Annotated in this window: 56 protein-coding genes and 1 tRNA gene (1 of these 57 running past the window's edge); 33 read left to right on the top strand and 24 right to left on the bottom strand. The window is 67.1% G+C overall.

The window, feature by feature from the left end; all coding sequences use genetic code 11:
• On the bottom strand, window positions 1-55 hold the 5' end (the start) of the coding sequence (locus ABU113_RS11225; RefSeq protein ID WP_454559605.1) for a response regulator. It extends 308 nt beyond the left edge of the window; the window shows 55 of its 363 coding nt (coding positions 1-55); it begins with the start codon at window positions 53-55; the stop codon falls past the left edge of the window.
• A 107-nt stretch (window positions 56-162) separates the two neighbouring features.
• Between ABU113_RS11225 and ABU113_RS11220 the strand changes: the two genes are divergently transcribed.
• The 6 genes from ABU113_RS11220 (at window position 163) to ABU113_RS11195 (ending at window position 4,647) form a co-directional block, all read left to right on the top strand.
• Window positions 163-450, top strand: coding sequence for a DUF3572 family protein (locus ABU113_RS11220; protein ID WP_454559604.1), 288 nt, complete (start codon window positions 163-165; stop codon window positions 448-450).
• Window positions 447-1,052, top strand: coding sequence for an HAD family hydrolase (locus tag ABU113_RS11215; RefSeq protein ID WP_454559603.1), 606 nt, complete (start codon window positions 447-449; stop codon window positions 1,050-1,052). The genes ABU113_RS11220 and ABU113_RS11215 overlap by 4 nt, the downstream gene beginning before the upstream one ends.
• Entirely contained in the window at window positions 1,049-2,416 is a 1,368-nt protein-coding gene (locus tag ABU113_RS11210; protein WP_454559602.1) for a DNA polymerase IV, read from the top strand. Before ABU113_RS11215 ends, ABU113_RS11210 begins: the two co-directional genes overlap by 4 nt.
• A 147-nt stretch (window positions 2,417-2,563) precedes the next feature.
• Entirely contained in the window at window positions 2,564-3,250 is a 687-nt protein-coding gene (locus ABU113_RS11205) for a GGDEF domain-containing protein (RefSeq protein WP_454559601.1), read from the top strand.
• Between the two features lie 119 nt (window positions 3,251-3,369).
• The gene (locus ABU113_RS11200) at window positions 3,370-3,828 is read left to right on the top strand and encodes a RidA family protein (RefSeq protein WP_454559600.1); all 459 of its coding nucleotides are present in this window, start codon (window positions 3,370-3,372) and stop codon (window positions 3,826-3,828) included.
• 57 nt (window positions 3,829-3,885) lie between these two features.
• Window positions 3,886-4,647 carry a glycerophosphodiester phosphodiesterase family protein gene (locus tag ABU113_RS11195; protein ID WP_454559599.1) on the top strand — a complete coding sequence of 254 codons (762 nt, stop codon included), beginning with the start codon at window positions 3,886-3,888 and terminating at the stop codon, window positions 4,645-4,647.
• Window positions 4,648-4,699: 52 nt separating this feature from the next.
• On the opposite strand, the gene ABU113_RS11190 is transcribed toward ABU113_RS11195, so the two are convergent.
• Window positions 4,700-5,761, bottom strand: a complete 1,062-nt coding sequence (locus tag ABU113_RS11190) for a glycosyltransferase family 4 protein (protein WP_454559598.1) — start codon at window positions 5,759-5,761, stop codon at window positions 4,700-4,702.
• Window positions 5,758-6,561 (bottom strand): UDP-2,3-diacylglucosamine diphosphatase, encoded by an 804-nt coding sequence (locus ABU113_RS11185; RefSeq protein ID WP_454559623.1) that lies wholly within the window; start codon window positions 6,559-6,561, stop codon window positions 5,758-5,760. The genes ABU113_RS11190 and ABU113_RS11185 overlap by 4 nt, the downstream gene beginning before the upstream one ends.
• 121 nt (window positions 6,562-6,682) lie before the next feature.
• Between ABU113_RS11185 and ABU113_RS11180 the strand changes: the two genes are divergently transcribed.
• Complete coding sequence (locus ABU113_RS11180; RefSeq protein WP_454559597.1) at window positions 6,683-6,952, top strand: hypothetical protein; 270 nt, start codon at window positions 6,683-6,685, stop codon at window positions 6,950-6,952.
• A gap of 68 nt (window positions 6,953-7,020) precedes the next feature.
• On the opposite strand, the gene ABU113_RS11175 is transcribed toward ABU113_RS11180, so the two are convergent.
• The gene (locus ABU113_RS11175) at window positions 7,021-7,899 is read right to left on the bottom strand and encodes an N-formylglutamate amidohydrolase (RefSeq protein ID WP_454559596.1); all 879 of its coding nucleotides are present in this window, start codon (window positions 7,897-7,899) and stop codon (window positions 7,021-7,023) included.
• Between the two features lie 125 nt (window positions 7,900-8,024).
• Between ABU113_RS11175 and cpdR the strand changes: the two genes are divergently transcribed.
• The 4 genes from cpdR to ABU113_RS11155 all read left to right on the top strand — a co-directional run bounded on the left by cpdR (window position 8,025) and on the right by ABU113_RS11155 (window position 10,797).
• A complete protein-coding gene (cpdR, locus tag ABU113_RS11170) occupies window positions 8,025-8,384 on the top strand; it encodes a cell cycle two-component system response regulator CpdR (RefSeq protein WP_454559595.1) in 360 nt (119 codons plus the stop codon).
• A 195-nt stretch (window positions 8,385-8,579) separates the two neighbouring features.
• Entirely contained in the window at window positions 8,580-9,650 is a 1,071-nt protein-coding gene (locus ABU113_RS11165; protein WP_454559622.1) for a glycerophosphodiester phosphodiesterase, read from the top strand.
• 81 nt (window positions 9,651-9,731) lie between these two features.
• Window positions 9,732-9,806: transfer RNA gene (locus ABU113_RS11160), tRNA-Val, on the top strand.
• A 244-nt stretch (window positions 9,807-10,050) separates the two neighbouring features.
• Complete coding sequence (locus ABU113_RS11155) at window positions 10,051-10,797, top strand: Npun_F0296 family exosortase-dependent surface protein (RefSeq protein ID WP_454559594.1); 747 nt, start codon at window positions 10,051-10,053, stop codon at window positions 10,795-10,797.
• A 167-nt stretch (window positions 10,798-10,964) separates the two neighbouring features.
• On the opposite strand, the gene ABU113_RS11150 is transcribed toward ABU113_RS11155, so the two are convergent.
• The 8 genes from ABU113_RS11150 to ABU113_RS11115 all read right to left on the bottom strand — a co-directional run bounded on the left by ABU113_RS11150 (window position 10,965) and on the right by ABU113_RS11115 (window position 21,895).
• Window positions 10,965-11,765, bottom strand: a complete 801-nt coding sequence (locus tag ABU113_RS11150) for an NUDIX hydrolase (protein ID WP_454559593.1) — start codon at window positions 11,763-11,765, stop codon at window positions 10,965-10,967.
• Window positions 11,766-11,921: 156 nt separating this feature from the next.
• Window positions 11,922-14,468, bottom strand: coding sequence for a TonB-dependent receptor (locus tag ABU113_RS11145; RefSeq protein WP_454559621.1), 2,547 nt, complete (start codon window positions 14,466-14,468; stop codon window positions 11,922-11,924).
• On the bottom strand, window positions 14,441-14,833 hold the full coding sequence (locus ABU113_RS11140; RefSeq protein ID WP_454559592.1) for a hypothetical protein: 393 nt from the start codon (window positions 14,831-14,833) through the stop codon (window positions 14,441-14,443). Before ABU113_RS11140 ends, ABU113_RS11145 begins: the two co-directional genes overlap by 28 nt.
• A gap of 238 nt (window positions 14,834-15,071) precedes the next feature.
• Window positions 15,072-17,945, bottom strand: coding sequence for a TonB-dependent receptor (locus tag ABU113_RS11135; RefSeq protein WP_454559591.1), 2,874 nt, complete (start codon window positions 17,943-17,945; stop codon window positions 15,072-15,074).
• A 122-nt stretch (window positions 17,946-18,067) separates the two neighbouring features.
• On the bottom strand, window positions 18,068-19,153 hold the full coding sequence (gene aroC / locus ABU113_RS11130) for a chorismate synthase (RefSeq protein ID WP_454559590.1): 1,086 nt from the start codon (window positions 19,151-19,153) through the stop codon (window positions 18,068-18,070).
• Between the two features lie 17 nt (window positions 19,154-19,170).
• On the bottom strand, window positions 19,171-19,974 hold the full coding sequence (gene fabI / locus ABU113_RS11125; RefSeq protein ID WP_454559589.1) for an enoyl-ACP reductase FabI: 804 nt from the start codon (window positions 19,972-19,974) through the stop codon (window positions 19,171-19,173).
• A 63-nt stretch (window positions 19,975-20,037) separates the two neighbouring features.
• Window positions 20,038-20,904 (bottom strand): YihY/virulence factor BrkB family protein, encoded by an 867-nt coding sequence (locus ABU113_RS11120; protein ID WP_454559588.1) that lies wholly within the window; start codon window positions 20,902-20,904, stop codon window positions 20,038-20,040.
• 43 nt (window positions 20,905-20,947) lie between these two features.
• The gene (locus tag ABU113_RS11115) at window positions 20,948-21,895 is read right to left on the bottom strand and encodes a DnaJ C-terminal domain-containing protein (protein WP_454559587.1); all 948 of its coding nucleotides are present in this window, start codon (window positions 21,893-21,895) and stop codon (window positions 20,948-20,950) included.
• A 111-nt stretch (window positions 21,896-22,006) separates the two neighbouring features.
• On the opposite strand from ABU113_RS11115, the gene pdxH reads away from it, so the two are divergent.
• The 5 genes from pdxH to ABU113_RS11090 all read left to right on the top strand — a co-directional run bounded on the left by pdxH (window position 22,007) and on the right by ABU113_RS11090 (window position 28,842).
• The gene (gene pdxH / locus ABU113_RS11110) at window positions 22,007-22,594 is read left to right on the top strand and encodes a pyridoxamine 5'-phosphate oxidase (RefSeq protein WP_454559586.1); all 588 of its coding nucleotides are present in this window, start codon (window positions 22,007-22,009) and stop codon (window positions 22,592-22,594) included.
• Window positions 22,591-23,523 carry a cation diffusion facilitator family transporter gene (locus ABU113_RS11105; RefSeq protein ID WP_454559585.1) on the top strand — a complete coding sequence of 311 codons (933 nt, stop codon included), beginning with the start codon at window positions 22,591-22,593 and terminating at the stop codon, window positions 23,521-23,523. Before pdxH ends, ABU113_RS11105 begins: the two co-directional genes overlap by 4 nt.
• Entirely contained in the window at window positions 23,520-24,311 is a 792-nt protein-coding gene (locus ABU113_RS11100) for a PhzF family phenazine biosynthesis protein (protein WP_454559584.1), read from the top strand. The genes ABU113_RS11105 and ABU113_RS11100 overlap by 4 nt, the downstream gene beginning before the upstream one ends.
• A gap of 199 nt (window positions 24,312-24,510) precedes the next feature.
• Window positions 24,511-26,658, top strand: coding sequence for a methyl-accepting chemotaxis protein (locus ABU113_RS11095; RefSeq protein WP_454559583.1), 2,148 nt, complete (start codon window positions 24,511-24,513; stop codon window positions 26,656-26,658).
• A 141-nt stretch (window positions 26,659-26,799) separates the two neighbouring features.
• Window positions 26,800-28,842, top strand: coding sequence for a diguanylate cyclase (locus ABU113_RS11090; RefSeq protein WP_454559582.1), 2,043 nt, complete (start codon window positions 26,800-26,802; stop codon window positions 28,840-28,842).
• On the opposite strand, the gene moaE is transcribed toward ABU113_RS11090, so the two are convergent.
• Genes moaE through pgsA form a run of 3 tightly spaced genes read right to left on the bottom strand, consistent with a single transcriptional unit; the run spans window position 28,829 to window position 30,128 of the window.
• On the bottom strand, window positions 28,829-29,311 hold the full coding sequence (gene moaE, locus ABU113_RS11085) for a molybdopterin synthase catalytic subunit MoaE (RefSeq protein ID WP_454559581.1): 483 nt from the start codon (window positions 29,309-29,311) through the stop codon (window positions 28,829-28,831). The two genes, ABU113_RS11090 and moaE, sit on opposite strands and share 14 nt — an antisense overlap.
• Window positions 29,308-29,559, bottom strand: coding sequence for a molybdopterin converting factor subunit 1 (gene moaD / locus ABU113_RS11080; RefSeq protein WP_454559580.1), 252 nt, complete (start codon window positions 29,557-29,559; stop codon window positions 29,308-29,310). Before moaD ends, moaE begins: the two co-directional genes overlap by 4 nt.
• 11 nt (window positions 29,560-29,570) lie before the next feature.
• Window positions 29,571-30,128, bottom strand: a complete 558-nt coding sequence (pgsA, locus tag ABU113_RS11075; RefSeq protein WP_454559620.1) for a CDP-diacylglycerol--glycerol-3-phosphate 3-phosphatidyltransferase — start codon at window positions 30,126-30,128, stop codon at window positions 29,571-29,573.
• Between the two features lie 278 nt (window positions 30,129-30,406).
• Here pgsA and ABU113_RS11070 point away from each other — a divergent pair, with 278 nt between their 5' ends.
• From ABU113_RS11070 to ABU113_RS11045, 6 genes are all read left to right on the top strand, one after another.
• On the top strand, window positions 30,407-31,120 hold the full coding sequence (locus tag ABU113_RS11070; RefSeq protein ID WP_454559579.1) for a nitroreductase: 714 nt from the start codon (window positions 30,407-30,409) through the stop codon (window positions 31,118-31,120).
• Window positions 31,121-31,201: 81 nt separating this feature from the next.
• The gene (locus tag ABU113_RS11065) at window positions 31,202-32,290 is read left to right on the top strand and encodes an MBL fold metallo-hydrolase (protein WP_454559578.1); all 1,089 of its coding nucleotides are present in this window, start codon (window positions 31,202-31,204) and stop codon (window positions 32,288-32,290) included.
• 60 nt (window positions 32,291-32,350) lie between these two features.
• Entirely contained in the window at window positions 32,351-34,042 is a 1,692-nt protein-coding gene (locus ABU113_RS11060; protein ID WP_454559577.1) for a long-chain-fatty-acid--CoA ligase, read from the top strand.
• Window positions 34,043-34,048: 6 nt separating this feature from the next.
• The gene (locus ABU113_RS11055) at window positions 34,049-34,912 is read left to right on the top strand and encodes an SDR family NAD(P)-dependent oxidoreductase (protein ID WP_454559576.1); all 864 of its coding nucleotides are present in this window, start codon (window positions 34,049-34,051) and stop codon (window positions 34,910-34,912) included.
• Window positions 34,913-35,072: 160 nt separating this feature from the next.
• A complete protein-coding gene (locus tag ABU113_RS11050; RefSeq protein ID WP_454559575.1) occupies window positions 35,073-36,191 on the top strand; it encodes an acyl-CoA dehydrogenase family protein in 1,119 nt (372 codons plus the stop codon).
• 39 nt (window positions 36,192-36,230) lie between these two features.
• Complete coding sequence (locus tag ABU113_RS11045; RefSeq protein ID WP_454559574.1) at window positions 36,231-37,454, top strand: acyl-CoA dehydrogenase family protein; 1,224 nt, start codon at window positions 36,231-36,233, stop codon at window positions 37,452-37,454.
• Window positions 37,455-37,510: 56 nt separating this feature from the next.
• On the opposite strand, the gene ABU113_RS11040 is transcribed toward ABU113_RS11045, so the two are convergent.
• A complete protein-coding gene (locus ABU113_RS11040) occupies window positions 37,511-38,425 on the bottom strand; it encodes a LysR family transcriptional regulator (RefSeq protein ID WP_454559573.1) in 915 nt (304 codons plus the stop codon).
• Window positions 38,426-38,544: 119 nt separating this feature from the next.
• Here ABU113_RS11040 and ABU113_RS11035 point away from each other — a divergent pair, with 119 nt between their 5' ends.
• The 3 genes from ABU113_RS11035 (at window position 38,545) to mmsB (ending at window position 42,199) form a co-directional block, all read left to right on the top strand.
• A complete protein-coding gene (locus ABU113_RS11035) occupies window positions 38,545-40,044 on the top strand; it encodes a CoA-acylating methylmalonate-semialdehyde dehydrogenase (RefSeq protein ID WP_454559572.1) in 1,500 nt (499 codons plus the stop codon).
• A gap of 86 nt (window positions 40,045-40,130) precedes the next feature.
• Window positions 40,131-41,303 carry an acyl-CoA dehydrogenase family protein gene (locus ABU113_RS11030; protein WP_454559571.1) on the top strand — a complete coding sequence of 391 codons (1,173 nt, stop codon included), beginning with the start codon at window positions 40,131-40,133 and terminating at the stop codon, window positions 41,301-41,303.
• A 5-nt stretch (window positions 41,304-41,308) separates the two neighbouring features.
• Entirely contained in the window at window positions 41,309-42,199 is an 891-nt protein-coding gene (gene mmsB, locus ABU113_RS11025) for a 3-hydroxyisobutyrate dehydrogenase (RefSeq protein ID WP_454559570.1), read from the top strand.
• A 138-nt stretch (window positions 42,200-42,337) separates the two neighbouring features.
• On the opposite strand, the gene ABU113_RS11020 is transcribed toward mmsB, so the two are convergent.
• The gene (locus tag ABU113_RS11020) at window positions 42,338-42,865 is read right to left on the bottom strand and encodes an outer membrane protein (protein ID WP_454559569.1); all 528 of its coding nucleotides are present in this window, start codon (window positions 42,863-42,865) and stop codon (window positions 42,338-42,340) included.
• Between the two features lie 213 nt (window positions 42,866-43,078).
• On the opposite strand from ABU113_RS11020, the gene ABU113_RS11015 reads away from it, so the two are divergent.
• Window positions 43,079-43,909 (top strand): phytoene/squalene synthase family protein, encoded by an 831-nt coding sequence (locus ABU113_RS11015; protein WP_454559568.1) that lies wholly within the window; start codon window positions 43,079-43,081, stop codon window positions 43,907-43,909.
• A 57-nt stretch (window positions 43,910-43,966) separates the two neighbouring features.
• Window positions 43,967-44,464 (top strand): histidine kinase, encoded by a 498-nt coding sequence (locus tag ABU113_RS11010; protein ID WP_454559567.1) that lies wholly within the window; start codon window positions 43,967-43,969, stop codon window positions 44,462-44,464.
• A gap of 10 nt (window positions 44,465-44,474) precedes the next feature.
• Here ABU113_RS11010 and ABU113_RS11005 read toward each other — a convergent pair whose 3' ends face one another.
• Complete coding sequence (locus tag ABU113_RS11005; protein WP_454559566.1) at window positions 44,475-44,795, bottom strand: DMT family transporter; 321 nt, start codon at window positions 44,793-44,795, stop codon at window positions 44,475-44,477.
• Window positions 44,796-44,995: 200 nt separating this feature from the next.
• On the opposite strand from ABU113_RS11005, the gene ABU113_RS11000 reads away from it, so the two are divergent.
• Window positions 44,996-45,373, top strand: coding sequence for a nuclear transport factor 2 family protein (locus ABU113_RS11000; RefSeq protein WP_454559565.1), 378 nt, complete (start codon window positions 44,996-44,998; stop codon window positions 45,371-45,373).
• A gap of 194 nt (window positions 45,374-45,567) precedes the next feature.
• Window positions 45,568-46,008, top strand: a complete 441-nt coding sequence (locus tag ABU113_RS10995; RefSeq protein ID WP_454559564.1) for a VOC family protein — start codon at window positions 45,568-45,570, stop codon at window positions 46,006-46,008.
• 101 nt (window positions 46,009-46,109) lie between these two features.
• Here ABU113_RS10995 and ABU113_RS10990 read toward each other — a convergent pair whose 3' ends face one another.
• On the bottom strand, window positions 46,110-46,541 hold the full coding sequence (locus ABU113_RS10990; RefSeq protein ID WP_454559563.1) for an HU family DNA-binding protein: 432 nt from the start codon (window positions 46,539-46,541) through the stop codon (window positions 46,110-46,112).
• A 58-nt stretch (window positions 46,542-46,599) separates the two neighbouring features.
• On the opposite strand from ABU113_RS10990, the gene ABU113_RS10985 reads away from it, so the two are divergent.
• Window positions 46,600-46,938 carry a hypothetical protein gene (locus ABU113_RS10985; RefSeq protein WP_454559562.1) on the top strand — a complete coding sequence of 113 codons (339 nt, stop codon included), beginning with the start codon at window positions 46,600-46,602 and terminating at the stop codon, window positions 46,936-46,938.
• 85 nt (window positions 46,939-47,023) lie between these two features.
• Here the strand turns inward: ABU113_RS10985 and ABU113_RS10980 are convergent, their stop codons facing one another.
• Entirely contained in the window at window positions 47,024-47,494 is a 471-nt protein-coding gene (locus tag ABU113_RS10980) for an Lrp/AsnC family transcriptional regulator (protein WP_454559619.1), read from the bottom strand.
• Window positions 47,495-47,615: 121 nt separating this feature from the next.
• Between ABU113_RS10980 and ABU113_RS10975 the strand changes: the two genes are divergently transcribed.
• Genes ABU113_RS10975 through ABU113_RS10965 form a run of 3 tightly spaced genes read left to right on the top strand, consistent with a single transcriptional unit; the run spans window position 47,616 to window position 52,245 of the window.
• Window positions 47,616-48,851 carry an amino acid aminotransferase gene (locus ABU113_RS10975; RefSeq protein WP_454559561.1) on the top strand — a complete coding sequence of 412 codons (1,236 nt, stop codon included), beginning with the start codon at window positions 47,616-47,618 and terminating at the stop codon, window positions 48,849-48,851.
• Window positions 48,848-50,968, top strand: coding sequence for an alpha-ketoacid dehydrogenase subunit alpha/beta (locus ABU113_RS10970; RefSeq protein ID WP_454559560.1), 2,121 nt, complete (start codon window positions 48,848-48,850; stop codon window positions 50,966-50,968). Before ABU113_RS10975 ends, ABU113_RS10970 begins: the two co-directional genes overlap by 4 nt.
• Window positions 50,969-50,979: 11 nt before the next feature.
• Window positions 50,980-52,245 carry a dihydrolipoamide acetyltransferase family protein gene (locus ABU113_RS10965; protein ID WP_454559559.1) on the top strand — a complete coding sequence of 422 codons (1,266 nt, stop codon included), beginning with the start codon at window positions 50,980-50,982 and terminating at the stop codon, window positions 52,243-52,245.
• 42 nt (window positions 52,246-52,287) lie between these two features.
• Here ABU113_RS10965 and ABU113_RS10960 read toward each other — a convergent pair whose 3' ends face one another.
• The 4 genes from ABU113_RS10960 to ABU113_RS10945 form a co-directional block, all read right to left on the bottom strand.
• Window positions 52,288-53,334, bottom strand: a complete 1,047-nt coding sequence (locus ABU113_RS10960; RefSeq protein WP_454559558.1) for a 2Fe-2S iron-sulfur cluster-binding protein — start codon at window positions 53,332-53,334, stop codon at window positions 52,288-52,290.
• Between the two features lie 110 nt (window positions 53,335-53,444).
• Complete coding sequence (locus ABU113_RS10955; RefSeq protein WP_454559557.1) at window positions 53,445-54,467, bottom strand: hypothetical protein; 1,023 nt, start codon at window positions 54,465-54,467, stop codon at window positions 53,445-53,447.
• Between the two features lie 314 nt (window positions 54,468-54,781).
• Complete coding sequence (locus tag ABU113_RS10950; protein ID WP_454559556.1) at window positions 54,782-55,528, bottom strand: SDR family NAD(P)-dependent oxidoreductase; 747 nt, start codon at window positions 55,526-55,528, stop codon at window positions 54,782-54,784.
• Window positions 55,529-55,618: 90 nt separating this feature from the next.
• A partial coding sequence (locus ABU113_RS10945) for a hypothetical protein (RefSeq protein WP_454559555.1) occupies window positions 55,619-55,823 on the bottom strand: 205 nt, incomplete at its 5' end.

The following is a 55,823-nucleotide window of genomic DNA, read 5'->3' as shown; positions in this document are numbered from 1 at the left end:
AAAAAAGCTTCATGTTAAGGTCGTTGTCCTCAACGACCAGCACGGTCTTCGACACGAAATCCCCTCCGGTCGCGACAATGAATGGGAAAATGGCGCACTATCTGACGCCTACAGTACTTGTCAGAGTTTGATGGCTCACATGTTAACGGATTTTAACTGATTATGGTTAACCGCTTTAAACCATCTCGCGAGCAGGCGGAAGTCCTGGCGTTGCGCTGTATCGCGGAAATCGCTGGAGATTCAGCCCTCGGGCCCCGCTTTCTGGCGCTGACCGGCCTCGATATCGACGGCCTGCGCGCCAGCCTCGGGACACCGGCCACCCTGGCCGCGACGCTTGACTTTCTGCTGGGCCACGAGCCCACTCTGCTGGCGGTGACCGGGCGCCTTGGCGTTGAGCCCGCGGCGGTCGCCGATGCGGCGCGCGTACTGCGAGGAGAGGAAAGCGCATGAAACGGCCTTTGCTGATCTGCGATGCCGACGAAGTGCTGGTCGCTTTCATCGAGCCACTGGCGCGCTTTCTGAATGGCCATGACTATGATCTGCACCTGGAGTCTTTCGCGCTGACCGGCAACATCCGCCATCGCACCAGCGGCGCGGTGGCGGACAGGCCGACCGTCGCCCGGCTGATCAGCGACTATTTCGACTCCAGTCTGGAGACCGCACCGGCGGTGCCGGGCGCGGCCGGCGCGCTGGCGGCCATCGCCGAGGTGGCGGACGTGGTGGTCCTGACCAATGTCGAGGAAGCGCACCGCCAGCGCCGGCAGGCGGCGCTGGCCTCGCTGGGCATGCCTTACCCGGTGCTGGCCAACCAGGGGCCGAAGGGCGAGGCGGTCAGGGGGCTGGCGGCGACCCGGCGGGGGCCGGTGCTGTTCGTCGACGACCTGCCACCCCACCATACATCGGTGGCGCAGACCGCACCGCATGTGCATCGGCTGCACTTCGTCGCCGATCCCCGTCTGCGTTCACTGATTCCGGCGGCGCCCGACGCGCACGCCCGCATCGATGACTGGTCGGAGGCGTTGCCCTACATCCAGCGCGCGCTGGCCCTGTGACGACGGGCGGAAGCCCGCCGGGCTTCTGCCGCGACTGCCTGACGGCGGCCGGCGCGGGTGCCGTGTGCGCGGCCTGCGGCGGGCCGCGGCTGCTGCGCCATGCCGAACTGAACGACCTGGCGATCGCCCATGTCGACTGCGACGCCTTCTATGCGGCCATCGAGAAGCGCGACAATCCGGCCCTGCGCGACCAGCCGCTGATCATTGGCGGTGGCCGGCGCGGCGTCGTCTCCACCGCCTGCTATCTGGCGCGGCTGCATGGCGTGAAGTCGGCGATGCCGATGTTCAAGGCACTGGCGTTGTGTCCACAAGCGGTGGTGCTGCCGCCGGACATGGAGAAGTACAAGGGCGTCTCGCGTCGGATGCGCGCCCTGATGGACGCCCTGACGCCGCTGGTGGAGCCGCTGTCCATCGACGAGGCGTTTCTTGATCTCACCGGCACCGGCCGGCTGCACGGCGCGCCGCCGGCGCTGGTGCTGGCCCGTTTCGCGCGCCGGGTGGAAGCCGAGCTGGGCATCACCGTGTCGGTGGGGCTGAGTTACAACAAGTTCCTCGCCAAATTGGCCTCCGACATGGACAAGCCGCGTGGCTTCTCGGTCATTGGTCGCGCCGAGGCGGCTGCCGTGCTGGCGCCACTGCCGGTGGGGCGCATCTGGGGCGTGGGGCCGGCAACCCAGGCCCGACTCGGCCGGCTGGGCTTCAAGACCATCGCCGACCTGCAACGGGCACCGCTCGACCGGCTGGTGCGGGCGGTGGGCGAGGATGGTGCCCGGCTATGGCGGCTGGCGCGAGGGGAGGACGTGCGACGCGTCACGCCGGACAGTCGGCGCAAGAGCCTGTCGAGCGAGACCACCCTCGCCAGCGACATCGCCGACCCTGACCAGCTGGCGCGCCATCTGCGCGCCGCCGCCGACGTGGTTGGCCGGCAACTGCGGGCGGAGGGGTTGCACGGTGTCACCGCGACACTCAAACTCAAGACATCGGATTTCCGCCTCGTCACCCGCTCACGCAAGCTGGAGCGGCCGACCCAGACCGCCGCCGACATTCTGGAGGCGACATTGCCGCTGCTGGCGGCGGAGGCGGATGGCCGGCGGTTCCGGCTGATCGGCGTCGGTGTCGCCATCGGCGAGGCCGAGGCGCCGGCGGGGCTGGATCTGCCGGGCCTGGATCTCGACGCCGGGACGGGGGAGCGGCGGCTGAAGCTGGAGCAGGCGATGGACCGGGTGCGGACCAGGTTCGGTCAGGCCAGTCTCGGTCAGGCCGGTCTCGGTCAGGCCGGTCTTGGCCTCAAGGCGCGCGCGGGGCGGGCGGTATCCGCCGAGAACGACGTGGGGGAACCGGAGACAGGCCGCCGGCGCGACTGATGGTCCGCCTGACAATGTTGTTTCGCGTCGCCTGTGCTGTTCGAGGTTCGCGGCCGGACCCATTCATAGTAAACTCAATTGTAACCATTGTCGCGTGTAAGGTGCGGTGCCTGCATCACGTCCGTTGATTGTCCGGGGAGACAGACCATGGTTTCGACGCCCACATCCTTGCCTGGCGCGGTGGCGTCGGGTGGCGTCATCGGCGAGATCGCTGCCGCGTTGCTGCGCCGGCTGGACGCGCGCGAGCCCTTGCAGCAGGAGGGCGATCGTCAGCTGCTGGCGGAAATTCTGGCCTTCGCCGCCGATGCCGAACGGCAGATCGCGAGCCACAGCGCCACCATCGACCGGATGGCCACCATCTCGACGCTCGATCCGGTCACCGGGCTTGCCAACCGGCGCGGACTGGCGCTGGCGTTCGACCGGGCGGCGGCGTTCGCCAGCCGCTACGGCGAGCCCGGTGTGCTGGTGCTGGTGGACGTGTTCGGTCTCGTCGAGCTGGAACGGTCCATTGGTCCGCTGGGAGTCGAGGTCTATGTGCGGGCGCTGGCCCACTGCCTCAGCCGGCAGGTGCGCGGCTCCGACCTGGTGGCGCGCATTGAACCGCATCGGTTCGCTCTGCTGCTGGAGCGGTGTCCGCTGGAGTTCGCCACCTGCAAGGCCGCGGTCATTGACGAAGCCATTGCCGAACTCAAGGTGCCCTATGATGGCCGGTTGTTGTCGGCCGATGCCTGGCTCGGCTCCGCGCCCTTCGGCGCCGGCTCCACCCTGTCCGCGGCGCTGGCGGCGGCGGACCGCATGACGCTGGATGCCCGTTACCGGACACGCAATAACTGAGTTATCCCCTGCCGGTCTGTCGCTGACGGCAACGCCACCATTGCGCGAGCGTCGTGAAATGCCGCATGTTGGCGCTTGTTCAGCGCGCCGGCCTCGGGCCGGGCGACGATGGAGGTGACATGAGTGCGGAACAACGCCTGCGTGATCTGGGGCTCGTGCTGCCCATGGCGGCGGCCCCGGCGGCGAATTACGTGCCCTGGGTGATGACCGGCTCGCTGCTGGTGATCGCCGGTCAGCTGCCACTGGGGCCGGATGGCATTGCCTACCGCGGCAAGCTTGGCCGCGAGGTGACGATCGAGCAGGGTGTCGAGGCGGCGCGCCGCTGTGGCCTCAATCTCATTGCCCAGATGAAGGCGGCGCTGGGCGATCTGGAGCGGGTGGTCCGGGTGGTGCGGCTTGGCGGGTTCGTCAACAGCACGGACAGTTTCACGGAGCAGCCCAAGGTGATCAACGGCGCGTCCGATTTGATGGTCGGGGTGTTCGGCGAGGCTGGCCGCCACGCCAGAACTGCCGTTGGAGTCAACGTTTTGCCGTTTGATGTAGCGGTTGAGGTGGATGCCATGATCGAGTTCCGCTAAGAAGGGCGGAGGCCAGCCAGCCAGTGGAGCTTGCCAACAAGAAATGATGTCCGGTCGATGACAATAGCCAGCACTACGGAACAGCCGACCGCCTGGTTGACGGCACAACCTTTTGCTCATCGCGGTTTGTATGATGCCGCTGCCGGCATTCCGGAAAATTCCGTCGCCGCGTTCGAGAAGGCTATCGATGCCGGCTACGGGATCGAGCTTGATGTTCAGTTGACCGCCGATGGCGACGCCATCGTTTTCCACGACTCGACCCTGGAACGACTGACCGGCAAGAAGGGCTCGGTTCGCCTCTATGGTTCGGCGCGCCTGCAGCAGATGAAGCTCAAGGATAGCGACCAGACCATTCCGTCGCTCTCCAGCGTGCTGTTCGACGTGGCACCGGGCCATCCGCTGCTGATCGAGGCCAAGAGCCCGCCGGGCGATCCGCTGCCGCTGTGCTTCGCCATCCGCCGGGCGCTGGAGGGCTACAAGGGGCCGGTGGCGGTGATGTCGTTCAATCCGGTCATCGTCCGCTGGTTCGCCGAGAACGCGCCGCGCATCATGCGCGGGCTGGTGGTGACGGACGGCCCGCAGAAATTGCCGTGGTGGGCGCGGTTCAAGTTCGCCCGCCGCTATGTGCAGTGGCGCGCCAAGCCGCAGTTTCTGGCTTATGACATCCAGCATCTGCCATCGGAAATGTCCGTCGAGTATCGCCGGCGCGGCATTCCGGTACTGACCTGGACCGTGCGCACCGACGAGGATCGTGCCCGCGCCGCGGAGCACGCCGACAACATCATTTTCGAGCCGCAGCCGCCCGCGACCACGCCGTGACGTCGCCACGCCCCGGCGTGGTCGACCCGATGGTGTCAGCCGGCGGATGGCGTCAGCCGACGGTAACGGCGGGCGTGTGCGGAATCAGCGCCAGGGCGGCGATGAACTGGGCGGCGCTGGCTTCCCAAGAGAAGTGACTGGCATAGGCGACGCAGTCGTCGCGGCCGCATGTCAGGGCGCGGGCAATGGCCACGTCCAGCGAGTCGTCGAGAGCGCCCACCGGCCGGGCCCAGCCGGCGATCACGCCCGTTCCTGAGTCGCCAATGACATCCAGCGGCCCGGCGACCGGATAGGCCGCCACCGGCAGGCCGCTGGCCAGTGCTTCAATCATCACCAGGCCGAAGGTGTCGGTCTTGCTGGGGAACACGAACACGTCCGCCCCGGCGTAGGCGCTGGCCAATGCCTCGCCATGCAGGGCGCCCAGAAACACGGCCTCGGGATAGCGTGCCTGCAACTCGTCAAGCGCCGGGCCATCACCGACAATGACCCGGGTGCCGGGCTGCCGGGTGGCGAGAAACGCCTCGACGTTCTTTTCCACCGCGACTCGCCCGACATACAGCTGCAGCGGACGTGGCAGACCGGCGAAGGCCGGGTGCGGTGCGATGCCGGGCCGGAACTGGGCGAGGTCGACGCCGCGGCTCCATGGCCGGGTCGACAGGATGCCGCGGTCGTTCAGTTCCGCCGCCAGCCTGGGCGTGGCCGCCAGCACCGCGGCGGCCGGGGTGTGGAACCAGCGCAGATAGCGCCAGAACCAGTCTGGCGACAGTCCGGTGCGAGCGGAAACGTAATCGGGAAAGCGGGTGTGAAAGGCGGTGGTGAACGGCAGGCCGCGCTTGAGGCAATAGCGGCGCGCGGCAAGCCCCAGCGGCCCCTCGGTGGCGATATGGATGGCCGCCGGCTGGAACGATTCGATCATCCGGGCCACCCGCCGCCGGCCTGCCAGTGCCAGACGGATTTCCGGGTAGGTCGGACAGGGCAGCGAGCGGAACAGGTCCGGGGTGATGGTGTGGACGGCATGGCCGGCCTGTTCCAGCATGGCGATCGTGGTCTGCAGGGTGCGGACGACGCCATTGACCTGCGGTGTCCAGGCGTCACTGACGAGGGTGATTTTCACGCGTACACGTTGTCCTTCGGTGTCGGGGCGGGCGATGCCGGCGCGACGGCGACCAGCGCCCGCCGCCGGTGGTGCTCGGCCCAGTCGATGATTTCGATATGACCGTCGGCACGTTCCACCAGCGCCGTACAGCTCTCCACCCAGTCGCCGTCGTTGTAATAGGTGACGGCGCCGAACTGACGGATCTCGGCGGAGTGGATGTGGCCACACACCACGCCGTCCACATGACGATCAAGTGCCGCGTGCGCCACCGCCTCCTCGAAGCAGGAGACGTATTCAACGGCGTTCTTGACCTTTTTCTTCAGATAGGCCGACAGCGACCAGTACGGCAGGCCCAGGCGCCGCCGCACCGCGTTGAACGCCACATTCAGCTTGAGCAGCAGTACGTAGGCGAAATCGCCCAGGAAGGCGAGCCAGCGGGCGTAGAGCACCACGCTGTCGAACTCGTCGCCATGGAGCACCAGCAGCTTGCGACCATCGGCGGTCTCGTGGATGGCCTCGGCGGCCAGTTCGACGCCGCCAAGGTTGAGGCCGATGTAGTCGCGCAGCATCTCATCGTGATTGCCGGGGATGTAGACGACGCGGGTGCCCTTCTTGGCCATCTTGAGCACGCGGCGCACCACGTCGTTGTGCCGGCTCGGCCAGTACCAGCCGCGCTTCAGGCGCCAGCCGTCGATGATGTCCCCCACCAGGTACAGGGTCTGACAGTCGATCGACTTCAGGAAGTCCAGCAGCAGGTCGGCGTTGCAGCCTGTGGTGCCGAGGTGGACGTCGGAAATCCACACCGTGCGCAGGCTCATGCGCTTGTCCGACTCCGGGACGTCGTCCTCGGCGTGCCAGTTGAGGAAGCGGCGGGAACGGGGGGATTGTTTCCGAGACGTGGACGAGGTGTCCTTGCTCTCGATCAATGCCCGGAGGCTCATGCTTACCATCGGCCTGCGTCCTGCGGATGGCGATGCTGATTTCATCGCAACATCTATGTCTGGTCTTGGCCATAGCTACGAACTGTTGCGGTTTTTTGTCGGTAGGCTGGTGATCTCAATTTTGTCAGTATTTGTCGCGGCACAGGCATTTGCGACCATCCGTATCTTGCGGATGCAACATACCTCTCTTATGAATAGGGGTACGGAGCGGCTTCAGCTTTCTGCGGCACTCCGTGCGCATCTCCCTGATGCGCGATTTCCTCCCTGAACCTTGGCCACTCCACGTTTGTGGAGTGGCTTTTTTTCTGGCTCCGCTGTTGCCGGCGCCGGACCCGGCTATTCGGCGGCGGCCCGCAACGGGCGATCAAGGCCGAGAGCCGGCAGGCCGGCGGCGAACCGGGAGAGGATATCGCAGATATCGTCGCGCAGCGCCGCCAGGTTCGATGTGCGCGTGAGTCGTGTCTCGTCCATGTACAGGCGGCGGTTCAGCTCGATCTGGATGACGTGCAGGCCGCGGCTGGGCGCGCCATGAATTTCCGTCGTATGGCCGCCCGAGTAGGGTTCGTTGAGGGCCACCCGGTAACCCGCGCGCTCGAAGCCCTGGCGCAGGAGCTGGCGGACTCCGCTGTTGCACGCCGCGCCCCAGCGGTCGCCCAGCACCACGTCCGCCTGGCGATGGCCGGGACGATCGGGTGGCAGCGCCGCCGAGGGCATGGAATGACAATCCAGCAGCACCGCGTAGCCATGCTCGCTGCGCGTCTCTTCGACCAGGCTTTTCAAGGCGTTGTGATAGGGTCGGTAGATGTTTTCGATCCGCTGCTGGGCCTCCGCCAGCGGCAGCTTGGCCGTGTAGATGTCGAGGCCGATGCCGGCCACCCGGGGCAGCACCCCGAGCCCGGCGGCCACCCTGTCCGTATCGGGCTGGGCAAATGACGGCAGCGGCTCGGCGAACATGGCCGGATCAAGCTCGTAGGGTGCCCGGTTGAGGTCGACATAAGCCCTGGCGTGGGTTGCGGCGATCAGCGGCATCCCCAGCACCGGCCCGTCGCGGAACAGCTCATGGACATAGGCGTCTTCCGACCGTCGCAGCAGCGCCAGCGACAGCCGGCTCATCCGCAACAGCGTGTCGGGATAATAGTCGCCGCTGTGGGGCGAGGCCAGAACAACGGGCTGGCTGACGCCTGTCGGGCGCTCGATCCGGTAGGCAGTCTGCATGGCGCCAGAATGGGCCGGCTGTCATGCTCACGCAATCTTAAATTTCTTTGTGCCAGGAAGGGAATGGCCTAAACCCTGCCAGGCATGTCCATATTGATGTCCCGATGATTCCGAGCGCGTTGCCCATGATCAAGATTCTGCTGGCTGAAGACGATGATTCGATGCGCACTTTCCTTGCCCGTGCCATCGAGCGCGCCGGCTATGAAGTGACGGCCGTTGATCGTGGCACCTCGGCGCTGCCGCTGATCGCCAGCGGCAATTTCGATCTGCTGCTCACCGATATCGTGATGCCCGAGATGGATGGCATCGAGCTTGCCCAGCGCGCGGCGGCACTGGCGCCGGGGATGCGGGTGATGTTCATCACCGGCTTCGCGGCGGTGGCGCTCAACCGGTCGTCGGGTGCGCCGCAGAACGCCAAGGTGCTGTCCAAGCCCTTCCATCTGCGCGACCTGGTCAACGAGATTGATCGCCTGTTCGCCGCCTGAACGGTGGTCGCGGTCGCCGCAACCGCTGGCTGGCCGTGAGTCTGCCGAATCTGCTGAGTCTGCTGTCATTGTGTTGTCATGCTTCTCCGCTTTGACTGCCAGGCGGTTCAAGGCGAGGAGGCGGTTATGGGCGCGTGGTCGAGGTTCGCGGGGCTGGCGGCGGGGCTGCTGATGGCGACCGGCATGGCATCAGGCATGGCGTCCGCGTCGCAGGGAACGGGCGCCGGCGCGCCTCCGGCCCGATCTGGCGCCATCGTCATCGGCCATCGCGGCGCCAGCGCCGAGCGGCCCGAGCATACGCTGGCCGCCTATGCCCGCGCCATCGAGGCAGGCGCCGATTATATCGAACCCGACCTGGTGGCGACCCGCGACGGCGTGCTGGTCGCCCGCCATGAGAACGAGATTTCCGGCACCACCGACGTTGCCGATCATCCCGAGTTCGCCGGTCGGCGTACCACCAGGACCATTGATGGCGAGCAGATCACCGGTTGGTTCACCGAGGATTTCACGCTGGCGGAGCTCAAGACGCTGAAGGCGCGCGAGCGGCTGCCCCAGCTGCGCCCGGCCAACACCGCCTACAACGACCAGTTCACCATCCCGACGCTGCAGGAGGTGATCGATCTCGTCCGGGCGGCGGAGGCCCGCACCGGCCGGGTGATCGGCATCTATCCGGAGACCAAGCACCCGAGCTATTTCGCCGGCATCGGTCTGGCGCTGGAGTCCCGGCTGCTCGCCGTACTCAACGCCAACGGTTACACCGGACCGGACGCGCCGGTGTTCATCCAGTCCTTCGAGATCGCCAATCTCAAGGCGCTGCGGGCCCAGACCGATCTGCCGCTGATCTTCCTGATGTCGGACGAGGGCGCGCCCGCCGACACCATACTGACAGGCCGCCCGCGCCCTTACGCCAGTCTGCTGACGCCGGAAGGGCTGGCGGAGATCGCCAGCTTCGCCAACGGCATCGGCGTCGACAAGACGCTGGTGCTGGCGCGCGATGCCGCCGGACGCACCACCGGCCCCACCGGGCTGGTGGCCCGCGCCCATGCGGCGGGACTCAAGGTGCATGTCTACACCCTGCGCCCGGAAAATCATTTCCTGCCCGCCGAACGTCGTCGCGGCGACCCGCAGGACCCGCGCTACCCCGCGCGGCGTGGCGACGCGGCCGGCGAGGTGGCGGATTTCCTCGCTGCCGGCGTTGACGGCCTGTTCTGCGACGATCCAGCATCGGCCGTCGCCGTGCGTGACGCGGCGGCGTCCGTGCGGTGATTTACGGCTTGCGCCAACCGCTCGTTCCGTTATAAGGCCGCTTCGCTCCGGCGGTTGTCGCAACGGCCGGATGACCCGGGTGGGCGCGTAGCTCAGTGGTAGAGCACTGTGTTGACATCGCAGGGGTCGCAAGTTCAATCCTTGCCGCGCCCACCATTTCTCTCTTTCCGCAGTGATCCCGGACGACGCGCGCCTTCGGTCGATCCGCCGCGGCCGTGCGATCCGTCCGTGCGGCTGTGCCGTCCTGGCACAACTGTCTGTCATGCCCGTCGGCGAGCATGACAAATGCAGCCTGGGTTAACCATCTGCGTCAATCAACCATTTGAAGTCACGTGGTAATTTCACCCTGGCACGATTGATGCTGATGAACCGGCACCAATTCAATGAACGGGATGATGACATGACCTTGAAAGCTGTGATCCTTGGCGTCGCCGGCGCCATGGCCTTGATGACCGCGACGCCCGCCGCGGCGGTCATGATCAGTTTCGGCGGCGTTGATCCGGGGGATGGTTCACAACTGACCAGCGCGCTCACGCCCGACAACAACAACGATCTTGCGCGAGGCCTGTTCGTCGAGACGTTCGACACGGAAGACGGCGGCTGCGGCCTCAATTCGACGGCCTTCGGCGTTCAGATCAGCGGTGATTACGTGATCCGCAAGGGCTCGGTCGCCACGGCCGCCGCGCCGGGGCACGAGAGCACCTGCTTCGCGGCCGGTCCGGCCCTGCTGGGCGGCGCCAGCGACTCCGCGACCATCGACTTCACCAGTGCGTTGAGCAGCAACCCGTTGTTCGCCGGCAAGAAAATCGACTATCTCGGTCTCTACTGGGGGTCGATGGACGACTATAACAGCATCACCTTCTACGCGGGCGATGACGCGCTGCTGACTCTCACGGGTGCCGATGTTCGCGCCGCCGCCGCGGTCAGCGGTGATCAGGTTGCCGCGGGCGCCAATCGATACGTCAATCTCTATTTCGACGTGCACGAGCAATTCACCCGGCTGGTGTTCTCGGCGACATCCTATGCCTTCGAACTCGACAATGTCGCGGTGCGCGTCGCCGACGTGCCGGAGCCGGCCACGCTGGGCCTGATGGGCATGGGTGCCCTGGGCCTGGCCGCTGCCGGCCGCCGCCGGCGCAAGGTCTGACTGCCGGCCGCCGCCGGCGCAGGGTCTGACTGCCGGCCGCCGCCGGCGCAGGGTCTGACTGCCGGCCGCCGCCGGCGCAGGGTCTGACTGCCGGCCTTGAGGCTGTGGATGAAGGGGCGGCCCAGGATGGCCGTCCCTTCTCGCGTTTTGGGGTGGGCTGATCGCGCTCAGGCGCCGCGCAGCGCCTTCGCCAGCAGCTCCGAGGTCACCGGGTAGCCGGCGTCATCGCGGATGCACAGGTAACGCTCGCCGTCGCGGTCCTGGATAAAGGGTTCGACCTGGAGCACCGGCTGGGCATGGGCGCCGGCCAGCGCCTCGGCGATGCTGCCATACTGGGCCAGACGTTCGAGGTTGCGACGGGTCGGGAAGATGATGGTGCGCTGGCCGGCATCGGCCTCGCAGCAGGCCTGGCGCGGGCTGATCCACACCGAATCCACCGACTCGCTGCCATCGTGGGAGCCGGTCTGGTCAACCGGGGAGGTCGCCAGATAGAACATGGTGTCAAACCGCTTGGGCATGTGCCTGGGGCCGATCCAGCGCGCGAACGGGGTCAGTGCGCCGGTGTCCAGCGTCAGCCCCTGGACGTGCAGGAATTCGCTGAACCGGAGGTCGCCCGCCGCCAGGCGCTTGCGCTCATCGGCAAGGCTGAACTGGCGCGGGTCCAGCACCGTGCCGGACCGGGCGTCACGGGCGAACAACACGCCGGCTTCCTCATAGGTTTCGCGGATCGCGGCGATGCGGCCGAGCGGGTCCAGCTCGTTGATGGCGTCGTGGGTCTCGGCCGCGCCGATCTCGGCGACCTGCTGATCGTCCCTGTCCACCTTGCCGCCGGGGAACACCAGCGCGCCGCCGGCGAAATCGATTTCATGGTGGCGGACCACCATGAAGGCTTCAAGGTCGGCCGCGCCCTCGCGCATCAGCACCAGGGTCGCCGCCGGGCGTGGTGTGCGGTTGGTGTCGTCGGTCATCGCGGTTACTCCACTCAATCCCAGCCGCGACCGTGCGAGCGCCTCTGCCGTGTGCTGTGAATCCGTTGTCATGCGTGTGTCCGTAGCAGCGGCAGGCCCGGACAAAAAGGGGGGAGGGTTACCCCTCCCCCGACGAGTTGGCTGAAAGGACAGGTGTCAGAAGCGGAAGCCGGCCGCCAGGCCATAGCGACGCGGTTCTGTGGTGAAGACATTGGTGAACAGGCCCGACGACGGATCGGTGACGTACATGCCGGTCACCGAATTGTCGTTCTCGATGTTCTGCACGAAGGCGCGAAGGAACCAGCGGTCATCCGGCGCGTCGAGCTGGAGCTGGGCGTTCCAGAGGTCATAGCCTTTGATCTTGTCGACCGGGCTGTTGTAGATGCGACCCCAGAAGCTGCCGCGCGCCGAATAGTCCACCCGCATGGTGAGCGAGTATTCGCCACCCAGCGGCTGGGTGTACTGGGCGCCCAGGCTGATCATCCAGTTGGGTGATTGCGGCAGTTCGTTGCCCTTGACGCTGACCGAGACGCCGCCCGGCAGGCCGATGACGTTGCCGTTGGCGTCCCGCACCACCTGGTAGGGCAGGCTGTTGGCCGCGATCGCCGAGGCCAGCGCCGCGCAGGACGAGAAGGCGCCCACCGTGTTGGTGCCCGGTACCGGCACCGTGCCGCCGGCGAACAGCGCCGGCGCCACCAGATCAGCACGCGGGACGCCGCCGGCCGCCGGAATGACGGCGCAGTTGGCCGCCGTGGTCACGTCCTTGATGATGACCACGTCGTCGCGGCCACCCGACGGATCGCGGGTGTCGATGAACGAGCCGTTCTTGATCTTGGTCTTGAGCAGCGACAGGCTGGCGTTCAGCAGCAGCCGCGGTGTCGGTTTGGCGAGGAACTCCGACTCCAGGCCATAGACCTCGGCGTCGATGTTCTCGTTGAACGAGGTGCGGTTGCGGATGGTCGAGATCTGCAGGCCTTTGTAGTCGTAGTAGAAGCCGGTGAGGTTCACCTGCAGCGTTCCGCCGGCCAGCGTGTTCTTGGTGCCGATTTCAAAGGCGTTGATGGTTTCCGGGCCGTAGTAGGGCGAGGAGTCCGGGAACACCACCGGGTCGAATGGCGGGTTGAAGCCGCCTGACTTGAAGCCGCGCGAGTAGGAGGCATAGACCAGCGTCGAGTCGGTGAAGGAGAGCGTCGGCGACCAGTCGATCACGGCGCGGCCGGTGACCCGCTTGAATTTCACCCGGTCGCTGCGATAGTCTGGCAGTCCTGCCGGCACGCCACCCGGATTGATCGCCTGCGGTGTATTGAACAGCACCTGGCGGTCATAGACGGTTTTCTTGTCCTGCAGATAGCGCCCGCCAAGGGTCAGTTTCAGTTCGTCGTTGAACTCGTAATAGGCCTCGCCGAACAGCGCCCAGGATTTCAGCGTCGTCTCGTTGGACTCGTTGCCATAGTAGCTTGGCGCCACGTAGACGCCATCGAGCGGCACCTGGGTGCCGGTGGCGAGGGCGGTGGCGATGGCGGCGCAGGTCGCCGGCGGCGTGGCGCCGCTGGAGCAGCCGCTCAACGTCGTCACCGTTGGCAGCAGGAAGCCCGCATAATCGAGGCCAGCCGCGATCACGTTGTAATCGGTGCGGGATTTCTGGTCGAAGTAGATGCCGCCGACCAGGAAATTGAAAGCGCCGTCGAACTGCGACGCCAGCTTGGCTTCGAAGGAATACTGCTTCGAGTCGCCATAGGAGCGGTCATAGGAGGTCGAGCCGTCGCCCACATAGGCGATGTTGCCGTTGGCGACGCCGGCATAGCCGTTCATGTCCACCGCCGACACCGGGAACCCCTGCGTGTAGAACAGGTTGTAGACCGTCGGGAAGGAGGCGGCGAAGGCCGCCGGCACCGACTGCGGGTTTTCCGCCACCAGCAGGTAGTCGGTGTTCGAGTCGACGTAGGTATCCTGATAGCCGGCGACGACGGAGAAGTTGAACTTCTCGAAGTCATGCTGGAAGGCCAGCGTGACCATGGTTTCCTCGGCGTCGTGCTTTGGCTCGAAGTCGATGTTGACCTTGCGATAGCCTTCCGGATTGACCACGCCGGTCGTCGAGGTGTTGCCCGGCGACATCAATGCGAGACCGGAAAGCGGGCCGCTCAGCAGCAGGGAGGAACTCAGGATGCCGCCCAGCGTCGCGATGGTGTTGACCGGCTCGAACTCCAGGCTGTCCGGCGCGCAGCCGAGGATGCCGGTGGCGTCGTTGTTGCACATCTGCTTCTGGATGCGCGAGCGGTTGTCGTCTTCGCGGAAATACTGGGCGGTCAGGTCGATGCGGGTATTTTCCGACGGCTCGAAGCGGATCGTGCCGCGCAGGGCATACTGGTCGCGGCCATCGATCTTGTTGCCGGTATAGATGTTCTTCGTGTAACCGTCGCGGTTGATGTAGATGCCGCTCAGGCGAACGGCGAGCTTCTGGTCGACCAGCGGCACGTTGACCATGCCCTTGACCTTGATGCTGTCGTAGTTGCCGTACTCGATCTCGCCCTCGGCGCCGAATTCATGCGATGCCTTTTTCGAGATGACGTTGACCGCGCCGCCCGTCGCGTTACGGCCGAACAGCGTGCCCTGCGGACCGCGCAGGACCTCGATGCGCTCGATGTCGAAATACTCGATTTCCAGCATGCGCGGCGTCAGCACCGGCATGTCGTTGAAGTGGATGCCGACACCGCTTTCCGAGCCGCCGCCGACGACGGCGTTGCCAACGCCGCGGATGGTGTGTTGGAGGTGGTGAAGTTGCCGACGGTGAAGTTGACGTTGGGGGCCGAGAACTGCAGGTCGCCGAAACTCTCGATCTGGCGCTTTTCCAGATCGGCGGCGCCGAAGGCGGCGACGGCGATCGGCACATCCTGCAGCGACTCCGCCTGACGCTGGGCGGTGACGACGATGTCTTCAAGCACCGTGGTGGGCTGCTGCTGCGCGAGTGCAAGGGTGGGTGTCAGAAAAGTGCTGGTGGCCAGCAGGGCAATGAGTGACGCGGATGATACGGTAGGTGCGCGCCATGCGGCGCGGGCGTTAAGAGCCATCGTGTTCCTCCCCAGGTTTGACCACGCGAGGCACCGCATCTGATGGCGGCATCCATGTCGCGTGCGGGGAACACGGCCAAGTCTCCACATCCCCCGTTCAGGTATAAGAACAAGGAAATCAGGGCTTGTCCAGCGGTTTGCGGAGTGCTGCTACGCACAAAAAATAGCAGCACCTGCGGCGTAACGATAGCTGCCACGCCTTGCCGGCACGCGAGCAGTGCCCTGGCTGATGATGCTATCAGAAGTTGATGCCGGCGGCCAAGCCGTAGCGTCGCGGCTCGGTGGTGAAGACGTTGGTGAACAGGCCGGTCGCCGGGTCGGTCACATAAATCCCGGTGACATTGTCCTCGTTCTCGATGTTCTGGACGAACAGCCGGACGAACCAGCGATCCCCGGGGCCGTCGAGCTGGGCCTGGGCGTTCCAGATGTCATAGCCGCTGATTCGGTCGATCGGCCGGTTGTACATGCGGCCATAGAAACCGCCGCGCGCCGAATAGTCGACCCGCAGCGTCAGCCGCAGGTCGGTGAACACGGGGCGGGCATATTCGACGCCCAGCGTCACCATCCAGTTGGGCGTCAGCTGCAACTCGTTGCCGGCGAGGTCCACCTCGACGCCGGATGGCAGGCCGACGGGGTTGCCGTTGGCGTCACGCAGCACCTGGTAGGGCAGGCCCAGCGTGTCGATGGCGCCGGCCAGCGCCGCGCACGACGAGAAGGCGCCCACGGTGTTGGTGCCCGGCACCGCCACCGTGCCTCCGGTCGCCGCGAACAGCGCCGGCGCAAGCAGGTCGGCGCGCGGGATGCCGGTGGCGGCGGGGATGACCGCGCAGTTGGCCGACGAGGCGATGTCCTTGATGATGACCACGTCGTCACGCCCGGCGCTGGGGTCGCGGGTATCGACGGAGCTGCCGTTCCTGATCCGGCTGTTCATCAGCGAGCCGCCCAGCGACAGCCGCCAGTGCGGGTGCGGGCGGGCCTGCACGTCGGCCTCCAGGCCATAGATCTCGGCGTCGATATTCTCGTTGATGGTGGTGCGATTGCGGGTGACGCCGACCTGCAGCCCCTTGTAGTCGTAGTAGAAGCCGGACAGGTTGAGGCGCAGCCGACCATCGGCCAGCACGTTCTTGGTGCCGATCTCGAAGGCGTTGATCGCTTCCGGCTGATAGGTCAGCGAGGCATCGGGATACTGCACCGGATCGAACGGCGGGTTGAAGCCGCCCGACTTGAAGCCGCGGGCGTAGGAGACATAGACCAGCGTGTCGTCGGTGAAGGGCAGGCTGGGCTTCCAGTCGAGCACCAGGCGGCCGGTCAGCCGGCGGAAGGTCGTGCGGTCGGTGCGATGGGTCGGCAGGCCGTCGATGGTGTCCGAGCCGATCACCGTGGTGCCGTTGAAGAGGATGGCGCGGTCGGTGACGCTCTTGCGATCGCGCAGGCCGCGCAGGCCGGCGGTCAGTTTGAGATCGGGCGTGATCTCGGCGTACGCCTCGCCGAACACCGCCAGCGACTTCAGCGTGTAGCGATAGCCTTCGGAATTGTAATAGGCCGGTGCGGCGGCGAGACCATCGAGCGGCGAGGGCTGGCCGTTGGTCAGGGCGTTGACCACCGCCGCGTAATAGGGGTGGCTGGCGCCGGCCGACAGCACGCCGAGCGTCGGCAGGATGAAGCTGGCATAGTCGAGCTGGGCCGAGGCGATGTAATAGTCGGCCCGCCCGGTGGCATCGAAATAGGAGACGCCCAGCGTGGCGTTGAACCAGCCGTCGAACTGGGTGCGGGCCTTCAGCTCGACGGAATATTGTTCTTCGCGGCCGTAGGACTGGTCGTAGCTGTCGGTGCTGCCGCCGGTGTAGGCAACGGCGCCGTTGGCGACGCCGAGATAGCGGTCCGGCGTGATTTGCGACACCGGCCAGCCCTGGGTGTAGAAGGCGTTGTAGGCGGTGGGGAACAGGGCGGCGAAGGCCGCCGGCACGGCGACCGGGTTTTCCACCGTGAAATAATAGTCGGTGTTGGAGCGGTTGGTGCTGCGCTGGTAGCCGGCCACCACCGACAGCTCCAGGGTGTCGAGGCTGTGGGTGGCATTCAGCATCGCCACCACTTCCTCGCTGTAATGGCGCGGTTCATAGTCGATGTTGACGGTGCGCATGTCGGCGGGGTTGACCACGCCGAAGGCCGCGTCCTCGCCGCCCGAGGTCAGCGCCAGCCCGGCCAGCGGCGTGCCGCCGAACAGATAGGGCGAGGTGAGCAGGCCGCTCAGCGTCGCATTCATGTTGACGGTTTCATAGGCCAGCGCATCGGGCTGACAACCGAGAATGCCGGTGGGATCGCGGTGGCACATCTGCTTCTGCATCCGCGAGCGATTGGAGTTCTCGCGGAAATACTGCCCCATCAGGTCGATGCGGGTGTTGTCGCCGGGTTCCAGCCGCACGCTGGCCCGCAGCGCGTACTGGTCGCGACCGTCGATGTCGTTGCCGGTGTGCAGGTTGGTGGTGTAGCCGTCGCGCTTGAGGTAGAGCCCGGCCAGCCGCAGCGCCGCCTTGTCGCCCAGAGGCAGGTTGACCATGCCGCGCAGCGTCAGGCTGTCGTAATTGCCATACTCGATCGAGGCCGAGCTGGCGTTCTCCAGCACCGGGCGGGCGGTCAGCAGATTGACCACGCCGCCGGTGGCATTGCGGCCGAACAAGGTCCCTTGCGGACCGCGCAGCACCTCGATGCGCTCCATGTCGAAATATTCGCTTTCCTGCAGCCGGGTCAGGATCAGCGGCATGTCGTTGATGTGGACGCCGACGCCGCCTTCGCCGCTGCCGCCGATGGCGGTCTGACCGATGCCGCGAATGGCGATGTTGGCGCCCTGGAAATTGCCGGCGGAAAAACTCAGGCCCGGTGTGCTGAACTGCAGGTCGCTGAAGCCCTCGATCTGGCGCCGCGCCATGTCGTCGCCGCTGAAGGCGGTGATGGCGATGGGCACGTCCTGCGCGGTTTCCGCCTGACGCTGCGCGGTGACGATGATGTCGTCGATGCCGCCGCCCGTTTCGGTGTCGTCGGCTTTTGCCGGCAAGGCCCAGCCCATGACAATCACCAGCGCCGTGGCGGCGCTCGCCCGCAACTCATTCCGCATCAGACCCAACGGCGCGCGACACGCCGCCCCCTTGTTCATTGCCCATCTTGTTGAACAGGCGACTATGGGCGCCAATTGACCAAGTCAACTGTCGCTCGATTAATAATATGTTGAATAAATAATCAGCTTCCGTTGCGCGGACATTGCGCGCGGTCGAGCAGTAACTGGTCGGCGAGCACCAGCGCCATCATCGCTTCCGCGACGGGGGCGGCGCGGATGCCGACGCACGGGTCGTGACGGCCCTTGGTCAGCACATCCACTTCCGCGCCGGCGCGGGTGATGCTCGGCACCGGCGTCAGGATGGACGATGTCGGTTTGATCGCCAGTCGGACAATGACGTCCTGGCCCGTCGAGATGCCGCCGAGAATGCCGCCGGCGTGGTTGGACAGAAACACCGGCCGGCCATCGGCGCCCAGGCGCATGGGGTCGGCGTTGTCCTCGCCGCGCAGGCGGGCCGCGGCGAAGCCGTCGCCGATCTCGACGCCCTTGACCGCATTGATGCTCATCATCGCGCTGGCGAGCTCCTGGTCCAGCTTGGCGTAGAGCGGCGCGCCCAGACCGACGGGCACGCCGGTCGCCACCACCTCGACCACCGCCCCCAGCGAGGAGCCGTCCTTGCGGGCGGCGTCCAGCGCGGTCGCCCAGCGGTCGGCGGCGGCAGGGTCCGGGCAGAAGAACGGGTTGGCGTCGATGGCGGCATCATCAAACCGGGTGCGGTCGATGGCCTCACCGCCCAGTTCCACCAGATAGCCGCGGATACGGATGCTTTCGCCGAGGATGACCCGGGCGACGGCGCCGGCGGCGACGCGGGCCGCGGTCTCGCGCGCCGAGGAACGCCCGCCGCCGCGATAGTCGCGGATGCCGTACTTGGCGTCATAGGTGTAGTCGGCGTGACCGGGGCGATAGCGCTCGGCGATGTCGCCATAGTCCTTCGAGCGCTGGTCGGTGTTCTCGATCAGCAGACTGATCGGCGTTCCGGTGGTGCGCCCCTCGAACACGCCGGAGAGGATGCGCACCTGATCCGGTTCCTGGCGCTGGGTGGTGAAGCGGGACTGGCCGGGGCGGCGCTTGTCGAGGAACGGCTGGATATGGGCTTCACTGAGCGGCAGGCCCGGCGGGCAGCCGTCGACCACCGCGCCCAGCGCCGGCCCGTGGGATTCCCCCCAGGTGGTGAAGCGCAGCAGGTGGCCGAAGCTGTTCCAGGACATGGGTCGTCTCGGCTCCGTCAGGCGAGCGCGATGTCGGGCGCGTCCTCGGCCTTCATGCCGATGACGTTGTAGCCGGCATCCACGTGGTGGATTTCGCCGGTCACGCCGGAGGCGAGGTCGGACAGCAGATAGAGCCCGGCGCCGCCGACGTCCTCGATGGTGACGTTGCGTCGCAGCGGCGAGTTCAGCTCGTTCCACTTCAGAATGTAGCGGAAGTCACCGATGCCGGAGGCCGCCAGCGTCTTGATCGGGCCGGCGGAGATGGCGTTGACGCGGATGTTGTCCGGACCCAGGTCCATGGCGAGATATTTGACGCTGGTCTCCAGCGCCGACTTGGCGACGCCCATCACGTTGTAGTGCGGCACCACCTTCTCGGCGCCATAATAGGTCAGCGTCAGCAGCGAGCCGCCGTTTGGCATCAGCGCCATCGCGCGCCGGGCGACGGCGGTGAAGGAATAGCAGCTGATGTTCATGGTCATCAGGAAGTTGTCGAGCGAGGTGTCGGCGTAGCGGCCGCGCAGCTCGTCCTTGTTGGAGTAGCCGATGGCATGCACCACGAAGTCGATGGTGCCCCAGCGCGCCTGAAGCGCGGCGAAGGTCGCATCGATGGAGTCCATGCTGGAGACGTCGCACTCCAGCAGGAAATCCTGCCCGATCGACTCCGCCAGCGGACGCACCCGCTTCTCCAGCGCCTCGCCCTGATAGCTGAACGCCAGCTCGGCGCCCTGCGCGTGCACTGCCTGGGCAATACCCCAGGCCAGCGATCGGTCGTTGGCGACCCCCATGATGAGGCCGCGTTTACCCGCCATCAGACCTGTCATTCGCTCACCTTCGCATGTTGGTCATGAATGTGGCCGCGTCCATCGCACGGGCATGGCAGCGGGTCAACTCGATCGAGATTTCCGGTTTTCATCCAATAACTTGAGCGCAGCGTTGAGCTGCGCGCCCATGACCAGACCGGCGCCGACGACGTAGAAGAACAGCAGCGCCACCATGACGCCGGCCAGGCTGCCGTAGGTCAGGTCGTAGGAGCCGAGCATCGCCAGCACCTTGGGCAGCAGGTAGGCGGTGGCGATCCAGGCCGCGGTGGTGAGCACGGCGCCGGGCCAGTGGGCGCGCGGTCGCGCCCGCCGGGGGGTCAGCGACAGAAACAGGCCGTAGAGGCCGAGGAACAGGCCAAGCGGCAGGACGCCAAAACGCAGCCAGCCAAGGGCCTCGATCGCACCTTCCGCGAACGGCAGATAGGTCAGCGCCAGCTTGCGCGCCGCGCCATAGGCGAACTGACCGGCCATCGCCAGCAGCAGCAGGATGGCAGAACCGATGACGATGACGAAGGACTCCAGCCGATACTGCCACATCGACCGTCCGGAGTCGTGGTTGTAGGCCTTGTGAATGATCACGCGCACGGTTTCGATGAAACTGGCGGCGGTCCAGATCGCGACTACGGCGCCGAAGGTGAGCAGTCCGCGCCCGCTCTGGCCAATCACCTGGTTGATCGGGTCCGCCAGCGCGGTCGCGACGTTGGGCGGCATGGCGTCCAGGAACGCGTGCACCGCCTCAAGTCCAGCCGTGGTGCGGCCGATGGCACCCGCCAGCACGACCAGGAAGATCATGAACGGGAACAGCGCCAGCAGCGCCAGATAGGCAAGGTTGCCGGAGAGGATGAAGCCGTCGTCGTCCCAGAATCCGAGCACGGCGGTGCGCACCACGGCGAAGGCGGTCTGAAGCGGGGCGGGCAGCCGGTCGAGCATCAGCCCAATGTGCCGGCCGCGCGCCCGCGCGTCCAGCGCCGGCTTACTTGAACAGGTGATCCCGGGGATTGGCTGTGCGGCCTTCGCTCCATGACTCGACGAAGGCCTTGAGCTTGGGGTCGTCGGCCGGAATGTCCACCAGCAGCGTCACCATCTGGTCGCCGCGGGTGCCGTCCTTGCCGGTGAAGCCCTTGCCGCGCAGCCGCAGCACCTTGCCGGAGTTGGAGCCGGCGGGGATGGTGAGCATGACCGCGCCGTCGACGGTCGGCACCTTGACCTTGCCACCCAGCACCGCCTCGTCGAGCCGGACCGGCAGGTCGAGGAGTACCTGGTCGCCCTCGCGGGCAAACCAGGCGTGCGGGCCGACATGCAGCGTCACCAGCGCGTCGCCGGCACCACCGGGGCCGGGGTCGCCCTGGCCGGCCAGGCGCAGCTGCTGGCCGTCGGTGAAGCCCGGCGGCAGCTTGATCTCGATGGTCTTGCCGGTGCGCAGGGTCAGCCGCTGCGGCTCCAGCCGGGCGGCCTGCTCGAAGGGGATGGTCAGCCGGTACTCGACCGAGCGGCCCCTGGGGCGCGGACGACCACCGCCCGTTCCCGCGCCGCCACCCATGCCGCCACCACTGAAGCCGCCGCCAAACCCGGCGCCGCTCGCCCGGCCGCCGCCGAAGAACTGCGAGAAGATGTCCATCGGGTCGCCTTCGAACCCGAAGCCGCCGCCGGCAGCGTTGCCGCGGGTACGATAGGCCTGTTCGAACGCCGAGCGCGGCGCGCCGTCGGGGCCGATCTCGCCGCGGTCGAACTGGGCGCGCTTGTCGGCGTCACCAATGATGTCATAGGCCGTCGTAACGTCGGAGAACCGCTCCGCCGCCTTGGGGTCGTTCTTGTTGCGATCCGGGTGCAGCTCCTTGGCGAGCTTGCGGTAGGCCTTCTTGATCTCGGCCTCGCTGGCAGTGCGGGCCACACCGAGAACGCTATAGGGGTCCTTTGCCATCGATCACCTCACCTGTTGCAAAAATGCAACGCTTGGCTTTCAAGGTAGTCATCGCGGTGGCGGTTGTGAAGGGTGTTGCCGATGCCGGCCCGCCCGGCGTAAACCCCATGCATGACCGACGAAACCGATCCCTTCGCGCTGTTTAGCCACTGGTTCGCCGAGGCCGAGGCCAAAGAGCTGAATGACCCCAACGCCGTCGCCGTGGCCAGCGCCGACGCGCAGGGCCGGCCGTCGCTGCGGATGGTCCTGCTCAAGGGGTGGGATGAGCGCGGGTTCGTCTTCTACACCAACTTCGAGAGCCGCAAGGGCGAGCAGCTGCGGGTCAATCCGCATGCAGCACTGCTGTTCCACTGGAAGTCGTTGCGCCGCCAGATCCGCATCGAGGGCCCGGTGGCGCCGGTGGCGCCGGAGGAGGCGGATGCCTATTTCGCCAGCCGGCCGCGCGACTCGCAGATCGGCGCCTGGGCGTCCGACCAGTCCCGCCCGCTGGACAGCCGGGCCGCGTTCATGGGGCGCATCGCCAAGACAGCCGCCCGCTTCGGGCTTGGCACCGTGCCGCGTCCGCCGCATTGGTCGGGCTTCCGGGTGGCGCCGGAGCGCATCGAGTTCTGGGAAGACCGGCCGTTTCGCCTGCATGAACGCCGGCTGTTCACCCGCGATGCCGGTGGCGGCTGGGTCTGGACCTGGCTGTATCCGTGAGCGGTTCGCGCGCCACCATCGCCCGGCTGACCCGCAGGGCCGCCATCGCCTCGACGGTGGTCGCGGTGCTGCTGATCGTCCTCAAGGTGGTGGCGACGGCCAAGACCGGCTCTGTCGCCATGCTGGGGTCGCTGGCGGATTCGGCACTGGATCTGCTCGCCTCGCTGATCACGCTGTTCGCGGTCAAGGTGGCGGCGACACCAGCCGACGACCAGCACCGTTTCGGTCACGGCAAGGCGGAGGCCATTGCCGCGCTGATGCAGACCGGCATCATCCTGGTCTCGGCGGCGGGCATCGGCCTGCGGGCGGTAGACCGCTTCATTCATCCCCAGCCGGTGGTGGCGCCAGAGATGGGCGTCGGTGTGTCGCTGGTCGCGATCGTCGCAACACTGCTGCTGGTGCTCTATCAGCGGATGGTGGTGCAGCGCACCCGGTCGATCGCCATCCGCACCGACCAGCTGCATTACCAAAGCGACCTGCTGCTCAACAGTTCGGTCATCGCCGCCCTGGTCATCGAGGCCTGGGCCGGCCTGCATGGCGCCGACGCGCTGTTCGGCATCGGCATCGCGCTCTATCTCGCCTGGGGGGCGGTGCGTGCCGCCAGTCACGCGCTCGACATGCTGATGGACAAGGAATGGCCCGCCGCCCGCCGGCGACAGGTCATCGACATCGTCGAGGCCCATCCGCAGGTGCGTGGCCTGCATGAATTGCGGACCCGCTCCAGCGGCGCCGACGAGTTCATCCAGTTCCACATCTGGGTTGACGCCGACATGACGGTCGCCGCCGCGCACAAGGTCGCCGACGCGGTGGAAGACGCGCTGGCGCGCGCCTTCCCGCAGGCTGACATCCTGATCCACGTCGACCCGGAGGGGCACCGGGAGCGGCGCCGGCGCGCACTGGATGCCCCGGAAACGGAGGCCGCCCCATGACCTTGCCGCTCTATCAGGTGGATGCCTTCGCCAGCCGGCCGTTTGCTGGCAATCCCGCCGCCATCATGCCGCTGCAGGCCTGGTTGCCGGGCGAGACCATGCAGGCGATCGCGGCGGAGAACAATCTGGCGGAAACCGCCTTTCTGGTGGCGACGCCCGGCGGGGACGGGGATTATCTGATCCGCTGGTTCACGCCGACGGTGGAGGTCGCCTTGTGCGGCCATGCCACGCTGGCGGCGGCCCATGTGGTCTATGCCCATCTCGGGCACACGCGCGCCGACATCCGCTTCACCACCCTGAGCGCTGGCACTCTGGTGGTCAGCCGCGACGCCGTCGGGCGGATCAACCTCGACTTTCCCGCCTATCACGTCGCGCCGGCCGCCCTGCCCGGGCTGGCCGAGGCGCTGGGGGCGGTGCCGCAGGCCGTGCTGCACCACGGCGGATATTGGCTCGCCCGCTTTGCCGATGCCGCAGCGGTGGCGGCGCTGGCGCCCGATATGGCGGCGCTGAAGCGCCTGGACGCGCAGGTGATGGCGACCGCGCCGGGCGCGGACTGCGATTTCGTCTCCCGCTTCTTCGCGCCGTCGGTGGGGATCGACGAAGACCCGGTGACCGGCTCGGCCCATTGCCGGCTGATCCCCTACTGGGCGGCTGAACTGGGTAAGACCGCACTGTTCGCGCGCCAGATTTCGCGGCGTGGCGGCGAGCTGTGGTGCCACCTGCGGGGCGACCGCGTCGACATGGCGGGTCACGCCATCGAAGTGATGCGCGGCGCGTTTCTGCTGTAGACGCGTCCGGGCTTCCAGTCGCGTCGGATGGACCGCGGCTGGTCGGAACCATGGCGATCTGCAACACAGACCAATTCATTCGTCTTAGCAGTTTGTTCAGAGGTGTGTGGTATCGACTCTCCATCAAAATATCAGGTGTTCACGCCCTGGCCTGCCTTGTGGCCGCCAGGCGATGGATGCCGGGAGAGGGAGGACACCCATGAACATGCTGGATCACGCGCCGATCGCGCGGAAGATGCTGATCACCCTGATCGTGCCGGTGCTGGCGCTGGTTCTGGCGCTGGGCTGGACGGGCTTGCAGAGCCGGGAAAAGGCCATTGAGGCCGCTCAGCTGGAGACGCTGTCGCGATTCACCGTCGATCTCAGTGCGTTGATCCACAACATGCAGCGTGAACGCGGCGCCACCGCCACATTCCTCAGCAGCCGTGGCGCGGAAATGCGGGATACCTTGCCGGGCCTGCGCCAGGCTACCGACACTGCCCGTCGGGATTTTGCCAGGGCGCTGGAGCGGATCGATGTCGCCAGCTATTCCCCGCGCTTCCAGTCGGGTCTTGAGGCCAGCCTCGGCCAGATCAGGCTGCTCGACGCCAACCGTCAGCGCGTGGACGCCATGGCGGTCAGTCCGGCCGATGCCGCCGGTTACTATACGGCCACCATTGGCGGCCTGCTGGACGTCGCGGGAGAGGGCTCGAAGGCCAGCAGCAGCTCGCGGGTGTCGAACGCGGTTGTCGCCTACCTCAGCTTCATGGCGGCCAAGGAGCGGGCGGGCCAGGAGCGGGCCACCGGGGCCGCCGGGCTGGCCGCCGGCCAGTTCACGCCCGCGCAGTTCAACACGCTGGTGGGTCTGATCAGCGTGCAGGATGCGCTGTTCCGCAACTTCGAGGTTTACGGGACGCCCGATCTGGTCAAGGCCTACCAGGATACCATGCGTGGTGGCGCCACCGCCGAACTCCAGCAGCTGCGCCAGGCGATTATCCAGGCCGGCGCTGGCGCGCGGCTTGATGGCGTGTCGGCGCAGCAGTGGTTCGAGACCGCGACGCGGCGCATTGATGCCATCAAGACCGTGGAGGACAAGATCGCCCTCGATCTCGGCCAGACCGCGCTGGGCATCGAGCGTGATGCCAGTCGCGAATCCTGGCTGGTGCTGGTCGGCGCCGGACTCATTCTGGTGGTCAGCGGCATGGTCGCCTGGGGTGCCTCGCGCTCGATCATCGTGCCGATCCGGAACATGACGCGGGCCATGCAGCAACTCGCCGCCGGCGATCTTGGCGTCATGGTGCACGGTGGCGACCGGCGCGACGAGATCGGCGCCATGGCGCGGGCGACCCAGGTCTTCAAGGAGGCCGGCATCGAGAAGCAGCGGCTGGAAGCCGAGCAGGCGCGGTTGCGCCATGAGCGGGAGGAAGCCGAGGCCGCCGCGCGCCGCGAGAAGGAGGCCGCCGAGCAGGCGGCGCGTGACCGCGAGGAGGCCCAGCGGCAGGCGGCGGAGCGCGACCGCAAGGCGATGCTCAACCAGCTGGCGCAGGATCTCGATACGGTCGTCGGCAGCCTGGTCACCACCGTGTCGGCGGCCGCGACCCAGTTGCAGGGGGCGGCGCAGGACATGTCGGAGGCGGCGAGCGAAACCAGCCGGCAGTCCACCGCAGTGGCCAGTGCCGCCGAGCAATCGTCGGCGAGTATCCAGACGGTGGCATCGGCGACCGAGGAGCTGGCGGCGTCCGTGCAGGAAATCGGCCGTCAGGCACAGCAGTCGAGCGAGGTGTCGGAGAAAGCGGTGGAGCAGGCGCAGGTCAGCACCGACGCCGTGACCGGCATGGTGACGATCGCCGACCGGATCAGCGGTGTCATCGAGATCATCAATGCCATCGCCAGCCAGACCAACCTGCTGGCACTCAACGCCACCATCGAGGCGGCGCGCGCCGGCGACGCCGGCAAGGGCTTCGCCGTGGTGGCCTCGGAGGTCAAGCAGCTGGCGGGTCAGACCGCCAGCGCCACCCAGGAGATCGCGGGCGAGATTCAGGCCATCCAGTCGGCGACCAAACATTCCTCGGCCGCCATTGCCACCTTCACCGGCATGGTGGAGGACATGAGCCGTATCGCCACCTCGATTGCCTCGGCCGTCAATCAGCAGAGCGCCGCGACCGACGAGATCACGCGCAGCGTCCAGGACGTGGCGCAGGGCGCGCAGACCGTGACGACCAACATCGTCGGCGTCACCCAGGCAGCCGACCGCGCCGGAATCGGTTCGGCGCAGGTGCTGGACGCGGCGCGTCAGCTCACCGGACAGGCCGCGCATCTGCGGGCGCAAGTGGATGGCTTCCTGACGACCTTGCGGCAGGCGGCCTGACCGGCGCGCCAGGGTACGAGGTTCGGCGGCGAGGGCATGGTGGCTTGCGTTCAGGAGCCACTGAGCCCCGCCGTCTGCTGCTCGTCCCGGCGGGGGGGATTCTTAATCAGCATTTAAGCATTCCGGGTGCATAAGGCACCAATGGACGACATGCGCGCGGTGGATCTCTCTGGCCTCAAGTGGTCGCTGCGATGGCGCCATGGACTGGCCTTGGTCCTGATCGCGGCGTCGGTGACGCTGGGCTTTCTGCTGACCTATCGCATCGCGCACCGGCAGGAAGAAATCTTCGAACTGATGCAGATCGCCGGTCGGCAGAGCATGCTGTCCCAGCGGATCGCCTTCAACGTCCGGCGGCTGCCGGCGGCTGCCCAGATCAATGCCTACGAATATGCGCGACGTCAGCTCGTGTGGTCGATTGAACTGCTGGAGCGTGACCACAAGACGCTGATCGCGGCGGTGGGCGGGCCTGGCAGCCATGCCCAACTGAACCAGGTCTATTTCGCGCCGCCGATTCGTCTTGATGTGCGGGTGCGTGAATATATTCGCGCGGCGCGGCGGGTGGCTGGCACACCGATTGACGACCCGGCGCTGTGGAAAGATGCCCTGGACCAGTTCAACGCCCGCCGGCCGACCGAGATGATGCGTCACCTCGGCCGGGCGGTATCGGCCTTCGAACGGGATGGACAGGCGGATATCGCGCGTCTGCAGGGCTTTCAGATTGTCGCCTGGGGCGCGACGCTGCTGCTGCTGCTGGCGGAATTGGTTTTCATCTTCCGTCCGATGGAGCGACGGACGGTCAGGGCATTTGGCGCACTGCAGCGCCTGGAAAACCAGTACCGCGAGCTGATCGACAACGCCGTCTACCCCATGCTGATTACGGTGGATAGCAAGACGGTGCTCATCAACCGCGCGTTCGCCGAACTGTTCGGTTACCGCGATACCGCCGAGACCCTGGTGCTGGCCTCCGGCGGCCGGCTGGCCTCGCCGGCGATGATGGATTCGCTGCGGGCGGCATTGCAGGACATCGGCGCGGGGCGTCAGCGCCAGGTGACGCTGACGGGCCAGGTCTATCGCAGCGACGGCAAGCCGATGTGGGTCAAGGCCGTGCTGGCGCCTGCCGACTGGTTCGGCGTGTCCGCCGTGCAGACGGTCCTTTTCGATATCACCGAGCAACGCAACCGCGAGCGCGAACTGCAGGTCCAGCGCGAGCGGATCGAGGCGCAGGCGGCGGCGCTGGAAAAACAGGCCAGGGACGCGGAGCTGGCCCGGCAGGAAAGCGAGCGGTCGCGCCGCTTCGCGGAAACGCTGATCGACACCATGCCCAATCCGGTGGTGGTGAAGGATCTGGATGGCCGTTACATCCGCGCCAATCCCGCATTCCACAACGTTCATTTCGCGGTCGGTCAGCCCGTGCTCGGGCAGACCGTCCATGAACTGGTGCCGCCGGATGTGGCCGAACGCATCACGGTCGCCGAGGAGGTGGTCATTGCCACCGGGCAGCCGCAGAGTGTGGATTACGTCATTCCCGCCAGCGATGGCGATCGCCATTATCTCAGCGCCAAGGCGCCGATCCTGTCCACGGAGGGGCAGGTGGAGGGTCTCATCACCGTCATCGTCGACGTCACGTCGGCCAAACGGCTGGAGGGCGAGCTGCGGGAGCTGGCGACGCGCGATCCGCTCACCGGCGCTTGCAACCGCCGTGGCTTCCGGCCGTTTGCGGAGGCGGCGGCGGACATATGGCGGCTTACCGGGCGCGAATGGTCGCTGATCGCCTTCGACATCGACCACTTCAAGCAGGTCAACGACGCTTTCGGTCATGCGACGGGCGATCAGGTGCTCGAACTGATGGCGGCGATGGTGGCCAGCCGGTTGCGGGCGGACGATTGCCTGGTGCGCCTTGGTGGCGAGGAATTCGCCATCCTGCTGCCGGGCGTGGGTGTTGATGACGCCGCACGTCTGGCTGAACGCCTGCGAGCCGCTGTCGAGGCCACGAGCGTCCCCACACCGCGCGGACCGCTGCGCTTCACCATCAGCCTGGGCGTTGTTGGTGGCGCGGGCGACATTGAGGAAGCCCTGAAACGCGCGGACGCGGCCCTGTATCAGGCCAAACGTCAGGGGCGCAATCAGGTGGTCCGGGATGACATCGTGCCCGCGGTCCGGCCCTGGGTGATCAACGCCGAGTAATCCCGGGTGCAGACGGGTCGCGCCAGCGACGGGCGGCGGCATCGTCGCTTGTCCGGGCGTCGACCCAGTGGCGATCGCCGCCGCGTTCCTCCAGTTTCCAGAATGGCGCGCGTGTCTTCAGCCAGTCCATGATGAACATGGCCGCCTCGAACGCGGCCTGACGATGGGCCGAGGCCGTGGCCACCAGCACGATCTGGTCGCCCGGTGTCAGGCGGCCGAACCGGTGGATCACCGTACCGCCCTGCAAGGGCCAGCGGGCCTCGGCCTCGGCGCAGATGGCGGCGAGCTGGCGCTCGACCATGCCGGGGTAGTGCTCCAGCGTCATCGCCGTCAGCGGCGCGCCATCGGCCATGTCACGCACCAGGCCGGTGAAGGTGACGATGGCGCCGATGTCGGCTCGGCCGGCGCGCAGCCGGTCGACCTCCGCGGCGAGGTTGAAATCCTCGGCCTGGACACGGAGGCCGATCATCCGCCGGTCACGGGTGGGAAGATGGCAATCTCGCGGGCGCTGGCGACGGGCGTGCTCATGTCGGCGAATATCTGATCGACCGCGACACGCAGGCGCGTCCGGTCGGCGAACGCCTCGGCATGGCCGGCGCTGCGGCGGCCAAGCCAGTCCAGCAGGTCGGCGACCGTGGTCACCGTAGCCGGCGGCGCGAGGGCTTCCGCGTCCAGTCCGATGCGTTCACGCACCCAGGCGAAGTAGAGGAGGTGCATCGCATGTCATCCTAGCTCATGTGCCGGATGCCGACCCGCAGATAGTCGTAGCCGGTAATCGCCGTCATTGCCGCTGCCAGCCAAAGGCAGAGCAGACCGACTTCATGGGCCGGCAGCCAGGAGAACTGGAACCGGGCGGCGCCCTCCAGGATCAGCGCGCCGAGCGCGATCATCTGGAAGGCGGTCTTCCATTTGGCCAGCCGGCTCACCGGCACCGAGACCTTAACACCCGCCAGGAATTCGCGCAGACCCGATACCGCGATCTCGCGCAGCAGGATGATGATGGCGGCGATCACATGCACGCCGGATATCACCCGCTCCGCCACCAGCATGATGATGACCGCGGCGACCATGATCTTGTCGGCGATCGGGTCAAGGAACTGACCAAGCTTGGACACCGTACCCTGGGCTCGCGCCAGATAGCCGTCGATATAGTCGGTGATGCCGGCGACGCAGAACAGGGCAAACGCCCCCAGCGAACCGATCCAGGTCGGCCCCCACAGCATGAATACCAGCAGGGGAACCGCGAAGATGCGGCTCAGCGTCAGCAGATTGGGCAGGCTCGTCAACATGGTCGGGCCACACTAGGCGAGTCGGCCGATGGGCTCAACCGCCCTTGGCGGAGAGTCTGGCGTGCCCGTGCCGCCATCGACCGGCGGCTCGGCGTGTCCTCGGCTGAACAGGGCGACGACGCGGCGCGTGCGGTGACGGAACGAACCCTGGCGGCGGGGGCAATATCCAATTTGGTGGAAACCATGAGTGTCACAGTGCCGGTTTGGAGAATTCCACCGTGACATGATCCCTCTTGCCGCAGGCGCTGGGGCAGTTACCATGCGCGCCTTCATTCATGTCGTTCTTGATCAGCTGTTATTGGAGAGTCTCAATGATGTCAGTGACGCAAGCCGTGGCATCACGGCGTTCGGTGCGTGCATTCCTGGATACCCCGGTGTCGGTCGATACCATCCGTGATGTGCTTGCCAAGGCATCCCGCGCGCCGTCGGGCGGCAACCTGCAACCCTGGCAGATCCATGTGCTGGCCGGCGACGCCATGGCCCGCTTCAAGGCGATCATGGCCAAACGGGTGCAGGAAGCGCCAATGGGCGAGCCGCCTTACGAGTTCGATGTCTACCCCAAGGATCTCAAGGCGCCGTACAGCAACTACCGCTTCCAGGTCGGCGAGGACATGTATGGCGTGCTGGGCATCCCGCGCGAGGACAAGCTTGCCCGCATGATGTGGTTCGCCAACAACTACCAGTTCTTCGGCGCGCCGCTGGCGATCTTCTGCTACGTCGACCGTCAGATGGGGGCGCCGCAGTGGTCCGACCTCGGCATGTACCTGCAGACGGTGATGCTGCTGTTGCGCGAGGCCGGTCTCGACAGTTGCCCGCAGGAATGCTGGTCGATCTTCCACAAGACCGTGGACGCCTTCCTCCAGCCGCCCGCCGAGCAGATGCTCTTTTGCGGCATGGCGATCGGCTACAAGGATAGCGACGCCGTGGTGAACCGGCTGGTGGCGCGGCGCGCGCCGCTGGAGGACTTCACGACTTTTCACGTCGACTGATCGGACCACCATCGTCCGGCGTGAAGCGTCGCCTAGACTTTACGTTTACGTCAACGTAAAGCTGGGTGCGGGAGTATCTGTATGACCGATCAATCGCTGACCGACCTCGAAATCGAGGAACAGGCGCCCATCGAGGCCGTCGAGTTTCGCGGCCTGAGCTATCCGTTCGGTCGCTGGTGGCCGGCGCCGGGCGAGCTCAAGGAGGTGGCGGCCGGCGTGCTGTGGCTGCGGATGCCGATGCCGGCGGGGCTCGACCATATCAACCTCTACGTGCTCGACGACGGCGACGGCTGGGTGCTGGTGGACACCGGATTGCGCACCGACGAGACCCGCGCGCTGTGGCAAGGGCTGCTGGCGGGGCCGCTGGGCGGCAAGCCGGTCACCCGCGTCATCGTCACCCACATGCATCCCGACCATCTCGGACAGGCGGGCTGGCTGTGCCGGCACACCGGCGCCACCTTGTGCATGACGCGCGGCGAGTATCTGACCGCCCGCATGCTGATGCTCGACCAGCAGGAGGAGCCGCCGGTCGAGGCGATGACCTTCTACGGCCGCGCCGGCTGGGACGGCGAGGATCTGGAGGCCTTCCGTGGCCGTGGCTGGGGGCGGTTTGGCAACGCGGTGACACCGTTGCCGGTGCAGTATCACCGGATGCGGGATGATGACGCGCTGACCATTGGCGGGCGGACCTGGCGGGTGGTGGTCGGGCGCGGTCATTCGCCCGAACATGCCTGTCTGGTGTGCGAGGAGGCGGGGGTGCTGATCGCCGGTGACCAGGTGCTGCCGCGCATCACGCCCAACGTCTCGGTGCATGTGGCGGAATTCGATGCCAACCCGCTGGAGGAATGGTTCGACAGTCTCGATCGGCTGAAGCTGCTGCCTGACAGTCTGCTGGTATTGCCGTCGCACAATGAGCCCTTCCATGGCCTGCATGCGCGCCTTGACCAGCTGCGGCTCGACCATGAGCGCAAGCTCGACCGCCTGATCGAGCGTTGCCGCGAACCGCGCAAGGTGCGCGAGACCTTCGAGACGCTGTTCAAGCGACCGATCACCAACAGCGACATCATGATGGCGACCGGCGAGGCGCTGTCGCACCTGCACTATCTTGAAGGTCAGGGGCGGCTGCGGCGCCAGCGCGAGGCCGACCACGACCTGTTCGTGGTGCCGTGACGAGGTTAGGATGATCCGACCGCGCTCGGCCATGACGCGCGGCGGACGGGGAGGACAGGCGTGACAGAAAGGCCGTGGCTCGAAGGGTATAGTCATGCCCAGCCGTGGGACACTCCGTTCGAGGCACTGCCGGTGCCGGCGCTGCTCGAACGCTCGGCGGCGCGCCAGCCCGACGCGCCCTACCTCGACTTTCTCGGCCGTCGCTGGACCTACCGCGAGATTGCCGAACAGGTGACGCGCGCGGCGCGCGGGTTCCAGATTCTCGGGGTCGGCAAGGGCATCAAGGTTGGCCTGTTCCTGCCCAACTGCCCGCATTACGTGATCGCCTACTACGCCATTCTCAAGGCCGGCGGCACGGTGGTGAACTTCTCGCCGCTCTATTCGGCCTCGGAGCTGCAGGCACAGGTCGAGGACTCGCAGACCGACATCATGGTCTGTCTCGACGTCGCCAGCCTGTACGCCACCATGTCGGAAGTGCTGGAGACCTCGCGGCTGCGCTGCCTGGTGGTGGGCTCGCTCGCGGACGCGCTGCCGCCGGCCAAGAGCCTGCTCTACCGGGTGTTCAAGCGGCGCGAGCAGGCGAAGGTGAAGCTCGATATCCGCCATATCGGCTTCGATGAGCTGCTGGCCAACGATGGCAACCTCCGCCCGGTCGAGATCGATCCCGAACGCGATCTGGCGTTGCTGCAGTACACCGGCGGCACCACCGGCGTGCCCAAGGGGGCGATGCTGACGCACGCCAACCTGACCATCAATGCCCAGCAGGTGGCGGCGATCGACGAGAAAGCGCGCGAGGGCCATGACCGCATGTTCGGCGCGCTGCCCTTCTTCCACGTGTTCGCCAACACCGTGGTGCTGAATCTCACCACGCTGGTGGGTGCCGAAATCGTCATGCTGCCGAAATTCGAGCTGACCCAGGCGCTGAAAACCATCCACAAGCGCCGCGTCACCGTGGTGCCGGGCGTGCCCACGATGTATACTGCCCTGCTGTCGCATCCCAAGCTCGATAAGTACGACCTGACCTCGATTCGCCTGTGCATTTCCGGCGGCGCGCCGATGCCGGTGGAACTGAAAAAGCAGTTCGAGGCCAAGACTGGCGCCATCGTGTCGGAAGGCTATGGCCTGACCGAGAGTTCGGGTGTCGTTTCCACCAATCCCTTTCATGGCGAGAACCGGCCGGGCTCCATCGGCCTGCCGCTGCCGGGGACCGACATCATCATCGTCGACAAGGAAGACCCGACCCGGGTGTTGCCGCAGGGCGAGGCGGGCGAGATCACCATCGTCGGCCCGCAGGTGATGCGCGGCTACTGGCAGCGTTCGGGCGATCTGGTGTTCGCCGATGGCCGGCTGCGCACCGGCGACGTCGGTTACATCGATGCCGACGGCTACACCTTCATCATCGACCGCCTGAAGGACATGATCATGGTCGGTGGCTTCAAGGTCTACCCGCGCATGATCGAGGAGGCGCTCTACCAGCACCCGGCGGTCAAGGAAGCGACGGTGATCGGCATTCCCGACGCCTATCTCGGCCAGAAGCCCAAGGCGTTCGTGGTGCTGAAGTCCGAGGCGGCGGCCGGTGTCGATGGTACCGCTCTGCTCGATTATCTGAAGGACAAGGTCGCCAAGCACGAGCGGCCGGTGGCGGTGGAAGTCCGAGATGCGCTGCCCAAGACGATGATCGGCAAACTGTCGAAGAAGGAACTGGTGGCGGAAGAGGAAGCGAAACGCACCGCGGCCGGCAAAGGGAGCTGAACGTTCATGGGTCTGCTGACGGGCAAGGTGGCGGTGGTGACGGGCGGTGGCGGCGGCCTGGGGCGCGCCTATGCGCTGCTGTTCGCGCGGGAAGGCGCGCGCGTGGTGGTCAACGACTATGGCGGCAATCGCGACGGCACCGGTGCCGGCACCGCGCCGGCGGCCGAGAAGGTGGTCGAGGAAATCCGCGCCGCCGGGGGCGAGGCGGTGGCCAATGCCGCCGATGTGCGCACCATGGCCGGCGGCGAGAGCATTCTTGAAACCGCACTGGCGGCGTTTGGCCGGGTCGATATTCTGGTCAACAACGCCGGCATTCTGCGCGACAAGACCCTCCTCAAGACCGAGGAGGAGGACTGGGATCAGGTGATCGCCGTGCACCTGAAGGGGGCGTTCTGCGTCACCAAGCCGATTTTCGCCTGGATGAAGGACAATGGCGGCGGCGTCATTGTCAACACCACCTCGACGTCGGGCATCATCGGCAATTTCGGCCAGTCGAACTACGCGGCGGCCAAGGCCGGCCTGTGGGGCCTGTCGCACGTGCTGGCGCTGGAGGGCATGCGCTATGGCATCCGCGTCTGGGCCTTCGCGCCGACGGCCGCCACGCGGATGACCGAAGGGCTGATCCCGCCCGAGATCGCCGAGAAGTGGACGCCGGACCGGCTGGCGCCGGTGGTGCTCTACATGGTGAGCGACCTTTCCAAGCAGCACACCGGCAAGACGCTGACGGCGACCGGCACCAATGTGATGGAATTGAAGCTTGTCAGCGGGGCGGGCTTTGCCACCGGTGCTGAGCCGTTCACCGCCGAGTCGATCGCCGCGCACGAGGATGAGATTTACGCGCCGGAAGGCAGCATCCATTTCCTGCGCTAGTCCGCAAGGACGCCGCGCGCCAGACAGTCCGGCGGATTATGCGCCGACCTGCCACGCCCACCGGGTGGCATTGCCTGCAAGGAGCTTTTAGCCATCGGTCGATTGTCCGCACCAACAACAACACCGGACCGGCCGTTTCAGACCTGGGGAGATTTTGACAATGGATTTTGATTTTTCCGACGATCAGAAATTCATGAAGGAGCAGGCGCGCAAGTTCCTCAAGGAACAGTGCGACAGCCGCGTGGCGCGTGGCGTGCTCAACGACCCGGCGCGCGGCTATGACGCCGATCTGTGGCGCAGGATCGCCGGGATGGGCTGGCTCGGCATTCCGATCGCCGAACAGCATGGCGGGCTGGGGCTCGGCCAGATCGCGCTGTGCGCCATCGCCGAGGAAATGGGCCGCGCCTGTGCGCCGGTGCCGTTTGCCTCGACGGTCTATTTCTTCACCCAGGCCGTGTTGCTGGCGGGCTCGTCCGAGCAGCAGGCGGCGCTGCTGCCGGCGGTGGCCGCCGGCGATCTGATCGGCGCCTGGGCGGTGGCCGAGGGCGCCGGCGTGGCGGCTCCCGGTAGCGCGCTGGGTTGCCGCGTCGAGGGCGGCCGGCTGAGTGGCGTCAAGGTGCCGGTGACGGATGGCGCCATCGCCGACCGGCTGATCGTGCTGGCACAGGAAGGGGGTCAGGCCGGCTTGTATCTGGTCGATGCGCGCGGTGGCGGCGTGCGGGCGGAAACGCTGGCGAGCCTCGACCCCACCCGCAACGTGGCGCGGGTGACCTTCGACGGCGCGCCGGCCGAGCGGCTGGGTGACGCCGGCGACGGCTGGGCGCTGGCCCAGGCGGTGCTCGACCGGGCGGCGGTGCTGCTTGCTTTCGAACAGGTGGGCGGCACTGACGCCTGCCTGGAAATGGCCAAGGACTATGCGCTCAACCGCTATGCCTTCGGGCGTGTCATCGGCGGCAACCAGGCGATCAAGCACAAGCTGGCGGATATGTATGTGAAGGGCGAACTGGCCCGCTCCAACGCCTATTTCGGCGCCTGGGCGCTGGAGGAAGGCGGCGCTGAGCTGCCGCTGGCGGCGGCGGCCGCGCGCATTGCGGGCAGCGAGGCCTACTGGTTCGCCGCCAAGGAAAACATCCAGACCCATGGCGGCATGGGCTTCACCTGGGAGGCGGACTGCCACCTCCACTATCGCCGGTCGGAGCAGCTGCGGCTGGTCGCCGGTGCGCCGCGGCTGTGGAAGGAGCGGCTGATCAGCCAGCTCGAACAGCGCAACGCGGCCTGAACAGGCCGGCCTGAACAGGATAGAGGGGAGGAACACGTCATGGATTTCAAGGATTCACCGGAAGAAGCCGCTTTCCGCGCCGAAGCGCGGGCCTTTCTCGCCGCCAACGCCCGCCCCAAGGGCGACGGGGCGCCACTTGCCGTGCGCTCCGATCCGGCGACGCTGGAGGCGGCCAAGGCCTGGCAGCGCAAGAAGGCCGAGGCCGGCTTTGCCTGCATCACCTGGCCCAAGGAGCTGGGCGGGCGCGGCGGCACGCCGATCCAGCAGGTGATCTACGCCCAGGAGGAAGAGCAGTTCGAAACGCCGCCCAATGTCTTTGCCATCGGCCTTGGCATGTGCGTGCCCACCGTGATGGCGTTCGCCGACACCGCCACCAAGCAGCGCTTCGTGGCGCCCGCCGTGCGCGGTGACGAAATCTGGTGCCAGCTGTTCTCCGAGCCGGCGGCGGGCTCCGACGTTGCCGGCCTGCGCACCCGCGCGGTGCGCGATGGCGACGACTGGGTGGTCAACGGCCAGAAGGTGTGGACCTCGGGCGCGCACTTCTCCGACTTCGGCATCCTGCTCACCCGCACCAACCCGGATGTGCCCAAACACAAGGGCCTCACCATGTTCTGGGTGGACATGAAGGCGCCGGGGGTGGAGGCTCGTCCGATCCACCAGATGTCGGGCGACCGCGAGTTCAACGAGGTCTATTTCACCGACGTGCGCATTCCCGACAGCCAGCGGCTGGGTGAAGTGGGCGCCGGCTGGCAGGTGGCGCTGGTGACGCTGATGAACGAGCGTCTGGCGGTAGGCACCGGCTACGGCCCGACGCCGGAGGAGCTGATGGCGCTGGCCCGCGCGCTCGACCTCGGTGGCCGGCCGGCCATGGCCGACCAGGCCTTCCGCGAGAAACTGGCGGACTGGTATGTGGCGGCACAGGGGCTGAAGTTCACCAAGTTCCGCACCCTGACCGCGTTGTCGCGCGGCCAGACGCCGGGGCCGGAGGCCTCGATCGGCAAGATCGTCTCGGCCAACCAGATGCAGGAAATGTCGGCGATGGCGCTCGACCTCGCCGACCAGTACGGCATCCTCAACGATCCGGCCGAGGCGCCGTTCGGCGGCCTGTTCCACCGCAACTTCATGTTCGCGCCGGGTCTGCGCATCGCCGGCGGCACCGACGAGATTTTGCGCAACATCATCGCCGAGCGGGTGCTGGGCCTGCCCGGCGACGTGCGGGTGGACAAGGACATCGCGTTCAAGGACCTGCCGACCGGGCGATAGGCGGGCATTGGCGGGATCGGCCCGGCATCGCGGGGTGCGGTGCCGGGCCTGACCGCTCAGGCCGCTTCGACCATGCCCGACGGGCCGTCGAGCTGGGCGCGCTGCCGGTCGACGATGGCCTGCAGGAAGTCGACCACGGCGCGGATGCGCGGCAGCGTGCGCAGGTCGGCGTGCACCACCACCCAGTAAGCCCGCTCGATGCGGATGTCGGCGGTCAGCAGCGGCACCAGCCGGGGATCGTGACCGGCGGAGAAGTGGTGCAGCAGCCCGAGCCCGAGGCCGGCGGCGACGGCGTTCTGCTGCGCGACGATGGAGTTGGAGCGGAACAGCACCTGCGCGCCGGGCACCACGTCGGTCAGCGACTTCAGCTGCGGGATCGCCACCAGATCCTCGATGTAGCTGATGAAGCCATGGCCGCGCAGGTCGTCGGCGTTGCTGATCGGCGGTCGGCCGGCGAGATAGTCGGCGCTGCCATAGAGGCCCAGCGCGTAGTTGGTCAGCTTGCGGGCGAACAGCCGGCCCGATGGTGGCCGGCCCAGCATGATGGCGATGTCGGCCTCCCGCTTCGACAGGCTGATCGCCCGGTTCTCCGCCACCAGTTCGAGGTTGAGCTGCGGGTAGAGCTGGTTGAACAGCGGGATGTTGGGGGCGACCAGATAGGCGCCGAACGCCTCCGGCGTCGCCAGCCGCACGGTGCCGGTCACCTGCACGTCCTGGCCGGCCATCTCCTCTACGATGGTGGTGGCCTCGCTTTCCATGCGGTCGGCGTGCGCCACCAGCCGGTGGCCGGCCTCGGTGAGGGTCAGGCCGCGCGGCGAGCGATGGAACAGCCGGCAGCCGATGGCCTGCTCAAGAGCGCCAATCCGGCGGGCAACCGTGGTATGGTCGACCCCCAGCTTGCGGCCGGCGTCGATCAGCCGGCCATGGCGGGCCACGGCGAGGAAGAAGCGCAGGTCGTTCCAGTCGAACACGGCGGACGCCTCCCGTCATTGTAACTTTGCACAGTAGATCGGCGCAAAACGAGTCTGGTACAGGTATTGGTGCACAGCATATAGGCAGCGCACGCTTTGTAAAACGAGGGAATGGATCCATGCGGCAGATCGACCATTATATCGCGGCCAAGTCGGTGGTCGGCACGTCCGGCCGGTTCGGCGACGTGTTCAACCCCAACACCGGCGAGGTTCAGGCCAGGGTGCAGCTCGCCACCGCGGCGGAAGTCGACCAGGCGGTGCAGGCCGCCCTCAAGGCCTTCCCCGGCTGGTCCGCCACCAACCCGCAGCGGCGCGCCCGCGTGCTGTTCAACTTCAAGGGGTTGATCGAGAAGCACATGGACGAGCTGGCCGAGCTGCTGTCGCGCGAGCACGGCAAGGTGATCGCCGACTCCAAGGGCGATATCCAGCGCGGTCTGGAAGTGATCGAGTTCGCCTGCGGCATCCCGCACCTGCAGAAGGGCGAGTACACCGAGGGCGCCGGCCCGGGCATCGACGTGTTCTCGATGCGCCAGCCGCTGGGCGTCTGCGCCGGCATCACCCCGTTCAACTTCCCGGGCATGATTCCGATGTGGATGTTCGGCGTCGCCATCGCCTGCGGCAACACCTTCGTGCTGAAGCCTTCCGAGCGCGACCCCAGCGTGCCGGTGCGTCTGGCGGAGCTGATGCTGGAGGCCGGTGCGCCGGAAGGCGTGCTCAACGTCATCCACGGCGACAAGGTGGCGGTGGACGCCATCCTGCATCACCCTGACGTCAAGGCGGTGAGCTTCGTCGGTTCCTCCGACATCGCCCAGTATGTCTATCTGACGGGTGCCGCCAACGGCAAGCGCGTCCAGGCCATGGGTGGCGCCAAGAACCACGGCATCGTCATGCCCGACGCCGACCTCGACCAGGTGGTCAAGGACCTGGTGGGCTCGGCCTACGGTTCCGCCGGCGAGCGCTGCATGGCGCTGCCTGTCGCGGTGCCGGTGGGCAAGGGCACGGCGGAGGCGCTGCTGGAGCGTCTGCGGCCGGAAATCGAGAAGATGAAGGTCGGCATCTCCACCGATGCCGATGCCCAGTACGGCCCGGTGGTCACCGCCGCCCACCGCGAGAAGGTCAAGGGCTATATCCAGATGGGCGTCGACGAAGGCGCCGACCTGCTGATCGATGGCCGCGACTTCGTGCTGCAGGGCTTCGAGAAAGGCTTCTTCATCGGCCCGTCGCTGTTCGACAACGTCAAGCCGACCATGCGCAGCTATCAGGAGGAAATCTTCGGCCCGGTGCTGCAGATCGTCCGCGCCGAGACCTTCGAGGAAGCGCTGGCCCTGCCGAGCCAGCACCAGTACGGCAATGGCGTGGCGATCTTCACCCGCAACGGCAACACCGCGCGCGACTTCGCCGCGCGGGTCAATGTCGGCATGGTCGGCATCAACGTGCCGATCCCGGTGCCGCTGGCCTACCACACCTTCGGCGGCTGGAAGCGCTCGGCGTTCGGTGACATGAACCAGCATGGCATGGAAGGCGTGCGCTTCTTCACCAAGGTGAAGACCGTCACCCAGCGCTGGCCGAGCGGTGGCGCGGTCGAGGATCAGGCATTCGTCATCCCGACGATGCGCTGATCGCTCCTGACAGGGACGGCCGGGCGTCAGGCCCGGCCGATCCGTCGCCACTGGCGCTGACAGGGCTGCCCGGATTATGTCCGGGCATGACGATTCTGGAAAGAAGCGGAAAGCACACCATGGATTTCAACCTCACCGAAGACCAGTTGCTGATCCAGGACATGGCGCGCAAGTTCGCCGCCGACCGGCTGCGTCCCAACGCCATGCGCTGGGAAGAGGAAAAGACGCTGGACCGCGACGTGCTGAAGGAGGCGGCGAGCCTCGGCTTCGGCGGCGTCTATATCCGCGACGACGTCGGCGGCTCGGCGCTCAGCCGGCTGGACGCGGCGCTGATCTTCGAGGCGCTGGCCGCCGGCGACATCAGCCACACCAGCTTCCTCACCATCCACAACATGGCGGCGTGGATGATCGACACCAACGGCTCCGACGAGCAGCGTCGCCGCTGGCTGCCGCGCCTGACCACCATGGACCTGATCGCCAGCTACTGCCTGACCGAACCGTCCTCGGGTTCGGACGCCGCCAGCCTGCGCACCCGCGCCGAACGCGACGGCGACCATTATGTGCTCAACGGCGCCAAGGCGTTCATCTCGGGCGCCGGCTACTCCGACATCTATGTGGTGATGGTGCGCACCGGCGAATCCGGCGCCAAGGGCATCTCGACGCTGGTGGTCGAGAAGGGCACGCCGGGCCTGTCGTTCGGCGCCAACGAGAAGAAGATGGGCTGGACGGCCCAGCCGACCGCCATCGTCAACTTCGACAACTGCCGCGTGCCGGTGGCCAACCGGCTGGGCGAGGAAGGCATGGGCTTCAAGATCGCCATGTCCGGTCTCGACGGCGGCCGCCTCAACATCGGCGCCTGTTCGCTGGGTGGCGCGCAGGAAGCGCTGGAGCGCGCCATCGCCTACGCCAAGACCCGCCAGCAGTTCGGCAAGGCGATCGCCGACTTCCAGGCCACCCAGTTCAAGCTGGCCGACATGGAGACTGAACTGGAAGCCGCTCGCCTGCTGCTCTACCGGGCGGCGGCCGCGCTGGATGCCGGCGATGCCCGCAAGACCCGCTTCTCGGCGATGGCCAAGCGGCTGGCCACCGACACCGGCTTCCGCGTCGCCAACGAGGCGCTGCAGATCCACGGCGGCTACGGTTACCTGAAGGACTACGAGATCGAGCGCATCGTGCGCGACCTGCGGGTGAACCAGATTCTCGAAGGCACCAACGAAATCATGCGCGTCGTCATCTCGCGCGAAATGCTGAAGGGGTAAGGATCATGGCGACCATTGCATTCATCGGCGTCGGCAACATGGGCGGCGGCATGGCCGCCAACCTCGCCAAGGCCGGCCACACGGTTCGCGCGTTCGATCTCGTCGCCGCCAATCTGGACAAGGCGGTCGAGGCCGGCTGCACGGCGGCCGCGACCACGGCGGAAGCCGTGAGGGACGCCGATGTGGTGGTGTCCATGCTGCCGGCGGGCAAGCATGTGAAGGCGGTCTACGAGGCCGAGGTGTTCCCCAACGCGCGGGCCGGCGCCCTGTTCATGGACTGCTCGACCATTGATGTCGCCACCGCCAAATCGGTGGTCGAGGCAGCGACCGCCCAGGGCTTCGTGATGGTCGACGCGCCGGTTTCCGGCGGTGTCGCGGCGGCCTCCGGCGGCACCCTGACCTTCATGGTCGGCGGCACGGCGGCGGCGTTCGCGGCCGCCCAGCCCTATCTGGAGAAGATGGGCAAGGCGGTGATCCATGCCGGTGACGCCGGTGCGGGGCAGGCGGCGAAGATCTGCAACAACATGCTGCTGGGCATCACCATGATCGGTACCTGCGAGGCGTTCAATCTGGCGATCAAGCTGGGCCTCGACCCGCAGCGCTTCTTCGACATTTCGTCGAAGGCCTCGGGGCAGAGCTGGTCGATGACCAGCTATTGCCCGGTGCCGGGGCCGGTACCGGCGGCACCGTCGAACCGCGACTATGAGGGCGGTTTCGCGGCGGCGCTGATGCTGAAGGATCTGCGGCTGGCCATGGGGGCTGCCCAGAATGTCGGCGCGCCGACGCCGTTGGGCGCGGAAGCCGAGTCGCTTTACGCCGTGTTCAACAATCTCGGCGGGGCGGGCAAGGATTTCTCCGCCATCATCAAGATGCTCTCCGGCGAGTGGCGCGGCTGAGCTGCGGTTGCCGCGCGCGACAAAAAAGAGCCTGACCGGTCGGGGTGCCGGTCAGGCTCTCGTTTTGTCACCACCGGTGGCGCGGGCAGCTTACGGGGGCAGGATTGCCGCGCGTCCGGTGGTGTGCTGGCCTGAATCCTAGAAGTGGAAGTTCAGGCCGGTTTTCACCTGGTGGCGGCGATAGCCGTTCTCGCCGTCGGTGTAGTCGTAGCCGACCTTGACGCCGATGTTCTGCGTCAGACCGTACTCGACGCCACCACCGAGCACCACGGCATCGGTGTTGAAACCGTCGCCGTCGAGCTTGGTGCGGACGTTCTCATAGCCGACCTTGGTGTAGAACAGCGCGTTGGGCGCGGCGAGATAGCCGGCACGGGCGGCGACGCCAAGGCTGCGGCCAGCGCTCAGCTTGCTGGTGCCCTCGCCCACGGCGAAGGTCTCGTCAGCGGTGGAAAAGCCGAGCTTGCCTTCGGCGCCGACCACGATGCTGGTGCCGAGCTTGGCGTTGTAGCCGCCGACGATGCCGTAGTTGATGCCCTGGTCCAGCACGCCGCGGGTGTCCTCCCAGCCGAGTTCGACGCCGCCATAGGCGCCGTTGAACATTTCGGCATGAGCCAGCGCCGGCAATCCGGCGAGCGCGGTCGCGGTCAGGATCGCTACGGTTTTCATGGTGTCTCTCCTTGTCTTGCCGCCGCGGGCGGTGCCCGGGGCGGTCTCGTTTCTATGGGCGTCATTATGTGCCCACGTGACAGAGATCGGCGCCGATTGTGGCTGGATAAGGCCTGATTTGCCGCAATTCTTGCCACAATCGCCGAGCGGTGGTTGTCCATCGATCACAGGAGCGTTACGTGCGACGAGATGTTGGATGTTGCGACACACTGCATGACGCTGGTCCGTGAGCAGGACCACGATCGTTATCTGACGGCGTTGTACGCGCCGGCGGATGCGCGCCCGGCGCTGTTCGCCCTGTTTGCCTTCAATGTCGAGCTTGCGCGTATCCGCGAACATGTATCGGAACCGATGATCGGCGAGATCCGGCTGGCGTGGTGGCGCGAGGCGGTGGAGGGCGCTTACGCCGGCGCCCCGCGTGCTCATCCGGTGGTCGAGGCGCTGGCGCGTTTCGTCGTGCCGCGCCAGGTGCCCGCCGATCTGCTGATCGCCTGCATCGACGCGCGCCTGAGCGACATCTACGGCGAGCAGCCGGCGACGCTCGATGATCTGGTCGCCTATGCCGACAACAGCGGCGGCGCGCTGGCGCAGGCGGTTTTGCACGCGCTGGCCGGGCCGACAGGGGCGCCGTCGTCGGCGCAATCGGCGGCCGTGCGCGCCATCGGGCGTGCCTGGGCGCTGACCGGCATCGTGCGCGCCATCGGCTTCCATGCCGCCCTGCAGCGGGTGATGTTGCCGGCCGATCTGCTCGCGGCCGCCGGTATCGAGGCGGATAGCCTGTTCAAGGGCGAGATCGGCGCTGGTGTTGAAGGCGTGGTGCGGCAGGTTCATGCGCGCGCGATGGCCGATCTCGACGTGGCGGGGCCGGTGGTGCGTGGCCTGCCCGGCACGGCCCGCGCGGCCGCGCTGCTGGCGCCGCTGGCGCGGGATTATCTCGGCCGTATCGCGGCCGCCGGCTTCGACATGTCGGCCGCCCGGCTGGAGCGCGGCGTGCTGACGCGCCAGGGCAAACTGTTGTGGAGCGCCCTGACCGGACGCTGCTGACAAGTGTCCGTCCCTCGCCTATCTTCTCCTTGAGGTTGTCATCCGTGGGGGCGGGCGATGCGGGGATGGATGTTGCCGGCGGCAGGCGTGCTGGTGGTGGGCGTGGCGGCGGCGGCCTGGTGGCTGGTGCCCGATGATGCGGCGGACGCGCCGGCGCGGCCGACAGACGCGCAACGGGACGTGGCGGCACGGGTGGTGCCGGCGAGCTTTCATCCCGAGGCCCCGCGCGCCAACGAACGGGCGCCGCTCAGCGATGCGGAGCGCGAGGCCCGGCGACTGCGGCGTTACGACAAGGACCGCGACGGCCAGGTGGACCGCGCGGAATTTCTCGCCAGCCGGCGCAAGGCGTTCGGCAAGCTTGATCAGGACGGTGACGGCCGGTTGTCGTTCGAGGAATATGCCATCGCCACGGCAACGAAATTCACCGGTGCCGATGTCAACGGCGACAACCGGCTGTCGGCCGCCGAGTTCGCCACCACGGCGGTCAAGCGTGCCGGCAGCGCGACGCGGCGGACGGACTGCCCGCCCGCGGTCGAGACGGCACGCGAGGAGTGAAGGCCGGGCCTCAGCTCGGCGAGGCGAGCTTCATCAGCAGGATGCCGCCGACGATCATCGCGGCGGCGACCAGGCGCAGCGGCGTGACGGCCTCGCCCAGGATCATCACCCCGGCCAGGAAGGCGCCCACCGCGCCAATACCGGTCCACACCGTGTAGGCGGTGCCGAGCGGCAGCTGGCGCATCGCCAGCGACAGCAGGCCGAAACTGACCAGCATGGCGACGATGGTCAGCACCGCATAGCCGCGATGGCTGAAGCCCATCGACAGCTTCATGGCATAGGCCCACACGACTTCAAACAGGCCGGCGATCACCAGCAGCGTCCAGGCCATATGCAGCAACTCCGTGGGACGGGAAGGGGACCAGGCGGGCTCTAGCATTGCCCGGATGACGCGACAATGCGGCAAGCGTCCATGGTCAGCCGTCGCGGCGGCGCGATGGATCGGAAAAACCACGGCCGTTGCGGAAATTTTCCTCACCTTGCATAAGCAGATACCCGCGATTGGCGGTGGCGCTCAGAGGGAGTAGCGCGTTGGAAATCGACGTCCAGTCTCTTGAGGAAGCCGGAGTCGTTGGCGGCCAGCTTGATGCCTATAACCGGCGTGATATCGACGCCTTCATGTCCTTCTGGGCACCTGATGCCGAAGTTTATTCCTGGCCGTCTGACCTGATCGCCAAGGGCGCGACGGAAATTCGTCGCCGTCACGTCGAGCGTTTCAAGGAGCCGGACTTGTTCGCTCGCCTCGTCAGCCGGGTTGCGGTCGGAGGGCTGGTCGTCGATCGGGAGGTTGTTACGCGCAATTTCCCGGAAGGGCGTGGCACCATCGACGTCATCGGCATCTACGAACTCGACGGCGGCAAGATCAAGCGCGCCTGGTTCAAGCAAGGCGTTCCCGTCCTTGCGCCGTAACCGCTGAACGGCGGCGCGGCGGTCCGGATCGCGCGACTTCCGATGCGCTGCCGGCCGGCGCCATGGCAGCAGTGCGCGGGTCCGGTTGATCGGATGCCCCTTGCCGGTACCATCGGGCACATCAGTCATCCCTTTGACTTGACAATGTTCCTGATTTGTTCTATTTGTTGATTCTGATCGAGGGGAGAAGAACGATGACTGCCAGCGGCCGCGCGCCCGACATGCCGTGGATGTCGATTTACCTGACGGTGAAGGACGCCCAGGCCAGCCTTGATTTCTACACCCGTGCCTTCGGCTTCGAGGAGGGCCTTGTGCTCAGGCATGACGACGGGTCGTTCATGCATTGCGAGCTGAAATATCAGGGCGAGGTGCCGGTGATGTTCGCGCCGGAGGGGGCGGCGGGTGGCTGCGTGGCGCCGGTGACGTCGGGGGTGGCGATGCCGGTATCGTTCTATCTCTATCACGAGGATGTCGACGCACTGACCGCGCGGGCGAAGGCGGCGGGCGCCGTCTGCACGCAGGAGCCGACCGATCAGTTCTATGGTGATCGCAGCGCGCAGTTCACGTGTCTCAATGGCTATCGCTGGAGCTTCGCCACCCACACCGGCAAGATGTCGGCGCCGCCGGCATCGTGATCGCGGGTCGGGGGGGGCAAAAAAAGATGCGCCCGACCATGAGGTGGGGCGCATCTTTCAGAAGCCATGTCGCGTCGTGATGACGCGAACCGGGCCGTGCGTTACTTCACGGCGTCCTTGAGGGTCGGTGTCGGCCGGAAGGCCAGCTTCTTCGACGCCTTGATCTTGATCGGCTCGCCAGTGGCCGGGTTGCGGCCGGTGCGGGCCTTGCGGGCGCGCACCAGGAGCGTGCCGACGTCGCCCAGCTTCACCTTCACGCCCTTCAGCACATGGGCCTTCACGACGTCGTAGTAGGTTTCCAGCAGCTGCTTGACCAGCTTGCGGTCGAGCGAGGCCTGCTCGGCGACCAGTTGCAGCAGGCTGGTCGCGGAGACCTGCTTGCCGGCGGGCGTGGAGACCTTGAGAGCCTTCGGCTTGGCGGGCGCGGCCACAGCCACGGCTTTCGCGGCCTTGGGCGTGGCTTTCGGGGCCGCGGCCTTGGGGGCGGCCTTCGGTGCCGCTTTCGGCGCGGCGGCCTTCGGCGCTGCTTTCACGGGCTTGGGTGCCGCAGGCGTTTTGGCGGCCTTGGGTGCCGCAGGCGCTTTGGCGGCCTTGGGCGCCGCAGGCGCTTTGGCGGCTTTGGGCGCCGCCTTTACGGCTTTTGGCGCGGCCGCCTTCGGTGCCGCCTTCACAGCCTTCGGCGCCGCCTTCGCGACCTTGGGTGCGGCGGGTGCCTTGGCGGCCTTGGCTGGCGCAGCCTTGGCCGGCGCGGCGGCTTTCTTCGATGCAGCAGGAGCTTTTGCCATGGATCGTCCTTGTGTTCCGTCAAACGGTGAACGCACGCTTGCCGAAGATTCTGGAAATTGCAAGGCCGCCACAGGTCGAAAACGACTGTTTCAGGCGGTATTTTGCCGTTTTAATCGCTTTTCTTCGATTTCTTCGTCGGAATGACCATGGTTGATGCGCCGGTTTCCACAATAAAACGCCCCATGATGATTTGTCGTGACAACGATCGCTCAGCGCGATGCGGCCCGGATCATACCGGTAATTCGGTGGTGAATTTGACGCGGCTGAGCGCGAAATGGGAAGCGCAGGTGGCGACCGCCGGATGGCTCAGGAGTTCACGCATCAGGAAGCGTTCATAGTCGCGCACGTCGCTGACGACGATGCGCAGCAGGTAATCCCACTCGCCCGACATCGAGTAGCATTCCATGATCTCGCGGTGGCTGTCGATGAAGCGTTCGAAGTTCGCGCGCGCCTGCATGTCGTGGGCGCGCATCCGCACCTGGCAGATGACGTCGAGGTCGCGACCGACGGCTTGTGGATTAAGCAATCGGACGGTCGGCCCCAGCACGCCGGCATTCTCCAGCGCGCGGATGCGCCGCCAGCAGGAAGCGGCGGACGCGCCGACCTGCTCGGCCAGTGCTGCATGACTTATATCGCCGTGGCGCTGAAGTACGCGCAGGATCTGCCGGTCTATGGCATCAAGGTTGTGATGTTCATTCATTTGAATACCATTACATGAAACATCTGGTTCAGAAAACCGCCAAATCGCACTCACACTGAAAGGCAATCATCATCGCGCCGCCATAAAATGACCGCCACAGCGTGTCGCGGGGGAGACGAGTATGGCGGATTATTCGCGTGGGGTGTCGGAATGCGCGGGCGGGGTGCCGCGCGCGGCGGGCCTGCTGGCCGGTCTCGCGGCGCAACCGGCCGATCCGCTGCTGGCGCTGATCGCGGCCTTTCGCGCCGATCCGCGCGCCACCAAGATCGATCTTGGCGTCGGCGTCTATCGTGATGCGGCTGGCGCCACGCCGGTGATGGCGGCGGTCAAGCAGGCGGAACGCCACCTCGCCGACGCGCAGACCAGCAAGGGCTATCTTGGCCCGGAAGGCGACATCGGGTTCGTCGAGGCACTGATGCCGGTGCTGCTGGGCGACCTGTCGCTTGGCGACCGCCTCACCGGTTTGCAGACGCCCGGCGGCACCGGTGCGCTGCGACTGGCGGCGGAGGCTATCGCCAGGGCGCGCCCTGGCGCGCGCATTCATGTCGGTACGCCGACCTGGCCCAATCACGCGGCGATTTTCACCACCTGCGGCCTGCATGTCGTGCCACACCGCCACTTCGATGTCGCGTCGCAGCGCCTGTGCTTTGATGAGGTGGCGACGGCACTGGCGGCGGCCGCGCCCGGCGACGTCGTGCTGCTGCATGGCTGCTGCCACAACCCGACCGGCGCCGATTTCAGCCTTGACCAGTGGCGGGAGATCACCCGGCTGGTGCAGGAACGCCACCTGCTGCCGTTGATCGACATCGCCTATCAGGGCCTCGGCGCGGGGCTGGAGGCAGACGCCGCCGGGCCGCGCCATCTGCTCGGCGCCGTAGAGGAGGCGCTGGTCGCCTATTCCTGCGACAAGAATTTCGCGCTTTACCGGGAACGCACCGGCGCCCTCTACGCGCTGACTGGCCATGCCCGAACCACGGCGGCGGTGCGCTCCAATCTGTTCGCGCTGGCGCGGGTCAACTGGTCGATGCCGCCCGATCATGGCGCGGCGGTCGCGCGCATCGTGCTGGAAACGCCGGCGCTGACGGCGCTGTGGCGGGCGGAGCTGGACGGCATGGGCGCGCGCATCCGTGCGCTGCGCCAGGCGCTGGCCGCGGCCGAGCCGTCGCTGGCGGCGCTCTCCGTCCAGCAGGGGCTGTTCTCGACGCTGGCGCTGTCGCCGGCCCAGGTGGCGTGGCTGCGCGAGGCGCGCGGCATCTACATGGCGGGATCGGGGCGGATCAACATCGCCGGTCTGACGGAAGCCCAGGTGCCGGCGCTCGTCGATGCACTGACGGCGGTACGCGAGGCGGTGGCATGAGGCGGGAGCAGGAGCAGGCGATGAAGCGGCTGTCCGGTCAGGGAGAGATCGCGATGCCGGTGCTGCGCAATGCCCCCGACGCGGCGGTGGATTGGCGCCACGTCGCGTATCTGGTGCAGCTCTCCCGCGCGCTCGACCAGATGGAGGAACAGCGGCTGGTACCGGAGAAGAAGGTGCTCTACCAGTTCTCCGCCCGTGGTCACGACCTGGCCCAGGTGCTGCTCGGCCTGTCGCTGACCGACCGGCACGACGCCGCCTGCGGCTATTATCGTTCCCGCCCGCTGCTGCTGGCGCTGGGTGTCGACGTCGCCGACGCGCTGGGCTCGGCGATGGGCCGCGCCGGCGGCTATTCCGGCGGCCGCGACATCGGCGTGGTGTTCAACTATCCCAACCCGCGCGGCGCCTCGGCCTTGCCGATGTGCGGCGGCGTTGGCGCGCAGTACACGCCGACCGCCGGCTGGGCGCAGGCGATCGACTATTACCGCCGCGAACTGGGCGACAGCGACTACGACCAGGCCATCTCGGTGGTGCTGGGCGGGGATGGCTCGGTGGCCTCCAACGGCTTCTGGGCCGCGCTCACCATCGCCACCACCCAGAAGCTGCCGATGCTGTTCTACATCGAGGACAACGGCTTCGGCATTTCCGTGCCGTCGACGTTCCAGACCCCGGGTGGCAACATCGCCGCCAACCTCAGCGGCTTCGCCGGGCTGGAGATTCTCAGCGGCGACGGCACCGAGCCGGCGGAAGCCGCCCGGCTGGTCGCCGCCGCCACCGGCCATGTGCGCGCCCGCCGTGGCCCGGCCTTGCTGCGGCTCACCGTGCCGCGCCTGCAGGGTCACAGCTTTCAGGACACCCAGGCCTACAAGTCGGCCGACATCGTGGCCGCTGAATGGGCGCGCGATCCGCTGCCCAAGCTGCGCGACCATCTGGTGCCGGCGCTGCTGAGCGAGACAGAGTGGGACGACATCGCCGCGCGGGCCGCGTTCGACGCCGAGACGGCGCGGACGCAGGCGGAAGCCCGGCCATTGCCGGACCCGGCGCAGGTGATGACCCATGTGTTCGCCGAGCACGACGCCTTGCAGACCATGGGCGGGCAGTGGACGCACGGTTATGTGCCGCCCGCCACCACCGATCGGCCGGCGGGCAGCGGCCAGCGCATCAACATGGTGACGGCGATCCGCCGCACGCTGGAGCATGAACTGGAGATCAACCCGCGCGTGGTGGTGTTTGGTGAGGACGTGGCGGCCAAGGGCGGCGTGCATGCCGTGACGCTGGGCTTGCAGGAAAAATTCGGGTCAGGCCGGGTGTTCGATACCAGCCTGTCGGAGGAAGGCATTGTCGGGCGCGCCGTCGGCATGGCGCTGGCCGGCCTGATGCCGGTGCCGGAAATCCAGTTCCGCAAATATGCCGAGCCGGCCACCGAGCAGATCAACGATTGCGGCACCATGCGCTGGCGCACCAACAACCGCTTCGCCGCGCCGATGGTGCTGCGGGTGCCCGGCGGCTATTTCAAGTGCGGCGACCCGTGGCACAGCCAGACCAACGAGGTGGCCTTCGTCCACCAGCCGGGCTGGATGGTGGCGGTGCCCTCGAACGCCGAGGACGCGGTCGGCCTGCTGCGCACCGCGTTGCGCGGCAACGATCCGGTGATCTTCTTCGAACACCGGGCGATGCTCGATCATGCCTGGGCGCGCCGGCCCTATCCCGGCGACGACTTCGCCCTGCCGTTCGGCAAGGCGCGACGCACCTGCGCGGGCGACGCGCTGACCATCGTCACCTGGGGCGCCATGGTGCATCGTTGCGAGGAAGCGGCCGAGGGCCTGCCGGTCGACGTCATCGACCTGCGCACGCTGATGCCGTGGGACAAGCCGGCGGTGCTGGAGTCGGTGCGCCGGACCCGCCGCTGCCTGATCGTGCACGAGGATTTGCAGACGGCGGGCTTCGGCGCCGAGATCGCGGCGGTGGTCGCCGACGAGGCGTTCCTTGATCTCGATGCGCCGGTGGCACGGCTGACCATGCCGGATGTGCCCAACCCGCACCATCCGGTGCTGCTGGACGCGGCGGTGCCGTCGGTGGCGCGCATCCGCGCCAAAGTCGACGACCTGCTGGCGTTCTGAGGAGCGTGACCATGATCGACATCATCGTGCCGCTGGAACAGGAAGGCACCAAGGCGGTGGTGCGCGGCTGGCTGAAGGCGGTCGGCGACACCGTGGCGGCGGACGATCCGCTGGTGGAGCTGGAGACCGACAAGGTGACGCAGGAAGTGCCGGCGCCGGCCGCCGGCGTGCTGGCGGAAATCCTGCTCACCAGCGAGGCGGAAGCCGTGCCGGGCGCCATTCTCGGCCGGCTGCGGCCACTGGGCGAGGTGGCGCACGAGGCGGCGCCGGCGACCGCTGCGGCTGTGGCTGCAATGCCTGCCAGTGCGGCAACCGCGACGCCGATCATCGTGCCGACGGCCGGCCTGCGCGACCCCGAACTGCGCCTGTCGCCGTCGGTGCGGCGCGCGCTCACGGACCATGGTCTCGATCCGGCGACGATCCGAGGCAGCGGCAAGGGCGGGCGGATCACCCGCGCCGACGTCGACGCGGCGGTGGCGGCCCTGTCCACCACACCCGCTACCCCTGTTGCATCAACCACCCCCGTCCCATCAGCCATGCCGGCCGTGCCGCTGCCCGCTGTCGAGGCGCGTGGCACCCCGGGCGGCCGTCAGGTGCCGCATGACCGGATGCGCCGGCTGATCGCGGAGAACATGGTGCGGTCGGTGACGGTGGCGCCGCATGTCACGGCGGTGTTCGAGGCCGACTTCTCGGCCATCATGGCGCATCGGGCGGCGCACAAGGCGGCGTTCGAGCGTCAGGGTGTGGCGCTGACCTATACGGCCTACCTGGTGGCCGCCTGCGTCGCCGCCATGAAGGCGGTGCCGGCGCTCAACAGCCGCTGGCATGACGATTATCTGGAACTGTTCGACGACATCAACATCGGCGTCGGCACCGCGCTCGGCGACAAGGGACTGGTGGTGCCGGTGATCCATCAGGCACAGGCGCTTTCGCTGGAAGGCATCGCCGCCCGGCTGCAGGACGTGACGGCGCGCGCCCGCGCCGGCAAGCTGGTGCCGCGCGACGTGCAGGGCGGCACCTTCTCGATTTCCAACCACGGTGTGTCCGGCTCGCTGGTGGCGACGCCGATCATCATCCAGCAGCCGCAGTCGGCCATTCTGGGCGTCGGCAAGCTGGAGAAGCGGGTGGTGGTGCGCGGCGTCGATGGCAGCGATGCCATGGTCATCCGGCCGATGGCCTATGTCTCGCTGACCATCGATCACCGGGTGGTCGACGGCCACCAGACCAATGCCTGGCTCGGCCGCTTTGTCGAGACGCTGGAGACCTGGCCGCGCTGAGCCGCAGCCGGTCTCGCGGCATCCGTCGCGCCGGATCGTCGATCAGGCGACCAGCTGCTCCGGCGGTGGTGCTTCCGGCTGGGCCTGGCCGAAATAGCCTTCAGTGTGAATCTGGCCCGGTTTCGCCCCCAGCGCCGTTACGGCCCTGGTGCAGTCGGCGACAAAGTCCGGGCTGCCGGCAATGAACACCGAGTGGGACGACAGATCCTCGAACAGGCCTGGCAGCACGACGGGCAGGCGGCCGTTCAGCAGCGCCGGGTCGGTCTCGCGGGTGAGCGCGGCGCGATATTTGAAATTGCGATGGCGCGTCTGCCAGTAGGCCAGCAGGCCTTCGCCATAGAGGTCGGCGCGGCTGCGGGCGGAGACCAGCAGCGTCACCGGCTGGCGATAGTTGCGCCGCAACGCGGCTTCGGTGAGCGCGAGAATTGGCGCCAGCCCGGTGCCGGCGGCCAGGCACAGCACCGGCGTTTCCACCGACGGATCGCCGATGAAGGTGCCATAGGGGCCATCCACCGAAACATAGGCGCCGATGGCCAGGCTGTCGTGAATCCAGCGGCTGGTGAGGCCGTCGTCGACGCGGGCCACCTGCAGCACGATCTCGCCATCGGGGCGCGGCGCGTTGGCGATGGAATAGCAGCGCGGCGGCGCGCCGGCCGGCGCGTCGCCGAGCACGACATATTGCCCCGGCCAGTAGCGCATCGGCGTGCCCAGCGGCCGCAGGTGCAGCTCGACGATGCGGCTGGAACGCGGGATGCGGTCGGTGACGATGAACGGCTGGCGGGTCTGGGGCGGGAACAGCTTGGGCTTGGCGTCCTCGGTGCCCCATTCGATGACCAGCCGGTCGCTGGTGGGCTTGGCCATGCACATCAGGCCGTAGCCCTGGGCGCGTTCTTCCTGCGACAGCGCCATGTCGAGCACCATGCCCTGGTCGAAATCGCCGGACATCACCCGCACCTTGCATTCGCCGCAGGCGCCGGCGCGGCAGTTGTTGGGCAGGGCGTAGCCCGCGCGCTCCAGTGCAGCGAGCACGGTGTCGCCGGGCTGGCTTTCCACCACCTTGCCGGAGGGGGAGAGGCAGATCTCGGTCATGGTCGGTCCTTCTTCGGCGGGCGGTGGGCCACGGTACGGGGTCAGACGACACCGGCCGGCGTCGCGCGGGAGAGGGCGCGCGGCGCCGGCACGGCGTGCGGCGACAGGGGTCAGAACACCGGGATGATGTCTTCCATGTCGACGTCGGTGATCTCCTGGCCGGAAATGCCCACCTCGGGGATCGCCGGGAAGGGGATGTCGTATTTGTCGAGCACGCCCTTCAGGTTCAGCATCGCCGAGCGCCAGTTGTTCTTCTTCGTCTCGTAGTCGGGGATGTGGAAGCCGGCGTTGCGGGCCACCGTCTCGCCCGCGCGCTGGTTGTCGATGAAGTCGGCCGGCAGGTCCCAGAAGTCCGCCGGCGGTTCGAACAGCACGGCGGAAAGGAAGAGGTAGCCGGCGCGCACCTGCTTGGTGATGATCGGCTTCTCGCTGAGGTCCATCTTCGGATAGTCGCGCTCCATCAGCGCCAGGCAGATCGCCATGTGGCGGCCCTCGTCGCGGCCGATGTTGCGGAAGCCTTCCTTGAACACCGGCTCGGTGCAGCCGGCGGCCATCTGGTGGAAGATGGTGGCGGCGGCGATCTCGCCCATCAGGAAGGAGCTGAACAGCACCGCCAGGCTGTATTTCGGCACCGCGGCCTTGTAGCCGGTCCAGTAGCGGCCGCCGTTGTGGTAAAGCCACCTGGCGTTCTTCTGCAGCCGGCGACCGAGATCGGTCTTGGGGGTGTAGGTCAGCGGGTCGGGGTGGCCGAGCAGGCGGGTGATCGCCATGCCGCACATCTGCTCATGGTTCTGCTCGTCGCGGGTCACCGAGAAGAAGCAGCGGCGCACCGCGTCTTCCTCGTGCATCTCGTAGGTCTTGATGAACGCCTCGGCGAACACCGGCGGCGCGGAGGCATCGAACACCGACAGCAAGGTCCACCAGTAGGCGATCGCCTCGCGTTCCTCCCAGCTGTAGGTGTCGACGTTGAAGCTGGCCCACGGCAACTTCTTGGGATCCCAGTACTCGCGCTGCGAGGCGTCCCAGATCTCCTCCATCTTCGCCGTCTGCGAATGCCAGGACAGCGGATAGACGTTGGGCTGCGGCGTCGCGGGCGGAAATTCCATCGTGTCGGCCAGGCGTTCCTTGTGCATCGGGTGCTCCTCCTCATGTTTTCGAGTCGTCCAAGGATTATAATAGTCCGAACGGTCGGTCAATTAATTTTGCAGCAGGCACGAGCGGGCGCATCGAAGCGCCTGGCGCCAAGGCAACAGGGGAGCGCGCGTGCGGGAGAGGGGCTGGCCGGCCAAGTTCGGCCGGGAATCGTCTTAAGCCGGCTCAGCCGGAGATCGTTGCTTGCCGGCTCAGCCGGAGATCGTTGCTTGCCGGCTCAGCCGGAGATCGTTGCTTGCCGGCTCAGCCGGAGATCGTTGCTTGCCGGCTCAGCCGGAGATCGTTGCTTGCCGGCTCAGCCGGCGGCCATCCCGCCATCCACCGACAGCACGGCGCCGGTGACGTAAGCGGCCTTGTCGGAGAGCAGCCAGACCACCGCCTCGGCCATTTCGGCGGGCTGGCCGAGGCGGCCCATCGGCACCAGGTGGTCGAGCGCGTGCGCGTCCCCGCCGGTGACGCGCAGCAGGTTCGGTGTTTCGGTGGCGCCGGGGCAGATGGCGTTGATGCGGATGCCGGACCGCACATAGTCGAGCGCCGCCGACCGGGTGAGACCGACGACGGCGAATTTGGCGGCGACATAATGGCTGATGCCGGCCACACCCTTGAGGCCGAAGATCGAGGCGGTGTTGACGATGGCGCCGCCGCCGGTGCGCAGCATGGCGGCGGTCTGGGCCCGCACGCCGTAGAACACCGCCTTGAAGTTGAGGTCGATCACCCATTCGGCCTCGTCGACCGCGATCTCGTGCAGCGGCGTGAAATCGCCGTGGCCGCCGGCATTGTTAAAGGTAAGGTCGAGCCGCCCGAAGCGCGCCACCGTCCAGTCGACCAGCGCCTCGTTCTCGGCGCGCACGGCGACGTCGGCGGCGCGGGCGACCGCCGTGCCGCCGGCGGCGGCGATCTCCGCCGCCACGGCTTCCAGTTTGTCGAGGGTGCGGCCGGCCAGCACCACGGTCGCGCTCTCGCGTGCCAGGGCGATGGCGACCGCGCGGCCGATGCCCGAGCCGGCGCCGGTGACCAGCGCGATCTTGTTGGTGAACGCCATGACGCGACCCTCCTGCTGTTTGGGGCGGCCATCCTTGAAGGCGCGGGCGCTGCCGGCAAGCCGTGCGGGCAGCCCGACGGTGCCAGCCTCTCAGAGAGTGAGATGGTCGCGGGAGAATAGCCACGCGGTGGCAACCTGTCGCCAGTCGGACATCCCTGAGTGGTCGTCGTTAGCGTCCGCGCTCGTGGTGTAATTTCCGGTGTAGGCGATGGTGTATTCCGGGGTGGGGCATGCCCCACCCCGGAATGCGGCGTCGCTGGTGGCCACCGGGTTCATCGTTATGGTGGAGTTTGCA

The organism is Parapedomonas caeni (assembly GCF_041060555.1).
GTDB lineage: Bacteria > Pseudomonadota > Alphaproteobacteria > Sphingomonadales > Sphingomonadaceae > CAUJIW01.
This window is presented reverse-complemented; position numbering and strand designations above follow the sequence as displayed.

Coding starts and splice junctions, on each gene's coding strand:
- ABU113_RS11220 (WP_454559604.1), top strand. CDS start 163: ATGGTTAACCGCTTTAAACCATCTCGCGAGCAGGCGGAAGTCCTGGCG.
- ABU113_RS11030 (WP_454559571.1), top strand. CDS start 40,131: ATGACGATTCTGGAAAGAAGCGGAAAGCACACCATGGATTTCAACCTC.
- ABU113_RS10955 (WP_454559557.1), bottom strand. CDS start 54,467: ATGCACAAGGAACGCCTGGCCGACACGATGGAATTTCCGCCCGCGACG.
- ABU113_RS11150 (WP_454559593.1), bottom strand. CDS start 11,765: ATGACCGACGACACCAACCGCACACCACGCCCGGCGGCGACCCTGGTG.
- ABU113_RS11180 (WP_454559597.1), top strand. CDS start 6,683: ATGCTTACCATCGGCCTGCGTCCTGCGGATGGCGATGCTGATTTCATC.
- ABU113_RS11205 (WP_454559601.1), top strand. CDS start 2,564: ATGGTTTCGACGCCCACATCCTTGCCTGGCGCGGTGGCGTCGGGTGGC.
- ABU113_RS11020 (WP_454559569.1), bottom strand. CDS start 42,865: ATGAAAACCGTAGCGATCCTGACCGCGACCGCGCTCGCCGGATTGCCG.
- ABU113_RS10995 (WP_454559564.1), top strand. CDS start 45,568: ATGACTGCCAGCGGCCGCGCGCCCGACATGCCGTGGATGTCGATTTAC.
- ABU113_RS11005 (WP_454559566.1), bottom strand. CDS start 44,795: ATGGCCTGGACGCTGCTGGTGATCGCCGGCCTGTTTGAAGTCGTGTGG.
- moaD (WP_454559580.1), bottom strand. CDS start 29,559: ATGCACCTCCTCTACTTCGCCTGGGTGCGTGAACGCATCGGACTGGAC.
- ABU113_RS11055 (WP_454559576.1), top strand. CDS start 34,049: ATGGGTCTGCTGACGGGCAAGGTGGCGGTGGTGACGGGCGGTGGCGGC.
- pdxH (WP_454559586.1), top strand. CDS start 22,007: ATGACCGACGAAACCGATCCCTTCGCGCTGTTTAGCCACTGGTTCGCC.
- ABU113_RS11155 (WP_454559594.1), top strand. CDS start 10,051: ATGACCTTGAAAGCTGTGATCCTTGGCGTCGCCGGCGCCATGGCCTTG.
- ABU113_RS11185 (WP_454559623.1), bottom strand. CDS start 6,561: ATGAGCCTGCGCACGGTGTGGATTTCCGACGTCCACCTCGGCACCACA.
- ABU113_RS11050 (WP_454559575.1), top strand. CDS start 35,073: ATGGATTTTGATTTTTCCGACGATCAGAAATTCATGAAGGAGCAGGCG.
- ABU113_RS11015 (WP_454559568.1), top strand. CDS start 43,079: ATGACGCTGGTCCGTGAGCAGGACCACGATCGTTATCTGACGGCGTTG.
- ABU113_RS11215 (WP_454559603.1), top strand. CDS start 447: ATGAAACGGCCTTTGCTGATCTGCGATGCCGACGAAGTGCTGGTCGCT.
- mmsB (WP_454559570.1), top strand. CDS start 41,309: ATGGCGACCATTGCATTCATCGGCGTCGGCAACATGGGCGGCGGCATG.
- ABU113_RS11045 (WP_454559574.1), top strand. CDS start 36,231: ATGGATTTCAAGGATTCACCGGAAGAAGCCGCTTTCCGCGCCGAAGCG.
- ABU113_RS11100 (WP_454559584.1), top strand. CDS start 23,520: ATGACCTTGCCGCTCTATCAGGTGGATGCCTTCGCCAGCCGGCCGTTT.
- moaE (WP_454559581.1), bottom strand. CDS start 29,311: ATGATCGGCCTCCGTGTCCAGGCCGAGGATTTCAACCTCGCCGCGGAG.
- ABU113_RS10960 (WP_454559558.1), bottom strand. CDS start 53,334: ATGACCGAGATCTGCCTCTCCCCCTCCGGCAAGGTGGTGGAAAGCCAG.
- ABU113_RS11115 (WP_454559587.1), bottom strand. CDS start 21,895: ATGGCAAAGGACCCCTATAGCGTTCTCGGTGTGGCCCGCACTGCCAGC.
- ABU113_RS10970 (WP_454559560.1), top strand. CDS start 48,848: ATGAGGCGGGAGCAGGAGCAGGCGATGAAGCGGCTGTCCGGTCAGGGA.
- ABU113_RS11090 (WP_454559582.1), top strand. CDS start 26,800: ATGGACGACATGCGCGCGGTGGATCTCTCTGGCCTCAAGTGGTCGCTG.
- ABU113_RS11140 (WP_454559592.1), bottom strand. CDS start 14,833: ATGGCTCTTAACGCCCGCGCCGCATGGCGCGCACCTACCGTATCATCC.
- aroC (WP_454559590.1), bottom strand. CDS start 19,153: ATGTCCTGGAACAGCTTCGGCCACCTGCTGCGCTTCACCACCTGGGGG.
- ABU113_RS11010 (WP_454559567.1), top strand. CDS start 43,967: ATGCGGGGATGGATGTTGCCGGCGGCAGGCGTGCTGGTGGTGGGCGTG.
- ABU113_RS11120 (WP_454559588.1), bottom strand. CDS start 20,904: ATGCTCGACCGGCTGCCCGCCCCGCTTCAGACCGCCTTCGCCGTGGTG.
- ABU113_RS11035 (WP_454559572.1), top strand. CDS start 38,545: ATGCGGCAGATCGACCATTATATCGCGGCCAAGTCGGTGGTCGGCACG.
- ABU113_RS11165 (WP_454559622.1), top strand. CDS start 8,580: ATGGCGTCCGCGTCGCAGGGAACGGGCGCCGGCGCGCCTCCGGCCCGA.
- ABU113_RS11095 (WP_454559583.1), top strand. CDS start 24,511: ATGAACATGCTGGATCACGCGCCGATCGCGCGGAAGATGCTGATCACC.
- fabI (WP_454559589.1), bottom strand. CDS start 19,974: ATGACAGGTCTGATGGCGGGTAAACGCGGCCTCATCATGGGGGTCGCC.
- cpdR (WP_454559595.1), top strand. CDS start 8,025: ATGATCAAGATTCTGCTGGCTGAAGACGATGATTCGATGCGCACTTTC.
- ABU113_RS10965 (WP_454559559.1), top strand. CDS start 50,980: ATGATCGACATCATCGTGCCGCTGGAACAGGAAGGCACCAAGGCGGTG.
- ABU113_RS11065 (WP_454559578.1), top strand. CDS start 31,202: ATGACCGATCAATCGCTGACCGACCTCGAAATCGAGGAACAGGCGCCC.
- ABU113_RS11195 (WP_454559599.1), top strand. CDS start 3,886: ATGACAATAGCCAGCACTACGGAACAGCCGACCGCCTGGTTGACGGCA.
- ABU113_RS10980 (WP_454559619.1), bottom strand. CDS start 47,494: ATGAATGAACATCACAACCTTGATGCCATAGACCGGCAGATCCTGCGC.
- ABU113_RS11070 (WP_454559579.1), top strand. CDS start 30,407: ATGTCGTTCTTGATCAGCTGTTATTGGAGAGTCTCAATGATGTCAGTG.
- ABU113_RS10975 (WP_454559561.1), top strand. CDS start 47,616: ATGGCGGATTATTCGCGTGGGGTGTCGGAATGCGCGGGCGGGGTGCCG.
- ABU113_RS10950 (WP_454559556.1), bottom strand. CDS start 55,528: ATGGCGTTCACCAACAAGATCGCGCTGGTCACCGGCGCCGGCTCGGGC.
- ABU113_RS11135 (WP_454559591.1), bottom strand. CDS start 17,945: ATGCGGAATGAGTTGCGGGCGAGCGCCGCCACGGCGCTGGTGATTGTC.
- ABU113_RS11175 (WP_454559596.1), bottom strand. CDS start 7,899: ATGCAGACTGCCTACCGGATCGAGCGCCCGACAGGCGTCAGCCAGCCC.
- ABU113_RS11200 (WP_454559600.1), top strand. CDS start 3,370: ATGAGTGCGGAACAACGCCTGCGTGATCTGGGGCTCGTGCTGCCCATG.